Below are 56,753 nucleotides of genomic sequence, written 5' to 3' on the forward strand. Positions count from 1 at the left end.
CCCATGAGAAGGAACTCGCCGCGGCGGCCATCGAGGGCATCGGCGCCATCCCGGGCGTCCGGATCATCGGGCCGACGGACCTGGCGGACCGCGGTGCGACCGTGTCGTTCGTGATCGACGGCGTGCACCCGCACGACGCCGGCCAGGTGCTCGACAGCCTCGGCATCGCCGTCCGCGTCGGCCACCACTGCGCGTGGCCGCTGCACCGGGCCTGCAACGCCCAGGCGACCGTGCGCGCGTCGTTCTACCTCTACAACGACCTGTCCGAAGTGGACGCCCTGGTGGCCGGGGTCCGCGAGGCGCAGAAGTTCTTCGGGGTTGCGCAGTGAACTTGGAGAGCATGTACCAGGAGATCATCCTGGACCACTACAAACACCCGCACGGACGCGGTCTGCGCGACCCGTTCGACGCCGAATCGTTCCAGGTCAACCCGACCTGCGGCGACGAGGTGACCCTGCGGGTGAAGATCGACGACGGGAAGGTCGCCGACGTCTCCTACGACGGCCAGGGCTGCTCGATCAGCCAGGCTTCGACGTCGGTCTTGACGGATCTCGTCGTCGGCCACACGCTTGAGGAGGCGTTCACCACCATGGACGCCTTCGTGGAACTGATGCAGGGCAAGGGAAAGATCGAGCCGGACGAGGACGTGCTGGAGGACGGGGTCGCCTTCGCGGGCGTCGCCAAGTACCCGGCCCGCGTGAAGTGCGCCCTCCTCGGCTGGATGGCCTTCAAGGACGCCGTCGCCCGGACGACCAGTGGAGATGGACAGGCATGACCGAAGACACCGCCACCGACGCTCGCGAGGGCCGGACCGCCGCCGACCTGGACGCGGAAACCACCGCGACGCAGGACCTCGACCTCGCCAAGCTCGAAGACGTCGAAGAAGCCATGCGCGACGTCGTCGACCCGGAACTCGGCATCAACGTCGTCGACCTCGGCCTGGTCTACGACATCCGCGTCGAGCCGGACAACACGGCGACCATCGACATGACGCTCACGTCGGCGGCCTGCCCGCTGACCGACGTCATCGAGGACCAGACGTCGGCGGCGCTGACCTCCGGCGGCCTGGTCAAGGACTTCCGGATCAACTGGGTCTGGATGCCGCCGTGGGGCCCGGAGAAGATCACCGACGACGGCCGCGAGCAGCTGCGCGCCCTCGGCTTCACCGTCTGAGTTCGTTCGCGTCGAGCGGGTCACCTTCCGAGGTGGCCCGCTTTGCGTATAACGCCCTATACCGCGCGTGCCAGGCCAGCGCGTACAGCCCGAGCGCGGCGAAGAACCCGCTGCAGGCGCCGGTGACCAGCAGGTAGGTGGCGTTGCCGACCACCCCGGCGCGGGTCATCGGGTCGTGGTGGGCCAGGAACGGCAGCGCTTCGGCGAGCCCGCCGGTGAGCGTGCCGGCCGCCAGGCACGCGGCGACGGCCTTGCGGTGGCGGGTGCCCGGCGGCGCCGGCGCGACCGGCGCGGTGCGGTACCAGCGCCACAGCCACCAGGCGAGGACGGCGGCACCGGCGATGGTGCTGACCAGCTGGATCAGCCGGCCGACGTCGACGCCGGTGACGAGCGGGGTCCGCAGGAACGCCGGGCCGCCGCTTTCGTGGGTGAAGGCGTCCCAGCCGACGTGCGTGGCGGCGCCGAGGACCAGCGAGAGGGCGATCCAGCCCGGTCGCCGCCAGCTGAACCGGCGGGGAAGCCGGCCGGCGAGCGCTGCGGGCGCCAGCGCCAGCAGCGGCCGCTTCAGCAGCACGTGGAACACGGCCAGCAGGACGAGCGCGATGAGCGGGTCCAGCCAGAGGACCGCGGTGAACTCGTGGGTCTCCGTCAGGCCCACGCTGTGGAGCCGCGGCACGAACCAGAAGACGTCCGGCGCGACCGACCCGGCGACGAGCGCCGAGGGCACCAGCGGGCGTCGCGCCAGGGGGAGCACGGCGGCAGGATGACTCAGCGTGAACGGCACCGGGTTAGTATCCCGGGGTGGTCCTGCGGTCGATCGTCCTGTTCCTGGCCGCGGCCGTGTGCGAGATCGGCGGCGCCTGGCTGATCTGGCAAGGCGTCCGCGAACACCGGGGTCTGCTGTGGATCGGCGGCGGCGTGGTGGCACTGGGGGTGTACGGCTTCGTGGCGACCCTCCAGCCGGACGCCCACTTCGGCCGCATCCTCGCCGCGTACGGCGGGGTGTTCGTGGCGGGGTCGCTGGCCTGGGGCGTGGTCGCGGACGGCTACCGCCCGGACCGCTACGACGTCATCGGGGCTTTGCTGGGCCTGGCCGGGGTCGCGGTGATCATGTACGCCCCGCGCGCGGGGTAACGCCGCAGGTGGGCGGGCGATAGATCGTCGTGACCGACCTCGCGTTCCCGCCCGCGCCGCCCGAACTGCCGAAGCCGCGCCGGATCTCGCCCGCCCTCGTGGTGGGCATCGTCGTCGCCCTGCTGGGCCTCGGGGTGACGGTGGCCGGGGTGGGCACGGGATTCTTGAGCTACCGGGCCTACCGGGTTCCGGGTCCGGCGATGAGCCCGGCGCTCAAGCCCGGCGGCGAGGCCGTGGTGCGCGCCCGCGGCGGCGAAGAGGTCCACCGCGGGGACGTGGTCATGTTCGACCGTGGTGCGTTCGCCCACCCGGACAGTTCCGGGTCGAGTGTCTTCCGGGTCGTCGCGGTCGCCGGGGACGTCGTCGCCTGCTGCACCGAGGGGCGGCTGTCGGTGGACGGCCGGCCGATCACCGAGACCTACCTCAGCCAGGACGAGTACGCGCACGACGCGGCGGCCGCCCTGCCGTACCTCGTGCGCATGCACGAAGGCCAGGTGTTCCTGCTCGGGGACGAGCGGGGCAGAGCCCGCGATTCGCGCTTCCTCGGCGTCGTGCCGCTTTCCGCGGTCACCGGGTTCGTGGTCGGCACCGGCAGTGCCTTCCGCCCGGCGCCACTGCCGCGCACCACCGCCTTCACCGACGCGGGCCTGCCGGGTGCGCCGTTCGAAGACCGGGTGTACCCCGCGCTGCGCTGGTGGTTGCTCGGCGGCGCCGTCCTGTTCTTCGCCGGCTTCATCGGGCTGATCGTGACGCTCGTCCGGAGCGCCGGAAGACGACGAAGAGCAGCCGCAGGCCCACCAGGGCACTGATCACCAGCAGGTTGTAGCCGAACACCTGGTGCAGCGTCAGGTCCGCGGCGATGCGCGGCCCGCCCGAACCGGTCAGCAGGAACACCGCCATCAGCCCGGTGGCCGCGCCGACGAAGGCCAGCAGGGCTTCGTGGACCAGGCCGGTGACGACGTCGCGGTCGCGTTCGTCGGAGAACAACCGGACGTTCACCGACAGCCGGCCCTCCTCCAATGCCGCGCCGATGCGGTCGATGCGGCGGGGGATGCGGCGCAGCACCGGCAGCAGCGCGGTCAGTTCGCCGACCGCCGTGCGGCCGAGCGAGCCTGGCCGCAGCCCGGCGCCGGCCTGCTCGACGGCGAACGCGCGGGACTCGGCGACGACGTCGAAGCCGGGGTCCAGCGCGGCCAGCGTGCCCTCGACCGTGGCCAGCGCGCGGAACACCGCGGCCACCGGCGGCGGCACGCTGAGCCGGAAGTCCGCCACCACGCGGAACAGGCCGGTGAAGAGGTCGAGGTCCGGCGTGCGGCCGGGGCCGAAGTGCCGGGCCACCAGGGCGCCGAGGGCGCGTTCGAGGCGCTGTTCGTCGATTTCGCCGGTGCGGTCGACGATTTCGAGGAGCCCGTCGCGCAGGCCCGCCGGGTCGCCGCGGTCCAGGGCGAGCAGGAGGTTCTGCAGGCCGCCGCGCAGCCCGCTGTCGAGCCGGCCGACCGAGCCGAAGTCGAGCAGGCCGAGGCGGCCGTCACTCAGCAGCATGAGGTTGCCCGGGTGGGGGTCGGCGTGGAAGACGCCGCCGATCATCACCTGGTCGAGCAGGCAGCGCAGGAGCGAGCGCGCCAGCCGCTTGCGCTCGGCCGCGGGCAGCGTGTCCTTCGCCGTGGTGAGCGGCCGGCCGGTCAGCCGGGACATGACCAGGACGCGGTCGGTGGAGAGTCCCTTGTGGACCTTCGGCAGTCCGACGTCCGGGGAGCCGGTGGCGGCGATGGCGCTGATGTTGCGGGCTTCGATGGTGAAGTCGAGCTCCTCGGCCAGCGCGGCGGCGAACCCGTCGGCCAGTTCGGCGACGCCGAGCGACCGCGCCCAGTCCGCGCGGTCCTCCAGGGCGGCGGCGACGCGCCGGACGATGGCGATGTCGCGTTCGGCCTGCTCCCGCACCCCCGGCCGCTGCACCTTGACCACGACGTCATCGCCGCTGTGCAGCTTCGCGCGGTAGACCTGCGCGACCGACGCGGCGGCCAGCGGTTCGGGGTCGAACTCGGCGAAGACGTCGTCGGGGGAGCCGCCGAGTTCGTCGGCCAGCAGGGCCCACACGGCGTCGGCGCGGGCGGGCGCGACCTGGTCCTGGAGCCGGGCGAGCTCGTCGGCGAACACCGGGGGCAGCAGGTCCGCGCGGGTGGAGAGCAGCTGGCCGAGCTTCACGAACGTCACCCCGCCCTCCTCCAGCGCGCGGCGCAGGGACCGCGCGAGCTTGGCGTGCCGCCCCCGCGCGAGGCCGGGTTCGCGCCGGCCGGTGAGGTAGCGGCCGAGGCCGTGCTTGACCGCGATCCGGCTGATCTGCGCGTACCGGCGGGCGCGGGAAAACCGGCCCCGCAGCCGGCCGAGCCCGGCGCCGTGCGGCAGCGCCATCTCCACGACGAACAGGAAGATCAGGGTCGCGAGGAAAGCGCTGCCCGCCAACGGGATCAGCAGGCCGATCGCCGCACCGCCGTGGCGCAGCAGCGAACCGGGGAACGCCTGCGCGATGCCGCCGGCGACGAGCCACCCGAACGCGGCGGCGCACAGGGCGCGCACGGCACCGATCCGGACGCCGAGCACGCGCCGGGCCGCGGCGACGAGCGGCCACAGCAGCAGCACGTACAGGGGGAGGGTCAGCAGGCCCAGCAGGATGTCCATCGGTTCCCTTTCGCCGGGACCGAGCAGACCACGGCGGCCCCCACCGGCGGCTCACGCGGCGGCGGGAGGGGTCTCCCTCCCGTGGGGGAACGACTTTCGGCCGTGGCCCCGGCGATGGTTGCCTTCTAACCTGATCGCGCGAACCACGGTGAAGTGCTTCCTGAACCGGACGAAGGAGTCTCAATGAACGGACGCGTGATCGGCCGCGTCGTGGCGTTGGCCACGGCCGTCGCGGCCCCGCTCGGCCTGGGCCTGGCCACCGCCCCGGCCGCCTCGGCGGCCGCGGTCACGACGCTGTACTACAGCTCGTCGGGTGCCCCGGACTACCTCGCCCAGATCGACCAGGGCGCGGCCAACTGGAACGCCGCCGTCACCGACGTGAAGCTGGTCAAGCGGAACACGAGCGCCACGATCGTGTTCCACGAGATCCACAGCGGCGGCTCGTACACGAACACCAACGGCCACGGCCGCGGTCAGATCTACCTGGACACGAGCCAGGTGGCGGAGGGCTTCGACCCGACCCGCATCGCGGCGCACGAGCTGGGGCACAACCTGGGCTTGCCGGACCACTACAGCGGCCCGTGCACGGAGCTGATGTCGGGCCACGGCCCGGGCACGGCGTGCAAGAACGCCAAACCGTCGGCGGCCGAGGCGGCGAAGGTGCAGTCGTTGTGGGTGAACGGGCTGGTGGCCGCGGCGGTCGAAACCCGCGCGGTCGCTTACTGAGCCGGTTCGTGGTGGCCTCCGGTGCGCCGGAGGCCACCGCTGTTCTTGCGGTGCAGGCCCACGGTGACGCCGGCGATGACGACCGCGCCGCCGAGCACCTGGGTGATCGTGAGCGTCTCGCCGGCCAGCACGACCGCCCAGACCAGGCCCGCCACCGGCACGACGTTGAGCAAGTTCACCGCGACACTCGGTTCGAGGCCCCGGAGCCCGTGGTTGTACAGCAGGAACGCCGCCACCGAGCACAAGCCGGCCAGGAACCCGATCCGCAGCACATTTCCCCCGCTGGGCACACTCCACCGGTCCATTTCGGACAGTGACAGCAGCACGAACCCGCCCGCTCCCGCGAGGGTCTGGTAGTACGTCACCACGATCGGCGAAGCGCCGGAGCCGTCCCGCCGGGCCAGGATGTTGTACGCCGCCCAGACCACGCCGCCCGCGATGAGGAACAGGTCGCCCCACAGTGAATGGGAGCCGCCCGGCTGACCCTGGACCACCAGCCACACGCCCGCGACCGCCACCAGCATGCCCGTCAGCCGGGCGTGGGAGAAGGCCGCGCGGCCGGACAGGACCAGCGTCAAGATCGGGTACGCAGCGACGATCAGCGTCGCGTCGGACGCCGTCGCCAGGTCGACGCCGACGTTCTCCAGCGCGAAGTACGCCGTGATCCCCAGCAGGCCCGCGGCGCCGATGGCCAGCCGCTGCCGCGGGGAGGGCAGCCGGCAGCGGTCGGGGCCCGTGTGCACCGCCACGCCCAGGACCGCCGCCGCCGGCGCGAACCGCAGCGCGCCCAGCGTCATCGGCGGGATCTCCGCCAGCGCCACCTTGGTGACCGCGAACGAACTGCTCCAGATCAGCGCCGCGCCCAGGACGGCGGACACGGACGAACCCACGCGAGGCGAATCGGTGATCATGGCGCCGACGGTAAACAACAGCCAGCACCACTACGACGAACGCCGTGTTAGATTCGGCGGCACCGCAAAAATGCCGAATCGCACGATGAGAAACCGAGAGCAAGAGCCCGATGGACGAACTTGACACGGCCCTGCTGACCCTCCTCCAGGAGGACGCCAAGCAGACCAACAAGGAACTCGCCCGCCGCCTGCACATCGCGCAGTCCACCAGCCTGGAACGGGTGCGGGACCTCACCCGGCGCGGGATCGTGCGCGGGCACACCGTCGACGTCGACCTGAAGAAGATCGGCCGGCCCGTGCAGGCGATGGTCGCCGTGCGGCTGCGGCCGCCCGACCGGGCCGTGATCGAGTCCTTCCGCGCCTTCGTGACCGGCCTGCCCGAGGTGCTCTCGGTGTTCGTCATGTCCGGCAGCGACGACTTCCTGCTGCACATCGCGGTCGCCGACAACGACCAGCTGAGCGGGTTCGTCCTCGACCGGCTGACCCAGCGCCGGGAGATCGTCGACGTCCGGACCTCCGTCATCTTCAACCACTTCCGCCGCACCGTGGTGACGCCGTCCGACGGCGAGGGGTGAGGCGGTCCCACCGCGAGAGGGAGGCGCGCCCGGGTGCCGGGCTGCGAAGATCGGGCGGTGCGCACCTTCGGGCCCCTGACGAGCAAGGCGACCTACCGCCGCTGGGTCTACCTCGTCCTCGGCGGCGCCATCAGCGTGCCCTACATGTTGTTCGCCGCGGTCGCCGTGCCGTCGCTGCTGCCGTTCGTCACCACGCCGGACCGGGCCATTCTCGTCGGTGGCCTGCTCACCCTGGCCATCCTGGCCGGGACGGCGTTCCTGCCCGCCGTCCACGTCCTCGAGACGACCGCGATCCGGGAGCTGCTCGACGACCCGGTACCGGACGCGCCCGCGAAACCGCACACCCGCCAGGGGAGGCTGCACGCCGCGACGATGTTCGTCCTGCACGTCGTCGCCGGGTTGGTGGTCAGCTTCTTCAGCCTCCTCGCGCCCATCGCGATCGGCGTGTCGATCAGTGCCGTGTTCACCGGGTACCTCTTGCGGACCACCGAGGGCGACGACGTCACCGTGCCGAAGGGCTGGGCGTCGGTGTGGCTCCCGGTGGTCTTCGTGTTCGGCGTGGTGTTGCTGATCCACGCCGTCTGGGCGGTCGGTGGGCTGCTGCGCCGGGCCGCGACCGGGTTGCTCGGGGCCACCGCCGCCGACCGGATCGCCCTGCTGGAACGGCGGACCGAGCAGCTCGCCGAACGCAACCGCCTGGCCAGGGAGCTGCACGACTCGGTCGGGCACGCGCTGAGCGTCGTCACCGTCCAGGCGGGCGCCGCCCGGCGGACGCTGCGCACCGACCCGGACTTCACCGAGCGGGCGCTCGGCGCCATCGAGGAGTCCGCCCGCACCGCGCTCGACGACCTCGACCACGTCCTCGGCCTGCTGCGGGAGGAGGCGGCCGGCCGGACGCCGCTGCCGACGCTCGCCGCGCTGCCCGCCCTGCTCGAAACGACCCGGCTCGCCGGCACCGACGTCACCGCCGACCTCGGTGGCGACCTGGCCGCCGTGCCGCCCGTGGTGTCCCGCGAGGTGTACCGGATCCTGCAGGAATGCCTGACCAACGCGGTGCGCCACGCCGGTAGGGTCCCGGTGACGGTGGTCGTCGGTGTCGCGGCGCACGAGCTCCGCGCGCGGGTCGCCAACCCGCTGGGCAGCGGCCCGCGCCGGGCCGGGGGCGGCCGGGGCCTGCGCGGGATGGCCGAGCGGGTGGCGGTGCTCGGCGGTGAGCTGTCGGCCGGGCCGGCGGACGGGCAGTGGGAGGTCGTGGTGCGGGTGCCGTGGGGGAGCGGGCGATGAGCGTGCGGGTGCTGCTGGTCGACGACGAGCCGCTGATCCGGGCCGGGCTCCGGGCGATCATCGACAGCGAGGACGGCCTGAGCGTGGCCGGCGAGGCCGCCGACGGCGCCGAGGTGCCCGGGCTGGTGGCCCGGCTGTGCCCCGACGTCGTGCTGATGGACGTGCGGATGCCCGCGGTGGACGGCATCCGCGCCACCACCCACCTGATGTCCACTGTGGACGAGCCGCCGAAGGTGATCGTGGTGACCACCTTCGAAAACGACGACTACGTCTACGACGCCCTCCTCGCGGGAGCCAGCGGCTTCCTGCTCAAGCGCGCCCGGCCGGAGGAGATCGTCGCGGCGATCCGGACCGTCGTGGCCGGTGAATCGCTGCTGTTCCCGGCGGCGATCCGCCGGCTGGCCGCCCAGCGCGCCCCCGGCCCGGCCGGTGACGGCCTGGCCTCGGCCGGGCTGACCGAACGCGAGCGCGAAGTGCTGCGGCTGGTCGCCGCCGGACTGTCCAATGTGGAGATCGCGGGCGAGCTGTACGTGGGGGTGCAGACGGTGAAGACCCACGTGGGCAACGTACTGGCGAAGCTCGGCGCGCGGGATCGCACCCAGGCGGTGATCCGGGCGTACGACTCGGGCTTCGTGACGCCGTCGCGCTGATTCGGGCAAGATGGGCCGCATGACTGCCGCATACGACGACTTCGCCGAGGCGTACACGGCCGAGAACGAAAACAGCCTGATGAACGCCTATTACGAACGGCCCGCGACCTTGGCGCTCGTCGGCGACGCGACCGGACGGCGGATCCTCGACGCCGGCTGTGGCTCCGGCCCGCTGTTCGCGGCGCTGGGGGAGCAGGGCGCGGTCGTGACCGGGATCGACCAGAGCGCCGAAATGCTGGCGCACGCCCGGCGACGCCTCGGCGACGGCGCGGACCTGCGGGTCGCCGACCTGGCCGGCCCGCTGCCCTTCGCCGACGGCGAGTTCGACGACGTCGTGGCGTCCCTGGTGCTGCACTACCTGCGGGACTGGGACCCGGTGCTCGCCGAGCTGCGGCGCGTCCTGAAGCCCGGCGGCCGGCTCATCGCGTCGGTCAACCACCCGATGATGGTCAACCTGACGCACCGCCACGAGGGGCCCCGGCCCGACTACTTCGCGGCCTACACCTGGACCGACGAGTTCGAGCTCCACGGCGAGAAAGCCCGGATGACCTTCTGGAACAAGCCGCTGCACGCGATGACCGACGCCTTCACCGCGGCGGGCTTCCGGATCGCCGTCGTCAGCGAACCGAGCTGCCCGCGGACCGCGCCGAGCGGGATCAGCCGTGCGCACTCGGCCTCGAGCGCGGCGAGGCGCTCATCACCGACGAGCCCGGTCCCGACCCGGACGTCGAGGTGCACGCGGTTCTTCACGACCTTGCCTTCCGGCACGCGCTGGAAGTACAGCCGCGGGCCCACGCCCGTGGGGTCGGTGCAGGCGAGGCCCGAGCTGTGCAGCTCGTACCCGAGCACCTCGCACCAGAACCGGGCGACGCGCTCGGGTTCCGCGCAGTCGAAGGTGACCTGGACCTGCCTGACCGACGTCATGCAGCCCACCCTAGGTGCGCGAGCAAGCGAATTCAGCCCAGGTCGTCGAGGAGCGCCTGGATCGCCGCCGCCATCGCGGCCGGGTCGCCGTCGCCCGGGCGCAGCACCAGGTCCGGCGACGCGGGGCGCTCGTAGGGGGCGTCGATGCCGGTGAAGCCGGTGATCTCCCCGGCGCGCGCCTTCGCGTACATGCCCTTCGGGTCGCGGGCTTCGCACACCTCCAGGGGCGTGTCGACGAAGACCTCCACGAACGGCAGCCCGTCGTGGACCGCCCGGGCCCGGGCCCGGTCCTGCGAGTACGGGCTGATCAGGGACGCGATCGCCACCACGCCCGCGTCCGCGAACAGGCGGGCCACCTCCGCCACGCGCCGGACGTTCTCCGCCCGGTCCTCGGGGCTGAATCCCAACCCGGCATTGAGCCCGTGGCGCAGGTTGTCGCCGTCGAGCAGGTAGGCCGGGCGGCCCGCCGCGACCAGGCGGCGTTCCAGCTCGACCGCCACCGACGACTTGCCCGACGCCGAAAGCCCGGTGAGCCACACGGTCGCGCCGTGGGTCGGGCGGTCCTCGCGCCGCACCGCCGCGGTGTGCCAGACGACCGGGGACACCGGTGCGCCGGTGATCATGCCCGCCGCGACCGTGTCGCCGGTGTGCTCGTCGACCAGCAGGAAGCCGCCGGTGGCCCGGTTGCGGCGGTACGGGTCGAACAGCAGCGGCGAACGCGTGCGCAGCCGGATGCGGCCGATGTCGTTTAAGGACAGCGCTTCCGCCGTCTCGTCGCGGTGCAGCGTGGTGACGTCGAGGCGGTATTCCAGCCGCTCGACCGTGCCCCGCGTTTCGGTGGTCGTGTGCCGCACCGCGTACGTCGCGCCCGGCGTCAGCGCGGCGCGCTCGGAGAACCAGCAGACCAGGGCGTCGACCTCGCGGGCCGACTCCGCGCGGTTGCCCGGGCGGCACAGCATCGCCCCGCGGCCGAGGTCGAGGTCGTCGGCCAGCTCCACCGCCACCGCCTGGCCGGTGAACGCCTCTTCGAGAGGCTGCCCGCCGGGGCCCCAGACCGCGCGCACCTTCGACGTGAACCCCGACGGCAGGGCCACGACCTCGTCACCCGGCTTGAACACCCCGCCCGCGATGGTGCCCGCGTAGCCGCGGAAGTCGGACCGGCGGATCACGTACTGCACCGGGAACCTCGCGTCGATGAGGTTGCGGTCGGAAGCGACGTGCACCTCTTCGAGCTGGTGCAGCAGCGAAGTGCCTTCGTACCAGGGCATGCTGGCGCTGCGGTGGACGACGTTGTCGCCGTGCAGCGCCGAGACCGGCACGAACGTCAGGTCGGCGACGTCGAGCTTCATCGCGAACCGGCGGAAGTCCTCGCGGATCTCGTCGAACCGCTCCGGCGACCACCCGACGAGGTCCATCTTGTTCACGCACACCACGAGGTGCCCGATCCCGAGCAGCGACGCCAGGAACGCGTGCCGCCGCGACTGCTCCAGCACGCCCTTGCGCGCGTCGACGAGGACCAGCGCCAGGTCGGCGGTGGACGCGCCGGTCACCATGTTCCGCGTGTACTGCAGGTGCCCCGGCGTGTCCGCGATGATGAACTTGCGCTTGGGTGTGGCGAAGTACCGGTGGGCGACGTCGATGGTGATGCCCTGCTCGCGCTCGGCCCGCAGCCCGTCGGTGAGCAGGGCGAGGTCCGGGTAGTCCTCGCCGCGGTCCCGGCTGGCGCGTTCGACGGCGGCGAGCTGGTCGGTGAAGATCGCCTTCGAGTCGAACAGCAGCCGGCCGATCAGCGTGGACTTCCCGTCGTCCACGCTGCCCGCCGTGGCGATCCTCAGCAGCTGCATCAGAAGTAGCCCTCCCGCTTGCGGTCTTCCATGCCGGCCTCGGAAATCCGGTCGTCGGCGCGCGTGGCGCCGCGCTCGGTGACGCGGGTGGCGGCCACCTCGGCGACCACTTCGGACGGTGTCGCCGCCGAGGATTCCACGCAGCCGGTGCACGTGGCGTCGCCGACGGTCCGGAAGCGCACGGTCGCCTCGTAGGGCGTCTCACCGTCCAAAAGAGACAGAAATCGCGTGGCTGCCAGCAGCATGCCGTCGCGCTGGACCACGGACCGCTTGTGCGCGTAGTACAGCGGCGGCAGCGCGATCCGCTCGTCCCGGATGTACTGCCAGATGTCCAGCTCGGTCCAGTTCGACAGCGGGAAGACGCGGATGTGCTCGCCGCGGCGGTGCCGCCCGTTGTAGAGGTTCCACAGCTCCGGGCGCTGCGCCCGCGGGTCCCACTGGCCGTGCTCGTCGCGGAAGCTGAACACGCGCTCCTTGGCGCGGGCCTTCTCCTCGTCGCGGCGGGCCCCGCCGAACACGGCGTCGAAGCCGCCCTCGCGGATCGCCCGCAGCAGCGTCACCGTCTGCAGCCGGTTGCGGCTGGCCCGCGGCCCGGTCTCCTCGACGACGCGGCCGGCGTCGAGGTCTTCCTGCACGCTCGCCACCTCCAGGCGCAGGCCGAGAGCGGCGACGGTCTCGTCGCGGAACCGCAGCACCTCGTCGAAGTTGTGGCCGGTGTCGACGTGCAGCACGGGGAACGGCAGGGGCGCGGGCCAGAACGCCTTCGCGGCGGCGTGCAGCATCACCACCGAGTCCTTGCCGCCGGAGAACAACAGGACGGGGCGCTCGAAGGTCGCCGCGACTTCGCGGAAGACGTGCACGGCCTCCGCTTCGAGCGCGGCCAGGTGCGAGAGCTCGTACGAGGTCACGGACACCGGAAAAAAGTAGAACATGTTCTTGTCATCGGTCAAGCGGTGGGGGACCCTGGGGGCATGGACCTGGTCGTACTCGAAGAGATCAAGCGGCTGAAGTACCGGTACCTGCGCGGGGTGGACCTGAAACTGTGGGACGAGGTGGCCGGCACGTTCACCGCCGACGCCACGGCGAACTACGGGACGCACGCCGTGGGCGGGGACGGGAAGCAGTTCGAAGGCCGCGACGCCATCGTCGGATTCCTCACCCAGAGCCTCGGTAACGGCATCATCACCGTGCACCACGCGACTCAGCCCGAAATCGACGTCGACGGCGACACCGCGACCGGGCGGTGGTCGTTCACCGACCGGGTGATCGTGCCCGACCACAAGGTGATCATCGAAGGTGCCGCGTTCTACGAAGACACCTACCGCCGCGAGAGCGACGGCGCCTGGCGGATGTCGCACATCGGGTACGTCCGTACCTACGAATCGATGACGTCCTTCGACGCCATCCCGGGCTTCAAGCTGATCGCCAACCGCTGGGCCGTTCCGGCATGATCGAGAACGAGTTCTCGTTGACCCGGTCGTTCGCCGACGCCATCGTCGAGGCCGAAAAGCTCATCGCCGGAGCCCCGCCGGCGCAGACCGAGCAGGGCCTGCTCGAGGGGTACGACTACCTCGCGGGCAGCGTCCGGGCGTCGCTGCAGATGGCCTGGGCCTACCAGCGCGACTTCCCGTACTTCACCGCGTCCACCGGGCCCTACACGAAGATGGGCCTGGACAACCCGGACACGCTGTACTTCAACGCGAACATCCGCGCCGATCGCGAGTACCTCGTCACCGGGGTCCGCGGCACCACCGCCGACCTGAGCTTCCAGGTCCTCAACGGCGACTACTCGCCGGTGGAGGTGCCCGACAGCCTCGCCGCGTTCGACGACCGGGCGATCGAGATCGGCCCGGACGGCCGGTTCGAGCTGCGGTTCGGCCCGGCTCGCGAGAACCCGGGGCCGAACTACTTCGTCCTCGGCGAGGGCTCGTCGATGCTCGTGGTCCGCGAGGTCCACAGCGACTGGGCCACCGAACGCCGCGGCGAGATCCGCATCCGGTGCGTCGACACCGCGGGTCAGGCGCCGCCGGTGCCGGACCGCTCCGCGCTGGCCAAGCGCTACGGCGTCACCGGCAAGATCCTGCTGAGCCGGCTCAAGACGTTCCTGGCCTTCCCGAAGTGGTTCTACGACAACCTGCCGGTGAACACGATGACCGAGCCGCGCTCGACCCCGGGCGGGCTCACCACCCAGTTCTCCTCCGCCGGGCACTACGAGCTCGGCGCCGAAGAGGCGATGATCGTCACCGTGCCGCGCTGCGCGGACGCGCCGTACCAGGGCATCCAGCTCGGCAGCCTCTGGTACGTCTCGCTCGACTACGTCAACCACCAGACGAGCCTCACCGCCGACCAGGCCCGCGTCGACCCGGACGGCAAGATCCGGTTCGTGCTCGCCGAGCGCGACCCCGGCCTGGCGAACTGGCTGGAGCTGACCGGGCACGAGCGGGGGTACGTGCAGATCCGCTGGCAGCGGCTCGCCCGCGACCTCGGCCCGGACGACGGCCCGGTCGTCGAGGTGGTCAAGACCGACGAACTGCCCGACCGGCTGCCCTACCACGCCGAAGCGCGCGTGACGCCGGAGCAGTGGACGGCGAGGATCGCGGCTCGGCAGGACGCCGTCGCCGCCCGGATGCTGGGGTGAGCGTGGAGAACGTGCTGCAGGGCAAGGTGGTCGTCGTCTCGGGGATCGGGCCCGGGCTCGGCCGGTCGATCGCCGTGCGCAGCGCGCAGGCGGGCGCGGACGTCGTGCTCGCCGCGCGCACCGAGTCGCGGCTCGCCGAGGTCGCGAAGGAGGTGACCGACCTCGGCCGCCGGGCGGTCGCGGTCCGCACCGACATCGACGACGCGGACTCCGCCGCGAACCTGGTGAGCGAGGCCGTCGAGGCGTTCGGCCGGGTGGACACGGTGGTGCACAACGCCTTCGCCGTCCCGCCGCTGACCGACCTGGCCGAGGTGGAGTTCGACGCCGTCCGCGCGGGCTTCGAGACCGCGGCCATCTCCGTGCTCCGGCTGACCCGGCTGTTCCTGCCCGCGCTCAAGGAGAGCAAGGGCTCGCTGGTGATGATCAACTCCGCCGTGCTGCGGCACTCGCGGCGCACGTTCGGTGCCTACAAGATGGCGAAGTCGGCGCTGCTTTCGCTGTCCCAGAGCCTCGCCAGCGAGCTGGGGCCGGACGGCGTGCGCGTCAACACCGTGGCGCCCGGGTACATCTGGGGCCCGAACCTCCAGTGGTACTTCGGCTACCTCGCCAAGGAACGCGGCATCACGCCGGAAGAAGTCTACGCCGAGACGGCGTCCACAACAGACCTGCGCAAGCTGCCGGAGCCCGACGAAATCGCCGACGCGGTGGTGTTCCTCGCCTCGCCGATGGCGCGCGCGATCACCGGGCAGTGCCTCGACGTCAACGGCGGCGAGTACCACCACTAGGAGGATCGATGCTTCCCGGCCGCGAAGACGTGGGCACCGCCGAGGACCTGCACGCCTCGGCGTCGAAGCTCACCGGGCTCGACGACTTCGGCGCCGACGAGTACCTCGAAGGCCTCCGCGTGCTGCTGGAGTCGTACGAGGCGGACGAAGAACTGACGCCGTACGGCAACAAGGTGCACCGGGCGTTCCTGCGCGGCGCGCTCGTGGCGCGGCTGCTCAGCGAGGCGTCGTGGAAGCAGAACCCGGGGTACGCGGACGTCCGCCTGGAACGCCCGATCTTCGTCACCGGGCTGCCGCGCACCGGCACGACCGCGCTGCACCGGCTGCTCGCCGAGGACCCCGCGCACCAGGGGCTCGAAGTGTGGCTCGCCGAGGTCCCGCAACCGAGGCCGCCCCGCGAAACGTGGGCGGGCAACCCGATCTTCCGGGGGATCCAGGCCGGCTACGAACGCCACCACGTCGAGCACCCGGAGTTCATGGGTGTGCACCACATGTCCGCCGACCAGGTGGAGGAGTGCTGGCAGCTGCTGCGCCAGTCGATGCGGTCGGTGTCCTTCGAATGCCTCGCGCACCTGCCGCGGTACTCGCGCTGGCTGGCCAAGCAGGACTGGACCGACGCCTACGCCCGGCACAAGCGCAACCTGCAGCTGATCGGGCTGCCGGACGCGGGCAAGCGCTGGGTGCTCAAGAACCCCAGCCACCTCTTCGCGCTGGACGCGCTGATGGCGAACTACCCGGACGCGCTGGTGATCCAGACGCACCGGGCGCCGAGCACGATCATGGCGTCGATGTGCAGCCTGGCCGAGAAGGCCGCGGACGGCTGGTCCGCGAAGTTCCGCGGCGAAGTGATCGGGCGCGGGCAGCTCGACCTGTGGGCACGCGGCGCCGACGAGTTCGGCTGGGCCCGCGCGCGCCACAACCCGGCGCAGTTCTTTGACGTCCGCTACGAGGACTTCGTCGCGGACCCGATCGGCACGGTGTCCACTGTGTACGACCACTTCGGACTGGAGTTCACCCCGGAGGCGCGGGCGGCGATGACGGCGGTGCACGGGGCGAGCCGGACCGGGGAGCGGAAACCGGTGCACCGGTACCGCCTCGCGGACTTCGGCTTGACGGCCGAGGAGGTCGACGAGCGCTTCGCGAGCTACCTGTCAGCCCACGGCTCGTGAGTGGTAAGGCGGGTTAGAACCCGCCTTACCACTCACGACAAGCCGCGGCAGGGGGCGGTGATGAGGTTCAGGACTTCGTCCATCGCCGGCCCGGCGGCCATCTCTTCCGCCAGCTCCCGCGCTCGGGTGCGGTAGCGCGGGTCGTCGAGGACGGTGCGGACGGCCCGCCGCAGCGTCCGCGGCGAGGCCGAGGCACGGGCTCGGCCGATCCCGGCCCCGGACCAGGTGACCCGGGCGGCGACCTCGCGCTTGTCTTCGCTCGCCCCGACCACGACCAGCGGCACGCCGTAGCGGAGGGCGTGGTTGACGCCGCCGTACCCGCCGTTGCTGACCACGGCGGCGCAGCGGGGGAGCAGCTCGTCGTAAGGCAGGAACCCGGCCACCCGGACGTTCTCCGGCAGCGGGCCGGGCCGCAGGGGCGCGCCGCACGTCGTCGCCACGACCAGGACGTCCTCACCGGCCAGCGCCTCGATGGTGGGCTCGACGAGCCGGCTCAGGTCGTCGTTCGCGACCGTCCCCTGGGTCACGTGCACCACCGGCCGGCCGCCGGCCAGGTCGGCCCACCACGGCGGCAGCGGGTGCTCGCTCGCCGCGCTGACCGTCGTCGGCCCGATGAAGTGCAGCGGCACCCCGGGGCGCGGGTACTCGAAGCCCGGGCAGGTCATCTGGAGCACGCCGTCGCTGTGCAGGGGCCAGTCAGTGAAGAGCATGCCCGGGTCGCCGCCGAGCAGGTCTTCCGCCAGTTTCTGCGCGGGCCCGGTCACCCACGGCGCCAGCGTCCGGAGGATCGCGCCGCTGACCGCGTGTCCGGGCGGGCCGGTCGGCACCGGCGGCATGAACGGCAGGAACCCCAGTGTCAGCAGGCGTGGCCGCCGCTCGCGCCGGACCAGGGCCAGCCCGGCCATCATCAGCGGGTCGCACAGCACGACGTCGGCCGGCTGCCGGTCGATCACGCTCAGCTGGTGGGGCATCGCGCGGACGAAGTGGGCCAGCTCGAAGCGGGCGAGTTTCAGGCCTCGCAGCCCAGCGCGGCCGGGGATCGTGCCGTCCAGGTCGGTCTCGTCGAAGTCGGCCTCGGGTGGCAGGAGTTCGACGGTGGTGCCCAGCTTCTCGAACGTCTCCCGGTAAAGCGCACCGGTGACGACGGCGACCTCGTGGCCGGCGGCGACCAGCGCCTCGACGATCGGTTTGGTCGGCCCGACGTGCCCGCGGGCGGGCTGCACGCAGACGAGTACCCGGGTCATGGCTCCCCCTTTGATCGATACGCTGTACTATCGAATTAATGACGATACCCGAAGGTTCGCGGCGCCGGTACGAATCACCGGTGCGCGAAGCCCGAGCCCGGCGCACCCGGGCCCATGTGGTGGCGACGGCGGGGAAGTTGTTCGCTTCGCGTGGCTACGCGGGCACGAGCATGCGGCAGATCGCCGCGGAGGCCGGGGTGAGCCTGGAGACGGTGACGCAGACGGGCCGCAAGCCGGAGCTCCTGATCGCCGCGTTCCGCGACGGCTTCGCGGGCGACCCGGACGCGGTGAACCTGGATGCCCTGGCGGGCCCGGCCGGACCGGCCGACCTGCCGTCGGTGGTGGCACGGGTGGCGGCGGGGGTGCGCAGGTCGTTGCCGATCTGGCGCGCGTTCACCACAGCGGCGGCGGCCGACCCGGCGGTGGCGGCGGTCCGCGCGGAGCAGGCGGTGGTGCGCCGGGCGGAGATCGCCGAGCGCCTGGTGGCGGCGGGGCTGGCCGGTGGCGGGGCGATCGGCCGCCTGGCCGACGCGATCGGGTTGATCATGTCCCACGAGGCGTACGACCACTTGACCGAGGTGTGCGGCTGGGCGCACGAGGAGTACGTGGCCTGGGCGGTGCTGGCGGTCCCGGCGCAGCTGTCGCTCGACTGGGAGTGAGCGCGTCAGCCCGCGGCGGCCTGCAGGCCGCGGGTTCCGATGCCGCGCAGCACTTCCACCCGCTCCGCACCCGGGCGGCTCAGCACCCAGCTCGACCCCGGCACCGCCTTCGCGCGCTTCTTCAGCGGCGCCAGCAATCGCGAAACCTCGTGGTACGACCCGATCGCCCCGCTCGCGCAGACCAGCGTCGCCAGCGACACCGTCACCGGCCGCCCCTCCGCCGACCACGCGCGGTCCAGCAACGCCCCCGCCACCGTGGCGATCTCGTCGACGTCGCACACCACCAGGAAGTCGTCGCCGCCCACGTGGCTCACGCGCATCCGCCGCAGGCCGCCGGCCAGCTCGGTCAGTGCCGCGCCCAGCTCGCGGATCAGGTTGTCGCCCGCCGCGAAACCCGCCGTGTCGTTGATCGCCTTGAAGCTGTCGATGTCCAGCCAGGCCGCGACGAACGGCTCGCCGATCGTGATGCGGCGGGCGACGTCGCGGGCGATCGTGTCGCTGCCCGGCAAGCGCGTCAGCGGGTTCAGCGCCGCGGCCGCCTCGACCTTCGCCTCGGCCACGCCGCGGACCACCTCCGTCACCAGCACCACGCCGAGGCAGCGGCCGAGCTCGTCGACCACGACCACGTCGTCGCCCGTGCGGCCCCAGTCGGCGTCGGTGACCAGCTCGAGGAACTCCATCGCGCCGGCGCGGGCCTCGATCGTGTGCGGGGTGTCCGCGAGCCGGGCCGCCGGGCGCTTCGCGTGCAACGCGTGCCCGTACGGGCCGGTGACGGCCACCAGGAACCGGGTCCGGTCGACCGACCAGCGCGGCCGGTGCAGCTCGTCCACGCCGACCACGCCCGAAGGCGCGTCCGCCGCCGCGAGCACCGCGCGGACTTCGTCGCACGTCGCCGTTTCCGGCAGGGTCGTCGCCGGGCGGAGGAAGTCGCCGACGCACGGTGCCGGCGCCCCGCTCGAGGGACGGCCGCGGGTGAGCAGGGCCGGCGCGGGCCCGGCGGCGGTCGGCGGCGCGAGCAGGTGTCCCTGCGCGATCCGGACGCCCAGGCCGCGGACGGCGTCGAGCTGCGCGTCGGTCTCCACGCCGGTCGCGACGAGCCGGGTACCGGTGCGGTTCGTGTAGTGCAGCAGCGCCTCGACCACCGCGGCCGACGCCGGGTCGTCCGGCAGCCCGCGCAGCACGGTCCGGTCGAGCTTCACCAGGTCGACCGGCGCCTCGACCAGCAGGCCCAGCGGCAGGTCGCCGCGTCCGAGACCGTCGAGCGCGAGCCGGAAGCCGAGTTCGGTGAGCTCGCGCAGGCCGGCGAGCGCGCGGCCGGCCGGCAGCGCCGCGAACGGCGGCCCGATCTCCAGCACGACGTCGCGGGTGCGGCGGCCCGCGTCGCCGAGCTCTTCGAGGAGGTCGTCGTACATCGCCGGTGGCGCGGCCAGGGTGCGGGCGGAGAGGTTCAGGTGCAGGGAGAGCGACGTCGGGTTTTCGGCGTCCTGCCGGACGGCGGCCACCGCGAGCCCGAGGTCGGCCTCGGCGAGCCGGCCGTCGCGGCGCGCCTGGGCGAGCAGTTCGGGGACGGTGCCGCGGCCGGGCCTGGCCAGCGCTTCGTGCGCCACGACACCTCCCGTGTGGAGGCTGTACAGCGGCTGGAAGGCGAAGCGGACCGCGCGTGGCGACTTCACGGCCCCGATCGTCGCGGGTCGCGCGGCGCAGCGGAACCGATGTCGGCTGATGTTCACCGGGGATTACCCACATCGGCGTAGCTGTTTCAGCCTTGACTTATATAAGTCGAAGCTTGTAGTTTGGCCAGGTGCACGCGTTCGACGTCCTCGGCGACCCGGTCCGCCGCCGGATCCTCGAGTTGCTGGCCGGCGGCGAGCGGGCCGCCGGCGCGGTGACCGAGGTGATCCGGGCCGAGTTCGGCATCTCGCAGCCGGCCGTCTCCCAGCACCTGAAGGTGTTGCGGGACAACGGTTTCGCGGTCGTCCGCCAGGACGGGACGAGGCGGCTGTACGCGGTCGGCCACGCCCCGCTGCGGGACGTCGACGACTGGCTCGGCAAGTTCCGCCGGTACTGGACGCCACCGCTGGACGCGCTGGCCACCGAAATCGCCCGGGGCAAGCGGGCCCGGCGCCACCCCGAAGAAGGAGAAGGCTCGTGATCGACGTCAGCCACCAGATCAGCGCCGTCCGCCGGACGCTCGGCGACCGGGTGCTCGAGGGGAAGGAGGCCCGCGTCCTCACGATCAGCCAGGTCTACGACACCGATGTCGACGACCTGTGGGACGCCTGCACGAACCCCGAGCGCATCCCGCGCTGGTTCCTGCCGGTCAGCGGGGAGCTGAAGCTCGGCGGGAAGTACCAGCTGGAGGGCAACGCGGGCGGCACGGTCGAGCGCTGCGACCCGCCGAAGAGCTTCGCCGCGACGTGGGAGTTCGGCGGCAACGTCAGCTGGATCGAGGTCCGCCTGACGCCGGAGGGGCAGGGCACGCGGTTCGAGCTGGAGCACGTGGCGCACGTCGACGAGCGCTGGGACGAGTTCGGCCCGGGCGCGGTCGGCATCGGCTGGGACGGGGCGCTGGTCGGCCTGGTCCTGCACCTGTCCGCGCCGGGCACGGCCGTCGACCCGGAGGCGGCGATGGCGTGGATGATGTCGGCCGACGGCATCCGTTTCATGACGGCTTCGAACGAGGCCTGGTACGAGGCCGACGTCGCGGCGGGCGCGGACCCGGCCCAGGCCCGCGCGGCCGCCGATCGCACGCTGAAGGCGTACACGACTCCGCCGGAGGGTTAACGGTCGTCGTACTTGACCGCCGTCAGGGTGATCACCGCGTCGGCGGGGACCTCCGTGCCGGGCGCCGGGTCCTGGCCGGTCTGGCGCCAGTTGCGGTCGATCACCAGGGCGCGGCCCTGGCCGGTGCCGTCGACCTCGCGCAGGTTGTAGAGGCCGGCGCGCTGCATCGCGTTCTGGGCGTCCTGGTGGTTCATGCCGGAGACGTCCGGGACCTTGATCAGCTTCGCCGTCGCCGAGGCCGAGGTCGTCACCGAGGTCGCTGTCGAGGTCGAGGTCGTCGTGCCGGGTGAGCCGGGCGGGGTGCCGCACGAGGCCGTGGTGAAAGCGAGCGCCGCCAGTGTCGTGACCATCCGTCGGGACATGCCTCCGGGGTACCCACGCGCCTGCCCGCCGTTCAGGTGAACCTGCGGATAAGGTCGGGCGCATGGATCAGGAGACCGACCCGCGGACGGCCCGGCGCGATCCCGTGGCGAACGTCGGCGGGTTCACCGACCTGGCGACCAGCCCGTTCCGGATCGACCGCGACCGGATCGCCGCGTCGCCGTTCTTCGCGCGGCTCGGCGGGGTGACGCAGGTCGTCAGCGCCGCCGGCGCCGGGCTGCTGCACAACCGGCTCACCCACAGCCTCAAGGTCGCGCAGGTCGCGCGGGCCATCGCCGAGCGCGTCACCAGCGGGCCGGACGCCGGGCTGGCCGACAAGCTCGGCGGCTGCGACCCCGACGTCGCCGAGGCCGCCGCGCTCGCCCACGACCTCGGGCACCCGCCGTTCGGGCACCTCGGGGAGCAGACGCTCGACCGGATCGCCCGCCACCGCTTCGGCCTCGCCGACGGCTTCGAGGGCAACGCGCAGACGTTCCGGATCATCACCACGACCGACGTGCGGGGGCCGTCGGCGATCGGGCTGGACCTGACCGCCGCGGTGCGCGCCGCCGTCCTCAAGTACCCGTGGCTGCGGCTGCACCACCCCGCGCCGCACCCGTCCGAGCTGGCGGTGCCCCCGCGCGGGGCGGCCGAGCCGGACGGCCTGCCGGGCACCGGCGCGGCCAAGTTCTCCGCCTACGCCACCGAACTCGACGACTTCGAGCAGGCGCGCGCGGCCTTCGCGGGCCGCGTCGAAAGCTGGCAGCAGACGGTCGAAGCGTCCGTGATGGACACGGCCGACGACATCGCCTACGCCATCCACGACCTGCAGGACTTCCACCGCATCGGCGTCCTGCAGCACGCGCCGGTCGCCGCGGAGCTGGGGGAGTGGCTCGAGCACGCGGGGGAGCTGGCGTCGCTGGACGACGAGACGCTGCACGCGGAGCTGCGCCGCCCGGGCCGCTCGCTCGAACGCCTCCGCCGCCGCATGCACGCCAAGGACGCCTGGATAGTCGACGACGACGCGTTCGCCGCCGCGGTCGCGCGGGTGCGCGCGGAGCTGGTCGACGGGCTCCTGGCCGGCGAGTTCGACGGCTCGATCGAGGCGGAGCAGGCCACGGCGGCGTTTTCCGCGAACTGGACGGCCCGCCTGGTCGACGGCGTGTTCCTGCTGCCCTCGCCGTCCACCCGCACCGGGCACGTCTCGCTGCGGCCCGCCCAGTGGCACGAGGTCCAGGTGCTGAAGTTCGTGCACCGCCGGTTCGTGCTGCTGCGCCCCGACCTCGCGCTGCACCAGCGCGGCCAGGCGGGGGTGGTGACGAGCCTGGTCGACGCGCTCGACGCGTGGCTGCTCGACCGCGACGAGGTGTCCCGGTTGCCACGCCGGCTGCACGACCTGGTCGAGCTGGCCCGGGCGGAGTACGCCGGGCTGGCGCGCTCGGCACCGGAGCTGCTGGTGGGGGCGACGGGCGAGCCGGTGACGGGAGCGGACGCGGTGCGCGGGCTCGCGCGCGGGCGGGCGGTGGTCGACTTTGTGGCCTCGCTGACTGATAAGCAGGCGGTGACGCTGTTGGATGCGCTGTCCGGGCGGGCTTCGCAGCCGTGGTCGGATTCGTTCGTGCTCTGAGCGGGGTGGTCGGGGGGCTGGGCTGAGGCCGGATTCGGGTTCGCTCGGGCGCCGCGCTGCCGCGCACCGCGCACCGCATCGCCTCCCGCTGCGCGCCGCACCCTGCCCACCGCCCGCCTCGGACTGCGCCCGCCGCGCGCCGCATCGCCCTAGGGTGCCGCATGCCCCCGGCACCGCCGCACCGCGCCCGCACCGCCGCGCCCCGCACGGCCACGCCCCCGCCCGCGATGCCGCGCACCGCACCCGCCGCCCACCGCACCGCCGCCGCCCATGTGCCGTAACGAACTTCGCCCGTGGCTTCCCCGGTTGCACAGTCCGGTCTGGCGCTTGTGGACTTCCCACTCCGTGGTCACCCTTGCCGACCGTGGTGGGACGATCATTTGTCCGCTGCGTGTCCGGTGACCGGTTCACCGCTGCGCTGAACGGCCTACGTCATCCGTCCCATTCCGGAAATTATCCGTCCTTTGTCACTCGAACGGCTGATGTTTACGGAGAACTACCGGTACTTGACTGGGTCCCGCCGGTGATCACCGGCGTCGGTCAGCGTGAGTCGGGGCACGCGCCTGGAGAATCGGAGGGCGCCCGTGCGCCGTACCCGTTCCAACAGATCGAGATCCACTGTGCTCACTGCCGGAGCCGCGGCACTGCTCGCCGCGCTCGGGCTGGTTTCCCCGCCTGTCGCGGGGGCCGCACCCGCGTCCGGTCCGGACGCGTTCAGTGAAACCGCGCAACAGCAAATCGCCGCCCTGCAGGCGGTCAAGGCGGGCCGCACCGCCGCTGAGTCCAAACTGGACAGCAAGCTGCTCGTCGCCGCCAAGGGCGTGGGGAAGCAGCTGAACGCACTGCAGTCCGGGGCCGCCGTTTCCGCGGCCGGGACCGTCCTGGTCGACATCCGCGCGAGCAAGGTCTCGCCGGACCTCCTCGCCGGGCTCACCAAGGCCGGTGCGGGCATCCGCGCGGTGTCCGACCGCTACGGCAGCGTCCGCGCCGAGGTGCCGCTCGGCAAGGTCGGCGAGATCGCCGCGCGCGGGGACGTCAAGCGCGTCGAGCAGGCCGACCAGGCGATGACCGCCCGGGAACTGGCCACGCCGGCGACGACGCCGGAAAAGACCGAGACCAAGCAGCAAAAGGCCGACCGCATCGCCGGCGAGCTGCAGAAGGCCGTCAGCGCCAAGACCCAGCGCAGTGCGGCCGCGGCCGCGCCGCTGGTCAGCGAAGGCGACCGGGCCCACAACGCCGACCTCGCGCGCCAGCAGTTCGGCGTCACCGGTGTCGGCGTCAAGGCGTGCGCCCTGTCCGACGGCGTCGACTCCCTGGCCGCTTCGCAGGCCAAGGGCGAACTCCCGCCGGACGTCGACGTCATCGCCGGCCAGGAGGGCGAAGGCGACGAGGGCACCGCGATGCTCGAGATCATCCACGATCTCGCGCCCCGCGCCGCGCTCGGCTTCGCCTCGGCGTTCAACTCGGACGCCAGCTTCGCGGACAACATCCGCAAGCTGCGCTTCGAGTCGCACTGCGACGTCATCGTCGACGACGTCATCTACTTCAAGGAATCGCCGTTCCAGGACTGGATCATCGCCCAGTCCGTGAACGACGTGACCGCCGACGGCGCGCTGTACTTCTCGTCCGCCGGCAACGAAGGCAACGTCGCCAGCGGCACCGCCGCGCACTGGGAAGGCGACTTCGTCGACTCCGGCAAGTCGGTCGGCAAGTTCGCCGGCACCGCGCACAACTTCGCCGGCGCGGCGGGCAACCAGATCTACGAGCCCATCTCGAACGCGTCCTCGGCCGGCGTCCCGGTGACGCTGCACTGGTCGGACCCGCTCGGCGCGTCCGCCAACGACTACGACCTCTACCTGCTCAACTCCGCGGGGGCCGTGGTCAGCTTCAGCCAGAACGTCCAGGACGGCACCCAGGACCCGTACGAGATCCTGCAGACGCCGACCTTCGGCGGCACCGGGCTGCGCCTGGCGGTCGTGAAGTTCTCCGGGGCGAACCGCTACCTGTCGCTTTCGGCGCTGCGCGGCCGGTTCTCCGACTCGGCCGACGGGCTCAAGGCCTACAACACCCCGGGCGTGACGGTCGGCCACTCGGCCGCGCGGGACGCCTTCAGCGTCGCGGCGGCCCCGGCGGCCAAGGCGTTCGGCCGGGCCCTGGAGCCGGGCGACCCGGCCAACCCGGCGGGCCCGTACCCGGGCTCGTTCAGCGGTGCCACCAAGGCCGAGCGGTTCACCTCCGACGGTCCGCGTCGCGTGTTCTACGAGGCGAACGGCACGCCGATCACCCCGGGCAACGTGTCCTCGACCGGTGGTGAGGTCCGGAACAAGCCGGAGATCACCGCGGCCGACGGCGTGCAGACCAGCGTGAGCGGGTTCAACCCGTTCTTCGGCACCTCGGCCGCCGCTCCGCACGCGGCCGCCATCGCCGCGCTCGTGCTGTCCGGCAACCCCGGCCTGCCGCCCGCGGAGGTGCGGGAAGCGCTGATCAACACCGCGATCGACATCGAGACCCCGGGTCGCGACAACTTCACCGGGTCCGGCGTCATCCTCGCGGACAAGGTGCTGGCCTACACCGGCGCCAGCCCGCAGCCCCTCGCGGTGGCGAAGCAGCCGACGGTCACCCCGGCCGACGGCGGCTCGGCGCTCGACCCGGGCGACACCGCCAAGGTGACGCTGCCGGTGACCAACGACGGTGACGGCACGGCGGTGTCCACCAGCGTCGTGCTCACCAGCCCGACCCCGGGTGTCACCGTGGCGCCCCGCTCGAAGTCCTACGGCACCATCAGCCCGGGACAGACCGGCGTGAACGACTTCACCATCACCGTTCCGGCGAGCCAGCAGCTCGGCGTGCCGGTGGTGCTGAACGCCCGCGTCACCTTCGCCGGGGCGCACTCGCCGACGACGACGTCCTTCGCGCTCCCGGTCGGCACCCCGTCGCCGGTCGCGCAGGACTTCGCCTACGCCGGCGCGCCGGTGGCGATCCCGGACAACAGCCCGGTCGGGGCATCGGTGACCATCCCGGTCACCGGGGTCGGCCGCGCGTCCAAGGTGACGTTCTCCGTGGACGGCACCACGTGCAGCACCGATCCGACCTCGACGACGGTGGGGCTCAACCACTCCTACGTCGGTGACCTGATCGGCACGCTGACGTCGCCTTCGGGCGCGAAGGCCACGGTGTTCCAGCGCAACGGCGGCTCGGGCAAGAACCTGTGCCAGGTCGTCTTCGCCGACAACGCGGCGGCGGCGTTCAGCACGGTGACCTCCGCCAACGCGCCGTTCACCGGTTCGTGGCGGCCGACGCAGGCCCTGACCGGCAACCTCGCCGGCGCGGCGGCCGACGGCACGTGGACGTTCGGCGTGGTCGACGCGGCGGGCGGCGACGCCGGCTTCATCCGTTCGGTCGCGCTGCACATCAACGGCTTCGTGCAGCCCCCGGCGGCCGGCGCGCCGTCGAACGTGCGGAGCGTGACGAACAACGGTCCGGTGCACCCGCTGTAACGCACCACCAGCAGTACGGGGCCGTCGCGGTGATCGCGGCGGCCCCGTACCGTTTTCCCCGTGAAGCCACGGGAAGTCGCGGGCGGCGGGCGGGCGGTCGAGGTACCGCCCGAGCGGCTGGCCGGGTTCTTCACGCGGTTCGCCGAGCGGCACGGCGGGATCACGGCGACCTCGGGAACGGCGCACGAGGTCCGCGTGACCGCGGCCGACGGCACCTCCGCGACCGCCGCGGTCCCGTTCGGGCCACTCGGAGAACCGTCCGTGGCCGGGCTCGTCGCCCACGCGCTGGTGCCGCGGCGCATCGCGCTCGTGGTGGTGCGGCGGGGGAGTCACAGCGTCGGGATCGCGCGGAACGGCCGGATCGAGGTCTCGCGCACCGACCGGCACCTCGTGCAGGGCCGTTCCGCCGCGGGCGGCTGGTCGCAGCAGCGCTTCGCCCGGCGTCGCGCGGGGCAGGCCCGGCACGCGCTCCAGGACGCGGCGAAAGACGTCTTCGAAGTGCTCGTGCCCCGGCTGTCCGAAGTGGATGCCGTGGTGCTCGGAGGTGACCGGCGCGCGCTCGACGAGCTGCGCGAGGACCGCCGGTTGGCCCCGCTGTTCTCCCGTGCGGAAGCCCGCGTGCTGGACGTCGGCGAACCGAGCCGGGCCGTGCTCGAGGAGGCCGCCGTCCGCGCGCTGTCCGTGCAGGTCACGCTGCGCGACGGGTGAGTCCGCACACGTCCGGAAAATCCGCTGGCGCCCAGCCCGTACACTGGGTTCCGTGGATATCCAGCTGGAGTGACGCCGCGGCCCGAGCGGCCGCCTGACGCTGTCCTCCAAAACGCTCCCTTCTCGAGCGCTGTCCTCCGTTCACCCCCGTCCACGGGAGTTTCCTTGATCACGGCCACCGGCCTTGAGCTGCGCGCGGGCTCGCGCATCCTGCTCAACGGCGTCACCCTCCGCATCCAGCCCGGCGATCGCATCGGCCTCGTCGGCCGCAACGGCGCGGGCAAGACCACCTCGCTGAAGGTCCTCGCCGGCGAAGGCGAGCCGCACGCGGGCGACGTCCGCCGCACCGGCGAGCTCGGCTACCTGCCGCAGGACCCGCGCGAAGGCGATCTGTCGGTCACGGCGAAGGACCGCGTGCTCTCCGCGCGTGGTCTGGACAAGCTGATGCGCGACATGGAGAAGGCGCAGGCCTCGATGGCCGAGCTCGTCGACGAGGCCGCGCGCGACAAGGCCATCAACCGCTACGCCCGCCTCGAAGAGCGCTTCGCCTCCCTCGGCGGCTACGCCGCGGAGAGCGAAGCCGCGCGGATCTGCTCCAACCTGGGCCTCGCCGACCGCGTCCTCGCGCAGACGCTGGGAACGCTTTCCGGTGGCCAGCGCCGCCGCGTCGAGCTGGCGCGGATCCTGTTCGCGGCGGCCGAAGCCGGCGCCGGCGGCAAGTCCGAGACGATCCTGCTGCTCGACGAGCCGACCAACCACCTCGACGCCGACTCCATCAACTGGCTGCGCGGCTTCCTCAAGCAGCACGACGGCGGCCTGGTCGTGATCAGCCACGACGTCGAGCTGCTGGCCGACGTGGTCAACAAGGTGTGGTTCCTCGACGCCACCCGCGGCGAGCTCGACCTCTACAACATGGGCTGGCAGCGCTACCTCGACGCGCGCGCCACCGACGAGAAGCGCCGCCGCCGTGAGCGCGCCAACGCCGAGAAGAAGGCGTCGGCCCTGCAGCAGCAGGCCGCGAAGCTCGGCGCGAAGGCGACGAAGGCCGTGGCGGCCAAGAACATGGCGCGCCGCGCCGAGCAGATGCTGTCCTCCCTCGAGGACACCCGCCACGCCGACAAGGTCGCCCGGATCAAGTTCCCGGAGCCCGCGCCCTGCGGCCGCACCCCGCTCACCGCCGAGGGTCTCTCGAAGTCCTACGGCTCGCTGGAAATCTTCACCGGCGTCGATCTCGCCATCGACCGCGGTTCGAAGGTCGTCGTACTCGGGCTGAACGGCGCGGGAAAGACGACTTTGCTCCGGCTCCTGGGCGGAATGGAAACCATGGACACCGGATCGGTCGTTCCGGGTCACGGATTGCGCTTGGGGTATTACGCACAGGAACACGAAACTCTTGATCATGATGCGTCGGTGTGGGAAAACATCCGACATCTCGCTCCGGACACCGGTGCGCAGGAGTTGCGGAACCTGCTCGGCTCGTTCCTCTTCGCCGGTGAACAACTCGACCAGCCCGCCGGCACGCTTTCCGGTGGCGAGAAGACCCGGCTCGCGCTGGCGGGCCTGGTCTCCAGTGCTGCCAACGTGTTGCTGCTCGACGAGCCGACGAACAACCTCGACCCGGCCAGCCGCGCCCAGGTCCTGGACGCTTTGCGCAGCTTCGCCGGTGCCGTCGTCCTGGTGACGCACGACCCGGGAGCGGTCGAGGCGCTGGAGCCCGAGCGGGTCATCCTGCTGCCCGACGGGACCGAGGACCACTGGTCGGCGGACTACCTCGAACTTGTCCAGCTCGCCTGAGGCGTGCGTCCATTCGGGTGCAAGATCACTCGCCGTAGAGCACTGGAATGGCCCAATGTGATCGCAATTTCGGCTGTTTCGCGTCTGTCGTCTGGCATTCCGGCGCTCAGTGTTCGATCATTGCCCCGGCAGGGGCCGATATGTGGCCCAGAACACTCTCGGCGGGAAGGCGATCGACGTGGCTGATCTCAAGAAAGGCGCGCGGATCACCGGCAACACGCGCGACAAGCTAGCCGCTGACCTGAAGAAGAAATACGAGAAGGGCTCGAGCATCCGGGCGCTCGCGGAGTCGACGGGGCGGTCCTACGGGTTCGTCCACCGGGTGCTGTCGGAGTCCGGCGTCCAGCTGCGGGGGCGTGGCGGGGCCACCAGGGTCAAGAAGAAGTAGTCGCGGACTGCTGCGCGGGGGGCGCAGCGGGAACTTCGGCCACGCGGAACGCCAGGTGGGCCCCGAGCAGGACCAGCGGGTACACCAGGTAGCCGTACCGGGTGGCCGGGGTGAGCAGGATCAACGCGCCGAGTCCGACGGCGGTGCGCAGGAGTGCGCCGGAGCCGTTCGCGGGGGGCCGGCGCACCAGCCAGACCACCATCGCCACGGCCGCGGCGCCGACGAGCACGAACGCCGCCACCTGGCCGACCGGGCCGGTCTCGGCGATCAGGTGGCCCGGCAGCGGGCTGGCCGCGGGCGATCGCACCACGCCCATCCCGAGCGGGAACCGCACGACGTGCTCGACGAACGCCGCCGGATCCACCAGGTACACCGGCAGGTGCAGGGCGGCCGTCGTCGCCACCAGCGCCGCCGCGAACCGGCCCAGCGCCGCCCAGTCGAGGCCCGTTCCGGGGCGATCCGGTCCCCGGCGCACCAGCACGAGCACCGCCAGCACGGCGGCCGCGGGCGCGACGATGAGCTTGGCGCTGACGACCAGCGCCAGCACCAGGCCCGACCAGGCGACCCGCCCGGTGGCCGCGAGCGCGCAGCTGAGCACCAGCAGGCCGACGATCGCCAGGTCCGGGCCGGCGACGGCCCAGGTGAGCGCGGTGAGCGGACAGGCCAGGGCGAGCTGCGCGGCGCCGACCGGCACCCGCGGCCACTTCAGCAGCTTCAGCGTGCCCAGCACGCACGCGCAGGCGGCCAGGGCGAACATCCAGCGGGCGTCGGTGAGCGCGTCGGTCAGCGGCGTGCCGCCGAACAGCGCCCGCGGCAGCCCGAAGATCGCCATGACCGGCCCGTACGGCGTGTAATCGTTTACCACGGGCGGCCGGCCGAGCGCGGTGACGTCGACGTACGGCGTTCCGTGGTGCAGCAGCAGATCCGCGGACCGCTCGATCACCCAGACCTCGGGCTGCGCGGCCCACGAGAACGGCGTGATCAGCCAGTCCACTCCGGTCAGGCGCCGAATCACCAGAAGCGCCAAGGGGAGGATCATCGCCAACAGGGCCACCGCGGCGATCCCGCACCAGCGTGAACCGGCTACGCCGCGCGGCGTACGCCCGCTTCGTGCGGACAGCAGCAGGTAGCCGCTGTGTGCCGCGCCGAAGCCGTACGCGACGGTGGCGAAGTTGCCCCAGACGCGGTAGCCGTAGAACTCGGACACCAGCGCGGTCGGCAGCGCGAAAGCCAGGCAGGCCAGGTAGAACCCCAGGTCCCAGCGCAGGGGGGCGGCCTCTTTGGTGCGCGACGGCGCCGTGAAGAGCCGGGCCGCGCGCCGCCATGCGGGCGCCTGGCCCACCTCCGTTCCCACGTCGCCAGGCTACCGAGGGGGCCGCCGCCCGGTTCAGCCGACGTCTCGCATGCGGGGCAGCAGCTTCGCGGCCGCTTCGGAGGCCGCGACGACGTCGTCGCGGCCGGTGGGCATCAGCACCAGCTCGGTGAATCCGGCCGCGAGGTAGCTCTGCGTGAGACGCAGGGCGCTGTCCGCGTCGGCCGGCAGCCGGAACTGCACGGCGCGGCGAACGGTCGCCGGATCACGGCCCACCGCCGCGCAGTGCGCGTCCAGGACGCGGGAAAGCCGTTGCAGCTCGGCGATTCCCGTTCCGGGCAGGGCCGCGTTGAGCCAGACGCCGGCGTGCTCGGCGACGACGCGGAGGCCGCGCTTTTCGCCGCTGCTGCCCAGCCACAGCGGGGGTTTCGGTCGTTGCACCGGCTTCGGATCGCTGATCGCGCCGGTGAGGCGGTAGTGGCGGCCTCGGTGGTCGGTGACCGGCTCGGTCCACAGGAGACGGAGGATTTCGCAGGTCTCGGCCAGCCTTTCCACGCGTTCCGCCGCCGGCGGCGTCGGCGTGCCCATCATCGCGTCGGTCAGGGTGTCGCCGCCCGCGCCGAGGCCGACGTCGAGCCGGCCGCCGGAGAGGTGGTCGACGGTCACGGCGATCTTGGCGAAGGTGCCCGGGTGCCGGTTGGTGTTGCCGGAGACCAGGCAGCCGATCCGCACCCGCTTCGTCGCTTCGGCCATCGCGGCCAGCAGGCTCCAGCCGTCGAAGACGTCACCGGTGCGATCGGGGCCCATCGGGGCGAGGTGGTCGAACACCCAGCAGCCGTCGAAGCCGGCGTCGTCGGCGATCGCCCAGATCTCGCGGAGCGCGGCGATGCCGATGTGCTGCTGGGGCGGTTTGAGCCCGACGGTGGTCATGGGGCACTCCTGATCGTCAGTAGATAAAATCATCAGCAAAACTGACGATCAGCGTAGGTGTAGAGTCTGCGCATGTCCAGCGCGCCCCTCGCCGTCACGCAGCGGCTCGGCTACCTGCTCAAGCACGCCCAGCTGCGGCTGGCCGAGCTGGCCGAGCCGCTGTACGCCCCGCTCGGCGTCACCGGCCGGCAGCTCGCGCTGCTCACGCTCTTCGGTGACGGGCCGGCGCGGTCGCAGCAGGACGGCGCGGGCCGGCTCGGCGTCGACCGGACGACGATGGTCGCGCTCGTCGACGAACTGGAGGCGAAGGGCCTGGTCCGGCGCGAGGTGGCGCCGGGTGACCGGCGCAAGCGCCTGGTGCTGCTGACTCCGGAGGGGGAGCGGGTCCGCGAGGCGGGGACGGAAGTCACGCGGCAGGCCGAGGCGCTCCTGCTGGAACCGCTGTCGGCCGAGGACGCCGAGCGGCTGCGCGCCGCCCTGCACCAGGTCGTTCGCGCGGAGTGAACGAGTTCGGGAAGCAACGGGACAGCGAGGGCGTTGTCCAGGTCATATCCGGCGAAAACCTCAGCTAAAGTAGAGGTTTCTGATCCTGGGGGTTTCCCGTGGACAACATGTGGGGGCTGTGGAGCTCGGCGATGCGCGCCGGCGACACCCCGAAGGCGCTCACCCGCGGCACGCTCAACCGCGTCGCGCGCTTCGCCCGGCCGCACTGGCGGCGCCTGCTGGCCTTCCTCGTGCTGACCGTGGTCTCGGCCGTGCTCGCCGTGTCGACGCCCGTGCTGGCGGGCAAGGTGGTCGACGCGATCGTCGGCGGCCACGACGTCACGCTGGTCATCTGGCTCGCCGTGGTGATCGCCGCGCTGGCCGTCGCCGACGCCGGGTTCGGCCTGATCGAGCGCTGGCAGTCCGCGCGCATCGGCGAGGGCATCATCTACGACCTGCGGCGCGCGGTCTTCGAGCACGTCCAGCGCATGCCGATCGCGTTCTTCACCCGCACCCGCACCGGGGCGCTGGTCTCCCGGCTCAACAACGACGTCATCGGCGCGCAGCGGACCTTCACCGCGACACTGTCGGGGCTGGTCACCAACGTCATCCAGCTGGCGCTGTCGCTGGCCGTCATGCTCACGCTGTCGTGGCAGGTCACGCTGATCGCGCTGGTGCTGCTGCCGATCTTCGTCATCCCCGCGCGCCGGCTCGGCCGCCGGATGGCCGGGCTGCAGCGGGAAGCCGCGGACCTCAACGCCGGGATGACCACGCAGATGACCGAGCGGTTCTCCGCGCCGGGCGCGACGCTGGTCAAGCTCTTCGGCCGGCCGGTGCAGGAAGCGGACGACTTCGGGGTGCGCGCGGGGCGCGTGCGGGACATCGGCGTCCGGACCGCGATGCTGACCCGCTGGTTCATGACCAGCCTGACCCTGGTTTCGGCGCTGGCGCAGGCGCTCGTCTACGGCCTCGGCGGTTACCTCGCGCTGACCGGCAAGCTCGCGCCCGGCACCGTCGTGGCGCTGGCGCTGCTGCTGACCCGGCTCTACGCGCCGCTGACCGCGCTGGCCAACGTCCGCGTCGACGTCATGACGGCGCTCGTGTCGTTCGAGCGGGTCTTCGAGGTGCTCGACCTGGAGCCGATGATCAAGGAGAAGCCCGACGCGCGTGCGCTTTCCGTCTCCGGGGGCGTCTCGGTCGAGTTCGCGGGAGTCCGCTTCGGCTACCCGGCCGCCGACCGGTACTCGCTGGCTTCGCTGGAGGACGTCGCCACGCTCGACCACCGCGGCGGGGAAGAGGTGCTGCACGGCATCTCGTTCCGGGCCGAGCCCGGGCAGATGGTCGCGCTGGTCGGGTCCTCGGGCGCGGGGAAGTCGACGATCGCGTCGCTGCTGCCGCGGCTCTACGACGTCGACTCCGGTTCGGTGCGGCTGTCCGATGTGGACGTCCGGGAGCTGACTTTCGCTTCCCTGCGGGAAACCGTCGGCGTGGTGACGCAGGACGGGCACCTCTTCCACGACACGATCCGGGCCAACCTGGCGTACGCGCGCCCCGGCGTCACCGACGACGAGATCTGGGAAGCGCTGGAGCGGGCCCGGCTGGGCGAGCTGGCGCGCTCGCTGCCCGACGGCCTCGACACGACGGTCGGCGAGCGCGGCTACCGCCTCTCCGGCGGCGAACGCCAGCGGCTGACCATCGCCCGGCTGCTGCTGGCCCAGCCCAAGGTCGTCATCCTGGACGAGGCGACCGCGCACCTGGACTCGGAGTCCGAAGCCGCCGTCGGCGAGGCCCTGACCCACGCACTGGCCGGCCGCACGGCCCTGGTCATCGCCCACCGGCTCTCGACGGTCCGCGCGGCCGACCAGATCCTGGTCCTGGAACACGGCGAAATCGTCGAGCGCGGCACCCACGACGAACTCCTGGCCGCCAACGGCCGCTACGCCACCCTCCACGCAACCCAGTTCGCCGACGAAGAACCCGCCGTCGCGTGATCCAGAGGTCATCACGCGTGATTGGAGAGCCAACTCACGTGATTGAAGGGTCGACACGGTGCAAGTGCCGTGTCGACCCTTCAATCACGCGTGTCGACCTCTGGATCACGCGTGTCGACCTTCCAGACACGTGTAGAGGGCGGTGACCAGGGCCATTTTGCGGGGGTCGTCGCGGATGAGGGGGCCGAGCTGGTTGAGGGTGTAGCCGAAGGCGATGCCGTTCTCCGGGTCGGCGGCGCCGGTGGAGCCGCCGAGGCCGTCGTGGCCGAAGGCGGTGGGGTTGGGGCCGAAGCCGCGGGCGTCGCTGCCGAGGTAGAAGCCCAGGCCCCACTCGTTCGGGAGGCCGAGGATCGCGTCGATCTCCTTGCCCTGGCTTTCGCGGGCCCGGGCGAGGGCTGCCGGCGACAGGAGGGTGCCGTCGGCGATTGCGGCGTAGATCGTCGCGATCGCGCGGGCCGTGCCGTGGCCGTTCAACGCCGGCATGACCGCCTGCCGCCACGCCGGATCGTTGGCGTCGTGGCCCTGGACGCGCGGGTTCATCAACACGGCCTGCGCGACCGGACCGGCCGCCGCGAACGCCGTGGCCAGCGCGTTCGCCATCTCCTCGGTCATGACCGGGTCGACCAGCGTCGCGCAGCGGTCCAGGTCGGCGGCCGAGGCGAGGCCGATGGAGAAGTCCGCGCCCAGCGGCCCGGCGACCTGCTCGGCGAAGAACTCGCGGATGCCCTGCCCGGCGACCCGGCGGACGACTTCGCCGACGAGCCAGCCGTAGGCCAGCGCGTGGTAGCCACCCGCGGACCCGGGCTCGTACAGCGGTTCCTGCGCCGCGTAGAGCGACGTCATCAGCTCCCAGTCGTACAGCTCCTCGACCCGCACCGGCCGGTCCAGGCCGATCCCGGGCACGCCGGACCGGTGCGAAAGCAGCCACCGCACCGGGATCTCCGCCTTCCCGGCCGCGGCGAACTCCGGCCAGTACTTCGCGACCGGCGCGTCCACGTCGAGCTCGCCCGCGTCGGCGAGCTTGTGCGCGCACAGCGCGGTCATGCCCTTGGTCGTCGACCAGACGTTGGCCAGGGTGTCCGGCTGCCACGGCCGGGTGCGCTCCGGTCCGGACCAGCCGCCCCACAGATCCACCACGACTTCGCCGTGCCGGATGGCGGTGAAGGCGGCCCCCAGCTCGCCGCGGGAGCGGAAGTTCTCCTCGAAGGCCTCGCGCACCGGTTCGAAGCCGGGCGCGCACTCGCCGTGCACGGTCGCCGTGGCGCTGTCCATCGGACCTCCTCCGGGAGCGACCGGTCCACACCGACCAGTCGGTATGTCGACGCTAAAACGGCCGGGCACGTCCGTCAAGACGTGCCCGGCCGGTGCTTATTCACGAAATGCTCAGCAGGAACTACCGCAGCCGGGGGACGATTTCGCCGTACTTGGCCAGCAGTGCGGCGTTCGCCTCGTCGCCACCCTCCACATTGGAGCTCCGCCACAGCGGGACGTCGAGGCCTTCGGCCGTTCCGCGGTCGTAAACCTGGGCCAGCACCAGGTTCCACAGGTACGCGTTGACCACAGTGGACAGCGGCGCGGTGCGCGGGGCGTCCGGCGGGTAGCTCGCGTCACCCGGGACGACCAGCGAGTCCAGCACCACCGTGCCCTGCTCCACCAGGGTGCTCGACGACCGCTTCGGCGCCGCGGCCACGCACGCCCGCGACGTCACCGCGATGACCGCCGCACCCCGCTTGCGCGCCTCGATGCACAGCTCGACGGGGTAGGGGTTGACGCCGGACGTCGAGAACACCACCAGCACGTCGTCCGGCCCCGGCGCGCGCTCGGCCAGCACCTCCGCGGCCAGGCCGCTGCGCCGCTCGGTCCGCGTGCTGGAGACCGCGCCGTGCAGCGGGAGCAGCTCCGGGTGGTAGAGGGGATAGACGCAGGCCAGCCCGCCGGCCCGGTAGAACGTCTCGGCGACCGCGGCCAGCGAGTGCCCGGCGCCCGCGGTGTAGACCAGTGCGTCGGCCCGGATCACCCCCAGCACCAGGTCCGCCGCGGCCCGCACCGATTCGGCGTTGACCTGCTCGACTTCGGCCAGCTGCCGGGCGACGCTGCCGGTGATGTCCGTGGCGCTCACCACACCCACCCTTCCGTCGGGGATCGGGCGCCGAATCTACCGTGCGGACCACTTCGCGCGGTGGAATAGCCGGGTGGGGGACCGAGGTTGACCCCGGCACGGGGGAACAGGAGGACGCGGGTGGGCGAGATGGATCCGGCGGTGGCCGTGTGGCCGGCGCGGGGGCGGACCCGGGCGGTCGTGCTCGTGCTGCACGGCGGCGCGGAGCGGGGCACGGGCAGCGTGGCTCCCTGGAAGCTGGCCTACGTCAGGATGGTCCCGATCGCGCGGGCCCTGCACCGGGCCGGCCGTCGAGACGGCGTCGAGGTGCGGCTGCTGCGCAACCGCCGCTACGGCTGGAACGCGCCCGCCGAGGACCCGATCGAGGACGCCCGCTGGGCCCTCGAGCGCATCCGCGAAGACCACCCCGGCCTGCCGGTCGTGCTGGTCGGTCACTCGATGGGGGCACGGGTCGCGCTGCGCGTGGCCGACGACCCGGCCGTGCGCGGCGTCTGCGCGCTGGCGCCGTGGACGCCGCGGGGCGAGCCGGTCGAGGCCGTCGCCGGGAAGTCGGTGCTCGTCGTGCACGGCACCCTCGACCGGATGACGAGCCCGGCGGAATCGCACGCCTACGCCGAACGGGCCGCGGACGTCGCCGCCCGCGTCGCCCGGTTCGAAATCGCCAACGAGGGTCACGCGATGCTGCGCCGGGCCCGCGTCTGGACCCGGCTGGCGGTGGCGTTCACCCTGGATCTGCTCGCCGGGGACGACGGCGGGACCCTCCGCGGGGCGTGGGCCGCGAGCGGGCCCGACCGGCTGCGGATACCGGTGTGAACGTGCCCCGAACAGGGCATTCGCCGAAACGCGCCGCGGGGGTGCGGCGACTACGATCGATCACCGGCGAACCTGGCCGGCCGGAGGGAGTACCCGTGACCACTTCGAGCGCTGACCGGGCGTCGGCCCGGGACGTCCCGGACGGGACCCGGTGGCCGGGCCTGGCCACCCCGCCGCACTCCGCGCTGCGCGCGCGGATCGCCGCCGCGCTGTTCCGCCACGCGATCCGCCCGCTCGACGTCCGGGCGACCTTCCCGGACGGCACCGTGCTCGGCGCCGGCGGCCCGGAGGCACCCGAGATGCGGATCCTGCGCCCCGAGGCGTTCTTCCACCGCATGGGCGTCGACGCCAAGATCGGCTTCGGCGAGTCCTACATGGCCGGTGACTGGACCGCCTCCGACCTGGCCGAGGTGCTCACGCCGTTCGCCGAGCGGATGGCCACGCTCGTGCCGCCGGTGCTGCAAAAGTTCCGCCGGCTCGCCGAGCGGACGCAGCCGCCGTCCGAGGAGAACACCCTCGAGGGCGCGCGGGCGAACATCCACCGCCACTACGACCTGTCCAACGACCTGTTCGGCGCCTTCCTCGACGAGTCGATGACGTACTCCTCGGCGCTGTTCGGTCCCGGCGACGACCTCACCACCGCGCAGCACCGCAAGATCGACAGCGTGCTCGACTACGCCGGCGTCCGCGCCGGCAGCGACGTCCTCGAAATCGGTACCGGATGGGGTGAACTCGCCATCCGCGCCGCGGCCCGCGGCGCGCACGTGACGTCGCTGACCATTTCCGAGGAGCAACGCGCGCTGGCCACCGAACGCATCGCGGCGGCCGGGCTCTCCGACCGCGTCGAGGTGAAGCTGTGCGACTACCGCGAGTCGAGCGGCCGGTACGACGCCGTGGTCAGCGTCGAGATGATCGAGGCCGTCGGCGCGTCCTATTGGCCGGCGTTCTACGCCACGATCGGGGACCGGCTGCGCCCGGGCGGGCGGTTCGGCCTGCAGGCCATCACGATGGACCACGACCGGATGATGGCGGCGTCACGCGCGTACGGCTGGGTCCACAAGTACATCTTCCCGGGCGGCCTCATCCCGTCGGTGCGGTCGATCGAGGAGGGCATCAAGGCGGACACCCGGCTCAAGCTGGCCGGGATGCGCGAGTTCGGCCAGGACTACGCGCGCACGCTACGGTGGTGGCGCGAACGGTTCCTGCACCGCTGGACCGACATCGCCGGGTTCGGGTTCGACGACGTCTTCCGCCGGATGTGGGAGTTCTACCTGGCCTATTCCGAGGCCGGGTTCCGGTCCGGGTACCTCAAGGTCCACCAGTTCGGCTACGAGGCGACCGGCCGGTAACCGGTCGCGGCAACCCGACCCCGGTGCCGCACGTCCTCCTTTCGAGGACGTGCGGTGTACTGACGGCGACAGTTTGTCCGGATCGGGATTGGGTGATGGTGATGACGTACCGTGGCGACGACGGCGGGCGCCGGATGCCGCCGCCCCGGCCGTCCGGCGGCCGCTCCCGGGACCACCAGCGCGCGCAGATGATGCCGCTGCCCGGGCGGGGCCGCAGCCCGTACGACGAGCGCACCCGCCCGATGGGCACCCGCGACCCCGAGTACGCCCCGCCCCCGCCGCCGCGGCAGGACCCGCCCGGCCGCCCGGCCCGGGACGACTACCCGCCGTCCCGGCCGCCGCGCCGGCGCCGCTGGAGCATCGGCAAGGTCCTGGGCGCCCTGGTGCTCGTGTTCGTCGTGTTCCTCGCCGGCATCTGGGTGTACCTCGAGTTCTCGATCAAGCGCGTCGACGCGCTGGAGGACTACTCCGGCCGCCCGGTGGCCGCGTCCGGCACCAACTGGCTGATCGTCGGCTCGGACAGCCGCGAAGGCCTGACCGCGGAGGACGAGGAGCGGCTCGCCACGGGCGACGTCGCCGCGGCGGGTGGCGGGCAGCGCACCGACACGATCATGGTCGCGCACCTGCCGGACAACAGCACCAAGCCGACGCTGCTGTCGCTGCCGCGCGACTCGCAGGTGTCGATCCCCGGCCACGGCAAGAACAAGATCAACGCGGCGTTCTCGCTCGGCGGCCCGAAGCTGCTCGCGCAGACCGTCGAAGGCGCGACCGGCCTGCACATCGACCACTACGCGGAGATCGGCTTCGGCGGGTTCGCCAAGATCGTCGACGCGATCGGCGGCGTCGAGATGTGCATCGACAAGGACATGAACGACACGGTGACGGGGATCAGCATCAAGGCGGGCTGCCCCCAGACGCTCGACGGCCGGTCGGCGCTGGGCTTCGTCCGGATGCGCCACAGCGACGCGACGCCGCGGTCGGACCTCGACCGCGTCGCCAACCAGCGCAAGTTCATCGGCGCGCTGGTCAGCCAGATCGCCAGCCCCGGCACGCTGCTGAACCCGTTCGACTTCTTCCCGCTGCTGTCCTCGGCCCCGGACGCGCTGACCATGGATTCCGGCGACCACGTGCACAACCTCGCCGGCCTGGCGATCGCGATGCGCGGGATCTCCTCCGGCGGCGTGGTGACGACGACGGTGCCGGTGACCAGCGGGTCGGCGGAGAACTGGGACAAGGCCAAGTCGAAGCAGCTGTTCGACGCGCTGAAGAACGACGCCGAGGTCCCCGACAGCGTGATCGTGAATTGATTCGCGCGTGACGTCCCGGCCGGGGCACCATGAGCTGCATGGAAACCCCGGCCGAGACCTACCGCGAAGGTGACCTGACGCTGACCCGCTGGCACCCGGGCGACCGGACGACGCTGACCACGGTCGTCAGCGGCTCACTGGCGCACCTGAGGCCGTTCCTCATCTGGGTCGCCGACGGGTACACCGACGACGACTCGGCGGAGTTCCTGCGGCGCACCGCGAAGCACTGGGAGAGCGGCGAAGCGTACGACTACGCGTTGCGGCTGGGCTCGGAAGTGGCCGGCGGCATCGGCGTGATGACCCGCGACGGCGGCGTCGAGATCGGCTACTGGCTCGCGGCCGGTTTCGCCGGCCGCGGCTTGATGACCCGGGCCGTCACGCTGCTGACGGAGGAGGCGTTCCGCCTCGGCGCCGGGTACGTCGAGATCAAGCACGACGAGCGGAACGTCCGAAGTGGAGCGGTGCCCGCGCGCCTCGGCTTCACCCGGGTGCGCTCGGAACCGGCGGAGAAGCCGCTGGCCCCGGCGTGCACGGGCACCAACCACGTGTGGCGGCTCGTTCCCCGCTAGGAGACCTTGTTCCGCTCCCGCAGCGCCTTGAGCGCCTCGTCGGCGTGGACGGTGAAGTTCAGCTCGCTCTTGATCTTCGCGATGATCTTCCGGTCTTCGCCGATGACGAAGGTGGCGCGCTTGGTGTGCAGCGGCAGGAGTTTCCGCCACACGCCGAACTGCTTCGCGACCTCACCCTCCACATCGGACAGGAGCGGGTAGTCGAAGCCGTTGGCGGCCGAGAAGGCCCGCTGCTTGGTGATGGCGTCCGGGCTGATCCCGACGCGGTGCGCGCCGACCGCCGCGAACTCCGCCGCGAGGTCGCGGAAGTGGCAGCTTTCGGCGGTGCAGCCCCCGGTCATCGCGGCCGGGTAGAAGAACAGGACCACGGGCCCGGTGGCGAGGAAGTCCGAGAGCGTGCGCTCCTGGCCCTCGTCGTCGGGCAGCGTGAAATCGGGGGCGAGGTCTCCGGCGTCCATGGACGTCCTTTCTCGTCGGCGGTAGAACCCATCCTGCCGGGTCTTCGGAGCCGTCGCTTCGCCGGCTTGGTCGTGCCTGCTGGTTGCGTGGTTTCCCCGCTCCTCGTCCTTGATTGTTCGACACCGGAGACCCGGCCTCAAGGGCGCCTTCGGCGTCGCTTCGCGATGGGCAAGCCCACCCTTGACCCCGGCTCTCCGGTGTTGACTGCGGCGGGGACGAGGGGCGGGGAGGTGTAGGGCGGGTGGTTGAGTTCTGAGGGCGGGTGCCGGTTGAGGGCCGGCTGGTCCGGTCGGGTGGGTGGGTGCGGTTGGGGGCCGGCTGGTCCGGTCGGGTGGGTGGGTGCGGTTGAGGGCCGGGGCTGGCCCGGCAGGCGGTGGTTCGCTCAGGTTCGTGGGTGGCGGGCGATCATCTCGTCGACCTCGTCGCCCGTTGCCGAATCCGCCACGAACGGGCCGCGGGCCGCGATCACCCCGAGCTGGCGGAGCCGGGCCGCCTGCTCGTGCGTGCGGACTCCCTCCGCTCCCACCCGCAGGTGCAGCTCGCGGGCCCGGGTGATCAGCTGCGTCAAGTGGCGCAGGTCGGGCTCCGCCGGGTCGTCCGTGTCGAGCGCGTCGACCACCGGGCCCGAGAGGATCACGTGCCGCACCGGGAGGCGGTGCTGGGGGATCAGCTCCAGGTCCGCCGACCCCGAGATCGTCAGCACCAGCTGGGCGCCCAGGTCGGCCAGGACCGCCAGGGAGTCCAGGACCTCGCCGCGGGGGTCGAGCATCGAGTCGCGGTCCGTGCACAGCCTCAGTGCCCGTGCCGGGAGCTCGTGCTTGTCCAGCTGCTCCTTCACCAGCAGCACCAGGTCCGGGTCGATGGCCAGCCGGGCCGGGAGCCGCACGCAGACGTCCGGTGCCGCGTCGCCCAGGTGCGTGCGCCAGCGGGCCGTGGCCGCCAGGGATTCGGCGAGGAGCCAGCGGCCCAGCGGGACCGTCATGCCTGTGGTCTGGGCGAGCGGGTAGAACTCGTCGGAGCCGAGCTCGCCCTTCTCCGGGTGGTTCCAGCGCAGCCCGGCGTTGACCGCGGCGAGCTCGTCCGGCCGGGACAGCTTCACCGTGGGCTGGTAGACGAGCGAGAACTCGCCGTTCTCCAGCGCGCCGGCGATGACCGCGCCCAGCTGGTAGCGGCCGCGGTCGCGGGCGTCCAGCTCCGGGTCGAACAGCATCCACTGCGCCTTGCCGGCCTCCTTGGCCCGGTGCAGCGCGATCTCCGCCGCCCGCAGCAGTTCCGCGGCGCCGCCCTCGACCGCGGCGCGCACGACGATGCCCGCGCTCGCGCTGACGCCGATGCCGTGCCCGCCCAGGTAGATCGGCTCGTTGAGGTCCTCCAGGGCCCGCTCGACCAGCCGGACGACCTCGGTCGCCGCCAGCTCGCCGCGCAGCAGCACCGCGAAGCCGTCGCCGGACAACCGGGCGACGAACCCGTCGTGGTGGCCGGTGAACACCGCCGAAAGCTTGCTGGCGACCCCGCGCAGCACCTGGTCGCCGACGCCGGCGCCGAGACCGTCGTTGATCACCTTGAAGCCGTCGACGTCGAGGTAGATCAGCGCGATGTCGTCGCGCGCGCCGGCGCCGAGCGCGGCTTCGAGCTTGGTGGTGAACGACGACGCGTTCGGCAGCCCGGTCAGCGGGTCGTGCACGTTCTGGTGCAGCAGCCGCTCCTGCAGCAGGTGCAGCTCGTTGGCGTCCGACACCATCAGCACCGGGTAGACCGAGCCGGGCCGGTCGCCGGGCAGCCGGGCGAGCGTCACGTCGGTCCAGAGCTGCCCGTCTTCGGTGTGGTCGAGCAGCATCCGCTCCTGGTAGCGGTCGCGGCCCGTGCGCACCTGCTCCAAGCCCGCCTTGAGCCGCGAGACGTCGTGGTCGGTCGAGCCGAGGTCGGTGATGTGCCTGCCCCGCAACCGTTCCGGCGAGCAGCCGAGCAGCTGGCCGAGGGCGAGGTTCGCCTCCACGATGGCGCCGTCGGGGTCGGCCAGCGCGATCCCCATCGGCGACGCGGCGTACAGCGCGGTGAACCGCAGCAGCGCGCCGTCGTGCTGCGAGCCGGCTTGGTCGACGGCTTCGTTCGCGACTTCGAGCAGCAGGGCCTCGAGCTCCTCCGGGGGAAGCGTTACTCCTTTGGTGTCGGCCAACGTCGCCGCCCACCGGCGCGCCACGTCCAGTAGCCCTGACGCGGCACCGGGTTCAGGCACACTCCACCTCTTCACGCACAGGTATGGCCAGGTCGGACACGGTGTCGGGGATCGTGAAGCCACACCAGGCAGCCTTCGCCCACGATCGATGCCACGCCATCATGTGCGTAACGGGGTGTCTACCGGCTGAACGAGTGAACGAATCTCCACAAACGGTAACTTTTCGTTACCTAGTGTATGCGGTGGTGGACGGATGCCGGGTCAGCGGGGGGTCAAGTGGACCGGCAGACCGTCCGCCGGCACCGGTAGCGAGACGTAGTCCCAGCGCGCGGTGTAACTCTCCGGAACCGACCAGCGGTACGCCCGCAGCAGTTCGTGCATCAGCAACTTCACCTCGAGACCGCCGAAGTGCAGCCCGATGCACTTGTGCGCGCCGCCGCCGAACGGCATCCACGCCATCCGGTGCGACTTGTCCTCGCGCCGCGGTTCGGCGAAGCGTTCCGGGTCGAACGCGAAGGGGTTCGTCCAGCACTCGGGCGCGAAGTGGTTGACCGTGGGCGAGACGCCGACCAGGGTGCCCGCCGGGATGTAGTGGCCGAGCACTTCGGTGTCCTTGACGGTCTGGCGGGTCAGCGACGGCACCGGCGCGACCAGCCGCAGCGCCTCCTTCATCACGAGGTCGAGGGTCTCCAGCCGCTCCAGCGCCGCGATGTCGGGCAGGTCGTCGCCCAGGGCCAGGGACTCCGCGCGGGCGCGTTCCTGCCATTCCGGGTGCTTGGCCAGGTAGTAGGCCATGGCGCTGCTGGTGATGGTCGTCGTGTCGTGCGCGGCCATCATCAGGAAGATCATGTGGTTGACGACGTCGGTGTCGGAGAACCGGTCGCCGTCCTCGGTGGTGGCCTGGCAGAGCGCGGCGAACAGGTCGTCGCCGCCCGAACGTCGTTTGGCGGGCAGGTTTTCGCCGAAGTAGCGCTCGAGGACCTTCCGGCCGTGCAGCCCGGCCGACCAGCGCCCGCCCGGCACCGGGAAGCGCACGAAGGCGGTACCGGCCCGCACCGAGCTGACGAACGCGCGGTTGATCCGGGCCGCGTCGCCGCCGCTGCGCATGCCCATGAACACGCGGGTCGCGACGTCGAGGGTCAGCTGCTTGAGCGCCCAGTACAGCCGCGGCCGCTCGCTCGAGCCCCAGCTCGCGACGCCTTCGCGCAGCGCGGGCCCCATTTCGCCGACGTAGCCGGCCAGCCGCGGGCGCGTGAAGGCCTCCTGCATGATCCGGCGGTGCAGGTGGTGCTCGCCGAAGTCCATCAGCATCAAGCCGCGCTCGAAGAACTTCTCGATGAAGAACTTCCAGCCCTCCTGCGAGAACGCCTTGTCCTTGTTGACGAGCGCGATCTGCGTGGCGTCGGGCCCGGACAGCGCGACGATCCGGCGGCCGAACCCGCCGGTCCACGACACGGGGCCGTAGAGCTCGTAGCGGCGAAGCCCGAACGCCGGGCCGAAACGCATCATCTCGAGCATGTGCCCGACCAGCGGCGGCCCTTCGTCGCCGAGCACCGGCTTGAGGCCGCTGCCCGCGGGCGGCGCCGCGAGTTCCTTGACGGGCCACCGCGACCGGAGCCAGCGTTCATCGACCTTGGGCGGCAGGGGGAGTGCGGTCAGCGTCGGAACGCGTTCGCGCAGCGCTTCGGCGGCTCGGCTCACGGTGCCCGGCAAAGTGACCACCTCCTGCGTCGAGATCGGCTACACCTTCACGATGCCCTCTTGTTGACGGTCTGACAACACCTGGGCGGACGTCCTTTCGGGTGGACCGTGGCGGAACTCGCTGGGGGTCACGCCGCGGACCCGTTTGAACGCCGCGCTGAAGCCGAACGGGTCGGCGTACCCCACGGCACGGGCCACCTCCGCGACGGTCGCGTCCGGCCGCTCGGCCAGCAGGTCCGCCGCGAGCGCCATCCGGCGCCGGGTCAGGTAGGTCAGGGGTGGTTCGCCGACCAGCTCGGCGAACCGCTTGGCCAGGGTCGAGCGGGAAACCCCGGCACGCGCGGCCAGCGCGGCGACCGTCCACGGCGCCGCGGGCTCGTCGTGCAGCAGGCGCAGCGCGGGGCCGGCCACCGGGTCGCGCTGGGCGCTCCACCACGCCGGGGGTTCGCCGCCGGGCCGGTCGAACCACTCGCGCAAGGTGCAGACGAGCATCCAGTCGAGCAGCCGGTCGAGCACCACCTGCTGCCCGGGCGTGTCGGTGGCGACCTCGGCGGCGAGGTGGTCCAGGACGGCGTCGCCGGTGCCCCCGCCGCCGACGCGCAGCACGGCGGGCAGGGCGTCCAGCAGTGGGCGGCTGACCTCCCCGCCGGCCGGGTAGGCGCCCACGATCAGCGTGGTCGGTCCCTCGCCGTCGTCGCGCCAGCCGCGGCGGTACCGCGTCCCGCCCAGTTCCGGTGCGGCGCAGTACTCGCCGTACGCGACGGGCTCGGCGGCCGTGCCGATTTCGTCGACGAAGGTGAACGTCTCCGGGCCGCGCACGACGACGGTGTCGTAGGCGCGCAGCGGCTCGGGGGCGCCCCGCTCGGGGACGATCCAGCCGCCGCCGGAAAGCACGGTGCACAGGGTGAGCGGCGCGCCGTCGACGAAGTGCAGCGAAAACGGGGGCGACAGGGCCGAGCTGCCGAACAGCGAGCCGTGGGCCCGCACGCCGCGGAAGAGGTCGTCCACGCCCTCGAGATTAGACGAATGGACAGGGAATCCGGTTTCTCACCCATGGGATCGTCCGGATGCACCCGGTTGAATGGAGGTCATGACCGCACTGACTTCCGACGACCTCGAGTTCCTCCAGCGCCCGTTGCACGGCTTCCTGACCGTCTCCGCCGGCGAGCCCCGCCCGGTGTGGTTCGAAGCCACCGGCGACGGCCTCATCCAGCTGTTCACCGAACCGGACGCGCTCAAAGTTCGCCGCGCGCGCCGCGACCCGCGGGCGTCGATCGTGGTCGCGGCGCCGGTGGGGGAGCGGGAACGGTGGGTGTCGGTGACGGGCCGGGTTTCGGTGGAACCCGGCGGCGCCCACGACCTCGCCGCCCGCCTGGCGGCCCGGTACTGGGATCTCGACGACCCGGTGCGCGCCGCCGACCTGGAAGCGATTCTGAAGGGCGACCTGCTGCGCCTGGTGATCCACCCGGAAACCGTGCGCCGCTACGCCTACTGACGGGAGACGATGCCGACGTGGCCGAGCTGCCCCTCCACGATCGAGCGGGCAACGCGCTGCTCGCCGTACGCCCGATCGCGGAACGGGACCTGCCGGCGCTGCCCGCGGCGCTGGTGGTGGCTGTCCACGCCGGCGCCGTCCTGATGATGTTCGACAAGCGTCGCAGGCAGTGGGAACTGCCCGGCGGGATGCGCGAGCCCGGCGAAGCCTGCCGCGAAGCCGCCGTGCGCGAGCTGGCCGAGGAGACCGGCATCCGCGGCGTGGCGCTGACCTTCGCCGTGGTGGCCGACTTCGCCCTGACCGCACCCGCCCGCCGGGAATCCCTCGCCGTCTACCGGACCGGACTGATCGCCGCGCCGCGACTGACCCTCGGCGACGAAGGGCTCGGCTTCCGCTGGTGGTCGCCCGGCGACCCCGTCGAGGCGGACATGAGCCCCCTGGACGCGGAGCTGGCCGCGCGAGTGGCCACGACGTGAACCGGCCCCGCCCTGGCGAACCAGGGCGGGGCCGGATGCCTCGGGAGCTCAGTCCCAGTCGAGCGCGCCGCCCGACTGGTATTCGATGACGCGGGTCTCGAAGAAGTTCTTCTCCTTCTTCAGGTCCATCGCCTCGGACATCCACGGGAACGGGTTCTCGGTCTCGCCGAAGATCGGGGCCAGCCCGATCTGCTGCGCGCGCCGGTCGGTGATGAAGTGCATGTACTGCTCGCACAACTGGGCCGACAGGCCGAGCATGCCGCGCGGCATCGTGTCGCGCGCGTACTTGACCTCGAGCTCGCACGCCTCCTTCAGCATCCCGCGGACCTCCTCCTGGAACTCGGAAGTCCACAGGTGCGGGTTCTCGATCTTGATCTGGTTGATGCAGTCGATGCCGAAGTTCAGGTGGATCGACTCGTCGCGCAGGATGTACTGGTACTGCTCGGCGATGCCGACCATCTTGTTCCGGCGGCCCAGCGACAGGATCTGCGCGAAACCGGTGTAGAACCACATGCCTTCGAAGATCACGTAGAACGCGACGAGGTCACGCAGGAAGGCCTGGTCGGCCTCCGGCGTGCCGGTCTCGAAGTCCGGGTCCTCCAGGTGCTGCGTGTACTTCAGCGCCCACGCGTCCTTGTCCGAAATGGACGGAACTTCGCGGTACATGTTGAACAGCTCGCCCTCGACCAGGCCGAGGCTCTCACAGATGTACTGGAAGGTGTGCGTGTGCACGGCCTCCTCGAACGCCTGGCGCAGCAGGTACTGGCGGCACTCGGGGTTGGTGATCTGCCGGTACACCGCGAGCACGATGTTGTTGGCCACCAGGGACTCCGCGGTCGCGAAGAAGCCCAGGTTGCGCTTGAGCATCTGCCGCTCGTCCTCGGTGAGGCCGTCCTTCGACTTCCACAGCGCGATGTCGGCCTGCATGGCGACCTCGGTCGGCATCCAGTGGTTGTTGCAGCCGGCCAGGTACTTCTCCCAGGCCCAGGTGTACTTCATCGGCAGCAGCTGGTTGACGTCGGCGCGCGCGTTGATCATGCGCTTGTCGTCGACGTTGATCCGGGCGGCGCCGACCTCGATCTCCCCGAGGCCGGTCGCGCCCGTCGTCTCCACGTTGGTCATATCACTCACTTCGGGCAGGCGGGGTCGTGAGTGGTAAGGCGGGTTCTAACCCGCCTTACCACTCACGACAAGCCGCGGGAGGCTTACTGGCAGGCTTCGCAGTCGGGGTCGTCGATGCGGCAGGCGGCGCCTTCGGTGGCGACGAAGTCGACGTCGGGCTCCGGCTTGGGCACGGGCGCCGGTGTCGGCGTCGGCGCGGGGGCTGGGGCGGCCGCGGCGGGAGCCGCCGGGGCCGGGGTCGCCGAGACGGCGTTCAGCTTGCCGTCGGTGCCGCGCAGGGTGCTCTTCTCCACGTGCGTCGCGGACTGCGCGCGCAGGTAGTACGTGGTCTTGAGGCCCTTGTGCCACGCGTAGCGGTAGAGCTGGTCGAGCTTGCGGCCGCTCGGCGCCGCGATGTACAGGTTCAGCGACTGCGCCTGGTCGATCCACTTCTGGCGCACCGAACCGGCGTCGACGATCCACTTCGACTCGATCTCGAACGCCGTCGCGTACAGCGCCTTCAGGTCGTCCGGCACGCGGTCGATCTGGCCGAGGCTGCCGTCGAAGTACTTGAGGTCGCTGACCATGACCTCGTCCCACAGCCCGCGCGCCTTGAGCGAGCGGACCAGGTGCGGGTTGACGACGGTGAAGTCACCGGACATGTTCGACTTGACGAACAGGTTCTGGAACAGCGGCTCGATCGACTGGCCGACGCCCGAGATGTTGGAGATCGTCGCGGTCGGCGCGATCGCCATCACGTTGGAGTTGCGCATGCCGACGGTCTTGACCCGCTCGCGCAGCGGCGCCCAGTCCAAAGTGGACGAGGTGTCGACGTCGAGGCCGTCACCCTGGCGGGCGTCGATGAGCAGCTGCAGCGAGTCGATCGGCAGGATGCCCTTGCTCCACAGCGATCCCTCGAACGACTGGTACTGCCCGCGCTCCTCGGCGAGGTCGGTCGACGCCGAGATCGCGTAGTAGGAGAGGTGCTCCATCGAGACGTCGGCGAACTTCACGGCCTCGTCGGTGGCGAACGGGACGCCGATCTCGAACAGCGCGTCCTGGAAGCCCATGATGCCCAGGCCGACCGGGCGGTGGCGCAGGTTGGAGCGGCGCGCTTCCGGGATCGTGTAGAAGTTGATGTCGATCACGTTGTCCAGCATGCGGACGGCCGTGCGCACGGTCTTCTCGAGGCGCTGGGTGTCCAGGCCTTCGGGCGTGACGTGCTTGAGCAGGTTCACCGAGCCGAGGTTGCAGACCGCGACCTCGTCGACGGTGGTGTTCAGCGTGATCTCGGTGCACAGGTTGGACGAGTGCACGACGCCGACGTGCTGCTGCGGCGAGCGCAGGTTGCACGGGTCCTTGAAGGTGATCCACGGGTGGCCGGTCTCGAACAGCATGGTCAGCATGCGGCGCCACAGGTCGACCGCGCGGATGCGCCGGAACACCTTGATCTCGCCGCGGTCGGCCATCGCCTCGTACTCGCGGTAGCGGGTGGCGAACTCGTTGCCGTAGAGGTCGTGCAGGTCCGGCGTCTCGTTCGGCGAGAACAGCGTCCACTGCGCGTCGGCCTCGACGCGGCGGAGGAACTCGTCCGGCACCCAGTTCGCGGTGTTCATGTCGTGGGTGCGGCGGCGGTCGTCACCGGTGTTCTTGCGCAGGTCGAGGAACTCCTCGATGTCGACGTGCCACGTCTCGAGGTACGCGCAGGCCGCGCCCTTGCGCTTGCCGCCCTGGTTGACCGCGACGGCGGTGTCGTTGGCGATCTTGAGGAACGGCACGACGCCCTGGGACTGGCCGTTGGTGCCCTTGATGTGCGCGCCGAGGCCGCGGACCGGGGTCCAGTCGTTGCCGAGGCCGCCCGAGTACTTGGCCAGCAGCGCGTTGTTCTTGTACGCCTGGAAGATCGAGTCCAGGTCGTCGTCCACCGTGGTCAGGAAGCAGGACGACAGCTGCGGGCGCGTGGTGCCCGAGTTGAACAGCGTCGGCGTCGAGGCCATGAAGTGGAAGCTCGACAGCAGCTCGTAAAACTCGATGGCCCGGGCTTCGCGGTCGTCTTCCCGGATCGCGAGACCCATGGCGACGCGCATGAAGAACGCCTGCGGCAGCTCGAAGCGGGTGCCTTCGTGGTGCTGGAAGTACCGGTCGTACAGCGTCTGGAGGCCGAGGAAGCCGAAGTCGAGGTCGCGCTCCGGTCGGATCGCGGCGGTGATCTTGTCGAGGTCGAAGCGCTGCAGCTCGGCGTCGACCAGCTCCAGCTCGATGGCGCGGCGCAGGTAGGCGCGGAAGTACGCGGGGTACTCGCCGGCCATCTCGTCCTGGCTGGCCAGGCGCGGCTTCTTCGCCAGGTAGCTCAGCGCCTCGCCGCGCAGCTTGTCCAGCAGCAGCCGGGCGGAGACGTAGGAGTAGTTCGGCTCCTGCTCGACCAGCACGCGGGCGGCCAGGACCTGGGCCAGGGCCAGCTCGTCGGCGCTGATGCCGTCGTAGAGGTTGCGCTTGGCCTCGGCCAGCACCGGCTCGGCGCTGACGTCTTCGAGACCGGCGACGGCCTCGCCCACGACGTGGGACACGCGGGCCCAGTCGAGCGGGCGCAGGACGCCGTCGGTGCCCTTGACGTTCAGCGAGACCTCGGTCGCGGCCGGCTTGGCGGCCTCGCGGGCCTTGGCGCGCTCGTCGCGGTAGAGGACGTAGGCGCGGGCGACCTTGTGGTGCTCGCCGCGCATGAGGGCGAGCTCGACGATGTCCTGGATCTGCTCGATGTGCAGGGCGGTCTCGGGGCCGGCGTGGCGCAGCAGGGTGGTCTCCACCTGCTGGGTCAGCTCCGCGACGACGTGGTGCACGCGGGAGGACGCGGCGGCGTCGCCGCCCTCGACCGCGAGGAACGCCTTGGTCAGCGCGACCGAGATCTTCCCGGCGTCGAACGGCGACACGCTGCCGTCCCGCCGGATGACCCGGATCGCGGTGGGTGTGTCCGCGGCGGAGGGCCGCTGACCGGTTTCGACTGACATGCGTGTCTCCAAGTTTTCGGGCGCGTTCGATCGCCACACGGCGTCATGAGGCCGTGCGCTGCGGTTTCGTGAAAGCTGCCCGGCCGCCCTCTGCAGCGGTCTCCCCGTCGCTGGGGGCTGCCGGTGTTAGGAGACTACATGTTGGGGTCGATGTGCGCGCGGGACCCCAGATGGCGTGTCGCGAGTTCACTCTGGCGGGGTCGCGTGATCACCCAGAGGTGCTGCTCAAGCCCCGAAAACCAGCTCACTGCCGGGCAGGGCGAGGCTCAGGAACGGGCGCCGGCCGGCCAGGTAGCCGAGCGGGCCGCGGGCGTTGACCGTCCAGTCGGCCGCGGCGAGCCGGGGCCGGATCTTTGCGGCGACCGGGGTTCGCACGGGGGTGCCGTCGCGGTCCTGGAGGACGTCGAACCGGCTGGGGAAGGCGAGCGGCGAACCCGGTCTCGGCGTGAAGGCCGCGGTGGCGATCCAGTCGTCGCCGGTCGCTGCCGTGTACGTGCGGTCGGTGAACTGCAGGGCCGCGAGATCCTTCGGGATGGCCCACAGCTCGCGGCCGCCGGCGAGGGAGACCTCGGAGTCGACCCAGATCTGCGTGATCGTGCACGTGGTCCGCTTCCCGCGCACCGGGACCGCGGCGAGCAGCTCGTGGTAACTGAGCTGCCCGGGCTCGCGGTAGACGATCCAGGCGGTGAACACCGTGGTGTACCCGGCGAGGGACAGGGCGCCCGGGTGCACCTCGCGCGCGGGGACCCGCCAGATCGACACGTGGGCGTCGGCGACCAGGTTCCAGGGCTGCGGCGGGTACGGGGTCATTTCTCCAGCCAGGGCAGGTAGTCGGGCAGGTCCTTCTCGACGCGCATGCCGAACGACGGCGGCCGCTTCTGCAGGAACGACAGGACACCCTCGACGGCGTCCGGGTTCGTGCCGAGGCCGCCGATCAGTTTCGAGTCGAGCTCGTGCACCGGGAACGGCGAGCCGGCGCTCGCCATCCGGTAGAGCAGCTGGCGGGTCACCGCGACCGACACCGGGGCGGTCTTCTCGACGATTTCCCGCGCCAGCTCGTACGCCGCGTCGAGGACGGTCCCGGTCTCGACGACCGTGTGCACCAGGCCCTTTTCGCCGGCTTCGACCGCCCCGAACACCCGGCCGCTGATCATCCAGTCGAGCGCGGTGCCCATCCCGACGAGCCGGGGGAGGAACCAGGCGGAGGCGCCTTCGGGGTAGATGCCGCGGCGGGTGAAGACGAACCCGAACCGCGAGTCCTCCGACGCGAGCCGGTAGTCGCACGCCAGCGTGATGGTGATGCCCCCGCCGACGGCGGCCCCGTGCAGGGCGGCGATCACGGGCTTGTTCATGGTGAAGATCCGCTTCGAGCACCGGCCGGCGGGCTCCTGCCACTCCCGGCCCGGTCCCTCGTCGGGATCGAAGTCGAAGCCGCCCTGCGAGAGGTCGGCCCCGACGCAGAAGTCCGGCCCGGCCCCGGTCAGCACGACCACCCGGACGTCCTCGTCACGATCGGCGCGGTCCATGGCGGCACCGAGTTCGTCGGCCATCCGGATCGTGTAGCCGTTGCGCGCCTCGGGCCGGTTCAGCGTGACCGTGGCGATCCGGTCCGCGACGGCGTAGGTGATCTCGGCGTAGTCGGCCATGCGACGAAGCTATTGCAGTCCGGCACTACTGGCAAGATGTCAATAGTGGGTTCGCAGCCTCCCGGCGATACCGGCGGCGAGTCCGGCGGCTCGCCCAGGCCGAACCGCCTCCGGCTGCGGCGGCGGCGACCCAGGGGAGCACCGTGCCAACCAGGACCACGGCGCCGACCACCAGGATGAACAGCGAAACGATCCTGACAAAGGTTTCCCGGTCGCCGGTGACCGCAAGGCCGATCACCCGAGTGAGCAACGGAGAACCGGTGTCCATGGGACCTCTGCGCAATTCTTCGCCCGAGATGGCGTCGATCTGCTCCGTTGTTGTCGCGTTCTCGTCGCGTTCGCGTTTCCGGTTGTGCACGGGTCCTCCTCGGCCATGGGGTGGTCGAGGAAGATCCTTCGTCGGGCTCCGGCGAGTCGGGGTATCGAACGGGTGAAGCGGGCAGGTCGTGGGCTACGCTGCACGCTGCTTCGGGTGGCGATTTCACCCGCTGCGGGGGAGGAATAGCGGCGGGGAGGGAGATATCGCTACGCGGAGTGAGCGGCGCCTGTACGACGAGTTGCGCGCTCTCAGGGGTAAGGCCGACGCCGTGCGGCGCAAAGCCGGACTCCGTCCGTTGTCGCAGGACGAAACCGAACGGATCCTGCGCAAGTCGCCGTATCTCGTCGCCGATTTTCGGGGGCAGCGGCTCAGCGACTGGCTGGCAGAAGATTTTTCGAAGGTGAAAACGCCATCGGCGGGCAGTTTGGCCGCCGTATTCGCACTGGTACGGGTCTGGAGCGAACAGGCCGGCGTCACCGCGCCCGCCGAGCGGTACTGGGCCGACCTGCTGGAAGCTGCCCAGCCCGACCGATCCGCCAAGAGCCGGACGCGGACCGAGCCGGCTGACAGTCCGGTCCACGCCCTGATCGACGACTACATCGCGGCGGCCGTGCGAGCGGCTCGAGAACACCCGTACCCGGGTGTGCTGCCGGGGAACACGCCGCCGCTGACCGAGGTCTACGTCCGTCAGCGGGTGCGGGTGGGAGAGCCGCGCGCGCGATCGACGGCACCCGGGAAACTCACGGGCCCGGTCTCCGCCTTGGTCGGCGACGCGGCTTCGTGGACGTCCGCGCCGTCGCCCCGGCGGGTCTCGGGCCGGATGTCCGCCGAAGAGATCCTGGACAGAGATCGCATCTGCGTGGTCGTCGGCACCCCTGGCGGAGGCAAGACCAGTCTCTTCCGCACTCACTTGATCCGTGCTGTGGAGGCGAGGAGGGCGGGTGAACTCGAAACTTCGCTGCCGATCCTGGTGCCCGCGGCCGCCTTGTCGGGCAAACCACTGGCGGCTGCGCTCGCGGAGGCGGTGACCGCCGAACTGAGCAGTTTCGGCCTGCTCGAGAAGCTGCCGGACGCCTTGTTCAAGGAGGGCCCGTACGACGACGTGCCGTGGCTCGTCATGGTCGACGGACTCGACGAAATCACCGACCCGGCCGCCCGCCGGAACCTCCTGGCCGCGCTGGAGCAGATCTCCGACGGCACCCGTGGACGTCAGTACCGGTTCGTCATCGCCACACGTCCCCTGCCCGATTGGGAGTTGGCGGTCCTCGGGGCGCAGGCTCCGGTGTACGAGTTGGAACCGTTCACCTGGTCGGATCTGAACCGCGTTTCCGCCGACTGGTTCCGGGTCCTTGGACTCTCGTATCCCGACCGGGTGGCCGAGCGGTTCGCGAGCGCGGTGCGGCGGACCAGGGTGTTCGGGCTGGCCCGGACGCCGCTGATGGCGGCGCTGCTCTGTCAGCTGCACGGTGCGAACCCGGACGCTCCGTTGCCGGCCAGTCGCGGCGAGATCTACCGCAAGTACGTGGAGCAGCTGACCCGACGTATGCAGAGCGCGGACCTGTCGGGCGTCCAGGCTCAGGTGCGAGCCGGCTTGGCACGCTACGGGGACGAGGCACTGAAGGACGGCTGGGGGACCCTCGAGCGGCTGCCCGAACTGATCGCCCGATCGGCGGCAGAGCTACGCGGTGGTTGTCCGGCTTCGATCTTGGACATCATCTCCGGGCTGCCCGGTGCCGCGTGCCCCCAACGAGTACCGGCCACCGTTTGGAAGGAGTACCTGCAAAGCCTGTTGCTTCGCAGCGGCCTGGTGATCCTGCGCGGCGGGGAGCTGTCCTTCTTCCACCAGACGGTCGAAGAGTTCCTGGCCGCGACCCACGCGACGCGATCGGCGCCGGCCAGCCTGGAGTCGCTGGCCGCTCTCTTCGGGAGGAAACGTCGCGTTCCCCTCTTGGAACAGGTGCTCGGCCGGCGCGTCCCGCCGCCGCCGGAGGTGGACACCTCGTTCACGGGGTTCGTGCTCGACCAGTGTGGCGAAGTCCAGGACGCGGTCGCCGATCACTTGCTCCGGCTTGTCGACCGCGGCGGCTTGGCCGGGTGCGGGTTCATCGCCGTGCTACTCCGTCTCGGCACCGAAGTTCCGCGCCGCGTCATCCTGGCGATGGCGAGGAAGCTGGTGGACCTGGTTTGGGTCCTGGGCAACACCTCGAATCCCGCACCTCCCCGGCGCGCTCGAGGAGTGGTGCGCAGTGATCATGAGCGGTTCGAAAACGCTTTCCTGGCCCTGCGCTTGCTGGCTTCCATCGGTGCGGAGGACGCGCTCGACCGGCTGCGCTCGATCGCCCGCGACGCCGACCTCCACCCCGCTGTCCGGGCGAGGGCAGCCGAGGCCGTCGTCGACCTCGACGTCGATGTCACTGCCGCGGTCGGGCTCCTGGACGAGCTGGCGAGGAACAAGTCGATCGGCTCGCGGATGCGGGCCACCCTGGCGGCGCGGGTCGAGTCGCTGGATCCGGACCACGTGTCCCGCCTGCTCGCCGATCTCGCCCGGGACGCCACGCTGGCCGGGCGGGAACGGGTCGCGTCGGTCATGACCCTGCGCGGCCACGAAGCCGCGTTGGCGTCGGATCTGTTCGCCGAACTCGCCCTGGACACCAGGATGAGCGGGTACTCGCGGGTCCGGTCCGCCGGCGTCCTGGCCGGTGCGGGGGACGTGCGCGGGATCGAACTGCTCGACGGACTGGCCCGGGCCGAGGACCTTCCGGTCTACGTGCGCGAGGAGGCGGTGCGTGCGCTGGTCAAGCACGGTGGTTCCAAGGCGGAGAACGCGTTGTCGAAGTTGGCCTCGGACCGTTCGATCGATCCCCACGTGGGGATCCGTGCTGCCGGTGCGTTGGCCGAACACGGCGACAAGGAAGCGCTGAAGGAGCTCGAGCGCATCGCGACGCAGCACTTGAGTGATCACAACGTGCGGATCGGTGCGGTCGAAATGCTGGCAGCCTTGGGGGAGTACCACCCGATGGAGCTGCTCGAGTTGCTGGTCCGGGACACGACACTCGACGACGACGGCCGGCTCCGGATCCTCGAGATCATGCTCGAGACCGGTGGCCGTCGCGGAGCCGACGCGGTGAATTCGCTGGTCGGTGACCGCTCTCTCGGTGACCGCGCCCGCGTCTTCGTCGCGGGCCTCCAGGGATCCGTCGATCGGCCCGCCGCGGTTCGCACCCTCCTCGACTTCATCGGTGATCGGAGCGTGGCGGGGGCGGCCCGGGTCGACGCGGCCGAGTTGCTCGCCCATTTTCTGCTCGGCGAGCACGCGCGGCTGCCGGACGCGGTGGACGTCCGGACGCACACCTCGGAAGACTTCCGGGTGGATCCCGTCGGCCACGTCGACCTGGACCGGGTCACGATCATCGATCTGATCGACGACCTGAGCCGCGATCGCCGGGTGCCGAGAGCTGATCGCGGCCGGGCGTTCGAAGTTCTCCGCCGGTTCTCCCTGGAACGGCGCTAGTCCGGACCACGCCGACGGAGGTTGCGGTCCGGTGGTCTCGGACGCCCGTGGCGAAACAATCAGGCGTGCTTGATTTTTCTCCGCGCCGGTGTCACGCTGGCCCGAGACGCAAGGAGGCGGGCGATGGCGGATCTCGGCGTGATCCTCGGGGATCTCGACGCGGAGACACGGACGATCGAAGACGTGGTGGCGAACCTGCCCGCGGCGGACTGGGCGCGGCCGACACCGGCCGAAGGGTGGACGATCGCGCACCAGATCGCGCACCTGGCCTGGACCGATCGCAAGGCCCTGATCGCGGCCGCGCACCCCGAAGACTGGCCGGCCGAGGTCGAAGAGCTCCTCAAAGGCGGGGAGACCTACGTCGACGACGGGGCCGCGGCCGAAGCGCGGCGGCCGCCGGGGGAGATCCTCGAAGGCTGGCGCGAAGGGCGCGCATTG

Annotated in this window: 52 protein-coding genes and 2 pseudogenes (2 of these 54 cut by a window edge); 32 read left to right on the forward strand and 22 right to left on the reverse strand. The window is 71.6% G+C overall.

Annotated elements, in window-relative coordinates; translation table 11 throughout:
- The 3 genes in view from C2L58_RS04760 to C2L58_RS04770 are tightly spaced (each overlapping or abutting the next) and all read left to right on the forward strand, a layout consistent with a single transcriptional unit that may run on beyond the window.
- Positions 1–329, forward strand: the 3' end of a protein-coding gene (locus C2L58_RS04760) for a cysteine desulfurase (protein WP_233225550.1). It extends 1,000 nt beyond the left edge of the window; 329 of the gene's 1,329 nt are visible here — the last part of the coding sequence; its start codon lies beyond the left edge, outside the window; its stop codon occupies positions 327–329.
- Positions 326–775 carry a Fe-S cluster assembly sulfur transfer protein SufU gene (sufU, locus tag C2L58_RS04765; protein WP_103336137.1) on the forward strand — a complete coding sequence of 150 codons (450 nt, stop codon included), beginning with the start codon at positions 326–328 and terminating at the stop codon, positions 773–775. The genes C2L58_RS04760 and sufU overlap by 4 nt, the downstream gene beginning before the upstream one ends.
- Entirely contained in the window at positions 772–1,173 is a 402-nt protein-coding gene (locus tag C2L58_RS04770) for a metal-sulfur cluster assembly factor (RefSeq protein ID WP_103336139.1), read from the forward strand. The genes sufU and C2L58_RS04770 overlap by 4 nt, the downstream gene beginning before the upstream one ends.
- On the opposite strand, the gene C2L58_RS04775 is transcribed toward C2L58_RS04770, so the two are convergent.
- A complete protein-coding gene (locus tag C2L58_RS04775) occupies positions 1,163–1,957 on the reverse strand; it encodes a DUF4184 family protein (RefSeq protein WP_199191100.1) in 795 nt (264 codons plus the stop codon). The genes C2L58_RS04770 and C2L58_RS04775 overlap by 11 nt on opposite strands.
- Positions 1,958–1,974: 17 nt before the next feature.
- Here C2L58_RS04775 and C2L58_RS04780 point away from each other — a divergent pair, with 17 nt between their 5' ends.
- Positions 1,975–2,307, forward strand: a complete 333-nt coding sequence (locus C2L58_RS04780; RefSeq protein WP_103336140.1) for a YnfA family protein — start codon at positions 1,975–1,977, stop codon at positions 2,305–2,307.
- Between the two features lie 29 nt (positions 2,308–2,336).
- Complete coding sequence (gene lepB / locus C2L58_RS04785; protein ID WP_233225551.1) at positions 2,337–3,116, forward strand: signal peptidase I; 780 nt, start codon at positions 2,337–2,339, stop codon at positions 3,114–3,116.
- Here the strand turns inward: lepB and C2L58_RS04790 are convergent.
- Entirely contained in the window at positions 3,040–4,986 is a 1,947-nt protein-coding gene (locus C2L58_RS04790) for an ABC1 kinase family protein (RefSeq protein WP_103336142.1), read from the reverse strand. The two genes, lepB and C2L58_RS04790, sit on opposite strands and share 77 nt — an antisense overlap.
- A 183-nt stretch (positions 4,987–5,169) precedes the next feature.
- On the opposite strand from C2L58_RS04790, the gene C2L58_RS04795 reads away from it, so the two are divergent.
- On the forward strand, positions 5,170–5,712 hold the full coding sequence (locus C2L58_RS04795) for a snapalysin family zinc-dependent metalloprotease (protein WP_103336144.1): 543 nt from the start codon (positions 5,170–5,172) through the stop codon (positions 5,710–5,712).
- Here the strand turns inward: C2L58_RS04795 and C2L58_RS04800 are convergent.
- A complete protein-coding gene (locus C2L58_RS04800; RefSeq protein WP_103336145.1) occupies positions 5,706–6,623 on the reverse strand; it encodes a DMT family transporter in 918 nt (305 codons plus the stop codon). The genes C2L58_RS04795 and C2L58_RS04800 overlap by 7 nt on opposite strands.
- A gap of 110 nt (positions 6,624–6,733) precedes the next feature.
- On the opposite strand from C2L58_RS04800, the gene C2L58_RS04805 reads away from it, so the two are divergent.
- From C2L58_RS04805 to C2L58_RS04820, 4 genes and pseudogenes are all read left to right on the forward strand, one after another.
- Positions 6,734–7,198: an Lrp/AsnC family transcriptional regulator gene (locus C2L58_RS04805; protein WP_103336147.1), complete on the forward strand. Its 465-nt coding sequence runs from the start codon at positions 6,734–6,736 to the stop codon at positions 7,196–7,198.
- Positions 7,199–7,255: 57 nt separating this feature from the next.
- A complete protein-coding gene (locus C2L58_RS04810) occupies positions 7,256–8,482 on the forward strand; it encodes a sensor histidine kinase (RefSeq protein WP_103336290.1) in 1,227 nt (408 codons plus the stop codon).
- Positions 8,479–9,132 (forward strand): response regulator, encoded by a 654-nt coding sequence (locus C2L58_RS04815; protein WP_103336148.1) that lies wholly within the window; start codon positions 8,479–8,481, stop codon positions 9,130–9,132. The genes C2L58_RS04810 and C2L58_RS04815 overlap by 4 nt, the downstream gene beginning before the upstream one ends.
- 19 nt (positions 9,133–9,151) lie before the next feature.
- Positions 9,152–9,760, forward strand: a pseudogene (locus tag C2L58_RS04820) (class I SAM-dependent methyltransferase); the annotation flags it as partial.
- Here the strand turns inward: C2L58_RS04820 and C2L58_RS04825 are convergent.
- The 3 genes and pseudogenes from C2L58_RS04825 to cysD all read right to left on the reverse strand — a co-directional run.
- Positions 9,760–10,056, reverse strand: a pseudogene (locus C2L58_RS04825) (VOC family protein); the annotation flags it as partial. The pseudogenes C2L58_RS04820 and C2L58_RS04825 overlap by 1 nt on opposite strands.
- Positions 10,057–10,088: 32 nt before the next feature.
- Positions 10,089–11,900, reverse strand: coding sequence for an adenylyl-sulfate kinase (cysC, locus tag C2L58_RS04830; RefSeq protein WP_103336150.1), 1,812 nt, complete (start codon positions 11,898–11,900; stop codon positions 10,089–10,091).
- On the reverse strand, positions 11,900–12,832 hold the full coding sequence (gene cysD / locus C2L58_RS04835; RefSeq protein ID WP_199191108.1) for a sulfate adenylyltransferase subunit CysD: 933 nt from the start codon (positions 12,830–12,832) through the stop codon (positions 11,900–11,902). Before cysD ends, cysC begins: the two co-directional genes overlap by 1 nt.
- A 39-nt stretch (positions 12,833–12,871) precedes the next feature.
- On the opposite strand from cysD, the gene C2L58_RS04840 reads away from it, so the two are divergent.
- The 4 genes from C2L58_RS04840 to C2L58_RS04855 are packed head-to-tail and all read left to right on the forward strand — an operon-like array spanning position 12,872 to position 16,492.
- Positions 12,872–13,351, forward strand: a complete 480-nt coding sequence (locus tag C2L58_RS04840) for a nuclear transport factor 2 family protein (RefSeq protein WP_103336153.1) — start codon at positions 12,872–12,874, stop codon at positions 13,349–13,351.
- A complete protein-coding gene (locus C2L58_RS04845; RefSeq protein WP_103336155.1) occupies positions 13,348–14,538 on the forward strand; it encodes a hypothetical protein in 1,191 nt (396 codons plus the stop codon). The genes C2L58_RS04840 and C2L58_RS04845 overlap by 4 nt, the downstream gene beginning before the upstream one ends.
- Positions 14,535–15,323 carry an SDR family oxidoreductase gene (locus C2L58_RS04850; RefSeq protein ID WP_103336157.1) on the forward strand — a complete coding sequence of 263 codons (789 nt, stop codon included), beginning with the start codon at positions 14,535–14,537 and terminating at the stop codon, positions 15,321–15,323. The genes C2L58_RS04845 and C2L58_RS04850 overlap by 4 nt, the downstream gene beginning before the upstream one ends.
- Before the next feature lie 8 nt (positions 15,324–15,331).
- Complete coding sequence (locus tag C2L58_RS04855) at positions 15,332–16,492, forward strand: sulfotransferase family protein (protein ID WP_103336158.1); 1,161 nt, start codon at positions 15,332–15,334, stop codon at positions 16,490–16,492.
- 32 nt (positions 16,493–16,524) lie between these two features.
- Here the strand turns inward: C2L58_RS04855 and C2L58_RS04860 are convergent, their stop codons facing one another.
- A complete protein-coding gene (locus C2L58_RS04860) occupies positions 16,525–17,736 on the reverse strand; it encodes a glycosyltransferase (protein ID WP_103336160.1) in 1,212 nt (403 codons plus the stop codon).
- Between the two features lie 38 nt (positions 17,737–17,774).
- Between C2L58_RS04860 and C2L58_RS04865 the strand changes: the two genes are divergently transcribed.
- The gene (locus tag C2L58_RS04865; protein WP_103336162.1) at positions 17,775–18,395 is read left to right on the forward strand and encodes a TetR/AcrR family transcriptional regulator; all 621 of its coding nucleotides are present in this window, start codon (positions 17,775–17,777) and stop codon (positions 18,393–18,395) included.
- 5 nt (positions 18,396–18,400) lie between these two features.
- On the opposite strand, the gene C2L58_RS04870 is transcribed toward C2L58_RS04865, so the two are convergent.
- On the reverse strand, positions 18,401–20,068 hold the full coding sequence (locus tag C2L58_RS04870) for a GGDEF domain-containing protein (protein WP_103336163.1): 1,668 nt from the start codon (positions 20,066–20,068) through the stop codon (positions 18,401–18,403).
- Between the two features lie 128 nt (positions 20,069–20,196).
- On the opposite strand from C2L58_RS04870, the gene C2L58_RS04875 reads away from it, so the two are divergent.
- Together C2L58_RS04875 and C2L58_RS04880 are read left to right on the forward strand one after the other, a co-directional pair.
- Positions 20,197–20,547, forward strand: a complete 351-nt coding sequence (locus C2L58_RS04875) for an ArsR/SmtB family transcription factor (protein WP_103336164.1) — start codon at positions 20,197–20,199, stop codon at positions 20,545–20,547.
- Positions 20,544–21,179 carry an SRPBCC family protein gene (locus C2L58_RS04880; protein ID WP_103336166.1) on the forward strand — a complete coding sequence of 212 codons (636 nt, stop codon included), beginning with the start codon at positions 20,544–20,546 and terminating at the stop codon, positions 21,177–21,179. Before C2L58_RS04875 ends, C2L58_RS04880 begins: the two co-directional genes overlap by 4 nt.
- Here the strand turns inward: C2L58_RS04880 and C2L58_RS04885 are convergent.
- On the reverse strand, positions 21,176–21,541 hold the full coding sequence (locus C2L58_RS04885) for a PASTA domain-containing protein (RefSeq protein ID WP_233225552.1): 366 nt from the start codon (positions 21,539–21,541) through the stop codon (positions 21,176–21,178). The two genes, C2L58_RS04880 and C2L58_RS04885, sit on opposite strands and share 4 nt — an antisense overlap.
- A 62-nt stretch (positions 21,542–21,603) precedes the next feature.
- On the opposite strand from C2L58_RS04885, the gene C2L58_RS04890 reads away from it, so the two are divergent.
- The 5 genes from C2L58_RS04890 (at position 21,604) to C2L58_RS04910 (ending at position 29,553) form a co-directional block, all read left to right on the forward strand.
- Positions 21,604–23,166: a deoxyguanosinetriphosphate triphosphohydrolase family protein gene (locus C2L58_RS04890; RefSeq protein WP_103336169.1), complete on the forward strand. Its 1,563-nt coding sequence runs from the start codon at positions 21,604–21,606 to the stop codon at positions 23,164–23,166.
- A gap of 620 nt (positions 23,167–23,786) precedes the next feature.
- The gene (locus C2L58_RS04895; protein ID WP_103336171.1) at positions 23,787–26,663 is read left to right on the forward strand and encodes a S8 family serine peptidase; all 2,877 of its coding nucleotides are present in this window, start codon (positions 23,787–23,789) and stop codon (positions 26,661–26,663) included.
- A 60-nt stretch (positions 26,664–26,723) separates the two neighbouring features.
- Positions 26,724–27,371: an acVLRF1 family peptidyl-tRNA hydrolase gene (locus tag C2L58_RS04900; RefSeq protein ID WP_103336172.1), complete on the forward strand. Its 648-nt coding sequence runs from the start codon at positions 26,724–26,726 to the stop codon at positions 27,369–27,371.
- 165 nt (positions 27,372–27,536) lie between these two features.
- Positions 27,537–29,165 (forward strand): ABC-F family ATP-binding cassette domain-containing protein, encoded by a 1,629-nt coding sequence (locus C2L58_RS04905; protein WP_103336174.1) that lies wholly within the window; start codon positions 27,537–27,539, stop codon positions 29,163–29,165.
- Positions 29,166–29,343: 178 nt separating this feature from the next.
- Positions 29,344–29,553 (forward strand): helix-turn-helix domain-containing protein, encoded by a 210-nt coding sequence (locus C2L58_RS04910; protein ID WP_003071237.1) that lies wholly within the window; start codon positions 29,344–29,346, stop codon positions 29,551–29,553.
- On the opposite strand, the gene C2L58_RS04915 is transcribed toward C2L58_RS04910, so the two are convergent.
- Complete coding sequence (locus tag C2L58_RS04915; protein WP_103336175.1) at positions 29,540–30,907, reverse strand: glycosyltransferase 87 family protein; 1,368 nt, start codon at positions 30,905–30,907, stop codon at positions 29,540–29,542. The two genes, C2L58_RS04910 and C2L58_RS04915, sit on opposite strands and share 14 nt — an antisense overlap.
- Positions 30,908–30,940: 33 nt before the next feature.
- Positions 30,941–31,795 carry an LLM class flavin-dependent oxidoreductase gene (locus C2L58_RS04920; RefSeq protein WP_103336177.1) on the reverse strand — a complete coding sequence of 285 codons (855 nt, stop codon included), beginning with the start codon at positions 31,793–31,795 and terminating at the stop codon, positions 30,941–30,943.
- A 72-nt stretch (positions 31,796–31,867) separates the two neighbouring features.
- On the opposite strand from C2L58_RS04920, the gene C2L58_RS04925 reads away from it, so the two are divergent.
- Both C2L58_RS04925 and C2L58_RS04930 read left to right on the forward strand, forming a co-directional pair.
- Positions 31,868–32,299, forward strand: coding sequence for a MarR family winged helix-turn-helix transcriptional regulator (locus C2L58_RS04925; RefSeq protein ID WP_103336179.1), 432 nt, complete (start codon positions 31,868–31,870; stop codon positions 32,297–32,299).
- A gap of 98 nt (positions 32,300–32,397) precedes the next feature.
- On the forward strand, positions 32,398–34,269 hold the full coding sequence (locus C2L58_RS04930; protein ID WP_103336180.1) for an ABC transporter ATP-binding protein: 1,872 nt from the start codon (positions 32,398–32,400) through the stop codon (positions 34,267–34,269).
- 105 nt (positions 34,270–34,374) lie between these two features.
- Here C2L58_RS04930 and C2L58_RS04935 read toward each other — a convergent pair whose 3' ends face one another.
- Both C2L58_RS04935 and C2L58_RS04940 read right to left on the reverse strand, forming a co-directional pair.
- Positions 34,375–35,541 (reverse strand): serine hydrolase domain-containing protein, encoded by a 1,167-nt coding sequence (locus C2L58_RS04935; protein ID WP_103336182.1) that lies wholly within the window; start codon positions 35,539–35,541, stop codon positions 34,375–34,377.
- 121 nt (positions 35,542–35,662) lie between these two features.
- Positions 35,663–36,391 (reverse strand): SIS domain-containing protein, encoded by a 729-nt coding sequence (locus tag C2L58_RS04940; protein ID WP_199191101.1) that lies wholly within the window; start codon positions 36,389–36,391, stop codon positions 35,663–35,665.
- A gap of 117 nt (positions 36,392–36,508) precedes the next feature.
- Here C2L58_RS04940 and C2L58_RS04945 point away from each other — a divergent pair, with 117 nt between their 5' ends.
- The 4 genes from C2L58_RS04945 to C2L58_RS04960 all read left to right on the forward strand — a co-directional run bounded on the left by C2L58_RS04945 (position 36,509) and on the right by C2L58_RS04960 (position 40,426).
- Positions 36,509–37,201 (forward strand): alpha/beta hydrolase, encoded by a 693-nt coding sequence (locus tag C2L58_RS04945; protein ID WP_103336185.1) that lies wholly within the window; start codon positions 36,509–36,511, stop codon positions 37,199–37,201.
- Between the two features lie 95 nt (positions 37,202–37,296).
- Positions 37,297–38,550, forward strand: coding sequence for an SAM-dependent methyltransferase (locus C2L58_RS04950; RefSeq protein WP_103336186.1), 1,254 nt, complete (start codon positions 37,297–37,299; stop codon positions 38,548–38,550).
- A gap of 95 nt (positions 38,551–38,645) precedes the next feature.
- Positions 38,646–39,857 carry an LCP family protein gene (locus tag C2L58_RS04955; RefSeq protein ID WP_103336188.1) on the forward strand — a complete coding sequence of 404 codons (1,212 nt, stop codon included), beginning with the start codon at positions 38,646–38,648 and terminating at the stop codon, positions 39,855–39,857.
- Between the two features lie 38 nt (positions 39,858–39,895).
- Positions 39,896–40,426 (forward strand): GNAT family N-acetyltransferase, encoded by a 531-nt coding sequence (locus C2L58_RS04960; protein ID WP_103336190.1) that lies wholly within the window; start codon positions 39,896–39,898, stop codon positions 40,424–40,426.
- Here C2L58_RS04960 and C2L58_RS04965 read toward each other — a convergent pair.
- From C2L58_RS04965 to C2L58_RS04980, 4 genes are all read right to left on the reverse strand, one after another.
- Complete coding sequence (locus tag C2L58_RS04965; RefSeq protein ID WP_103336191.1) at positions 40,423–40,884, reverse strand: peroxiredoxin; 462 nt, start codon at positions 40,882–40,884, stop codon at positions 40,423–40,425. The two genes, C2L58_RS04960 and C2L58_RS04965, sit on opposite strands and share 4 nt — an antisense overlap.
- Before the next feature lie 383 nt (positions 40,885–41,267).
- A complete protein-coding gene (locus tag C2L58_RS04970; RefSeq protein WP_103336193.1) occupies positions 41,268–43,085 on the reverse strand; it encodes a putative bifunctional diguanylate cyclase/phosphodiesterase in 1,818 nt (605 codons plus the stop codon).
- 237 nt (positions 43,086–43,322) lie between these two features.
- Complete coding sequence (locus C2L58_RS04975) at positions 43,323–44,783, reverse strand: cytochrome P450 (RefSeq protein ID WP_103336194.1); 1,461 nt, start codon at positions 44,781–44,783, stop codon at positions 43,323–43,325.
- 18 nt (positions 44,784–44,801) lie between these two features.
- Positions 44,802–45,770: an AraC family transcriptional regulator gene (locus tag C2L58_RS04980; RefSeq protein WP_103336196.1), complete on the reverse strand. Its 969-nt coding sequence runs from the start codon at positions 45,768–45,770 to the stop codon at positions 44,802–44,804.
- Between the two features lie 82 nt (positions 45,771–45,852).
- Here C2L58_RS04980 and C2L58_RS04985 point away from each other — a divergent pair, with 82 nt between their 5' ends.
- Positions 45,853–46,257 carry a pyridoxamine 5'-phosphate oxidase family protein gene (locus tag C2L58_RS04985; protein ID WP_103336292.1) on the forward strand — a complete coding sequence of 135 codons (405 nt, stop codon included), beginning with the start codon at positions 45,853–45,855 and terminating at the stop codon, positions 46,255–46,257.
- Positions 46,258–46,274: 17 nt separating this feature from the next.
- On the forward strand, positions 46,275–46,733 hold the full coding sequence (locus tag C2L58_RS04990) for an NUDIX hydrolase (protein WP_103336197.1): 459 nt from the start codon (positions 46,275–46,277) through the stop codon (positions 46,731–46,733).
- Positions 46,734–46,781: 48 nt separating this feature from the next.
- On the opposite strand, the gene C2L58_RS04995 is transcribed toward C2L58_RS04990, so the two are convergent.
- The 5 genes from C2L58_RS04995 to C2L58_RS05015 all read right to left on the reverse strand — a co-directional run bounded on the left by C2L58_RS04995 (position 46,782) and on the right by C2L58_RS05015 (position 52,843).
- Positions 46,782–47,855: a ribonucleotide-diphosphate reductase subunit beta gene (locus C2L58_RS04995; protein ID WP_103336199.1), complete on the reverse strand. Its 1,074-nt coding sequence runs from the start codon at positions 47,853–47,855 to the stop codon at positions 46,782–46,784.
- 83 nt (positions 47,856–47,938) lie between these two features.
- Positions 47,939–50,839: a ribonucleoside-diphosphate reductase subunit alpha gene (locus C2L58_RS05000; protein ID WP_103336200.1), complete on the reverse strand. Its 2,901-nt coding sequence runs from the start codon at positions 50,837–50,839 to the stop codon at positions 47,939–47,941.
- Between the two features lie 225 nt (positions 50,840–51,064).
- Positions 51,065–51,649, reverse strand: coding sequence for an acetoacetate decarboxylase family protein (locus C2L58_RS05005; protein ID WP_103336202.1), 585 nt, complete (start codon positions 51,647–51,649; stop codon positions 51,065–51,067).
- A complete protein-coding gene (locus C2L58_RS05010) occupies positions 51,646–52,485 on the reverse strand; it encodes an enoyl-CoA hydratase-related protein (protein WP_103336204.1) in 840 nt (279 codons plus the stop codon). The genes C2L58_RS05005 and C2L58_RS05010 overlap by 4 nt, the downstream gene beginning before the upstream one ends.
- A 25-nt stretch (positions 52,486–52,510) precedes the next feature.
- Positions 52,511–52,843: a hypothetical protein gene (locus C2L58_RS05015; protein ID WP_103336205.1), complete on the reverse strand. Its 333-nt coding sequence runs from the start codon at positions 52,841–52,843 to the stop codon at positions 52,511–52,513.
- Positions 52,844–53,204: 361 nt separating this feature from the next.
- Here C2L58_RS05015 and C2L58_RS05020 point away from each other — a divergent pair, with 361 nt between their 5' ends.
- Together C2L58_RS05020 and C2L58_RS05025 are read left to right on the forward strand one after the other, a co-directional pair.
- A complete protein-coding gene (locus tag C2L58_RS05020; RefSeq protein ID WP_233225553.1) occupies positions 53,205–56,315 on the forward strand; it encodes an NACHT domain-containing protein in 3,111 nt (1,036 codons plus the stop codon).
- A gap of 123 nt (positions 56,316–56,438) precedes the next feature.
- Positions 56,439–56,753, forward strand: partial view of a TIGR03084 family metal-binding protein gene (locus C2L58_RS05025; protein WP_103336207.1) — the beginning only. It continues 477 nt past the right edge of the window; the window shows 315 of its 792 coding nt (coding positions 1–315); it begins with the start codon at positions 56,439–56,441; its stop codon lies beyond the right edge, outside the window.

Source organism: Amycolatopsis sp. CA-126428, from assembly GCF_002904335.1.
GTDB lineage: Bacteria > Actinomycetota > Actinomycetes > Mycobacteriales > Pseudonocardiaceae > Amycolatopsis.

Excerpts from the sequence above, each read along its gene's own strand:
- C2L58_RS04935 (WP_103336182.1), bottom strand. The coding sequence starts at position 35,541 with ATGGACAGCGCCACGGCGACCGTGCACGGCGAGTGCGCGCCCGGCTTC.
- cysC (WP_103336150.1), bottom strand. The coding sequence starts at position 11,900 with ATGCAGCTGCTGAGGATCGCCACGGCGGGCAGCGTGGACGACGGGAAG.
- C2L58_RS04795 (WP_103336144.1), top strand. The coding sequence starts at position 5,170 with ATGAACGGACGCGTGATCGGCCGCGTCGTGGCGTTGGCCACGGCCGTC.
- C2L58_RS04845 (WP_103336155.1), top strand. The coding sequence starts at position 13,348 with ATGATCGAGAACGAGTTCTCGTTGACCCGGTCGTTCGCCGACGCCATC.
- C2L58_RS04855 (WP_103336158.1), top strand. The coding sequence starts at position 15,332 with ATGCTTCCCGGCCGCGAAGACGTGGGCACCGCCGAGGACCTGCACGCC.
- C2L58_RS04920 (WP_103336177.1), bottom strand. The coding sequence starts at position 31,795 with ATGACCACCGTCGGGCTCAAACCGCCCCAGCAGCACATCGGCATCGCC.
- C2L58_RS05010 (WP_103336204.1), bottom strand. The coding sequence starts at position 52,485 with ATGGCCGACTACGCCGAGATCACCTACGCCGTCGCGGACCGGATCGCC.
- C2L58_RS04860 (WP_103336160.1), bottom strand. The coding sequence starts at position 17,736 with ATGACCCGGGTACTCGTCTGCGTGCAGCCCGCCCGCGGGCACGTCGGG.
- C2L58_RS04790 (WP_103336142.1), bottom strand. The coding sequence starts at position 4,986 with ATGGACATCCTGCTGGGCCTGCTGACCCTCCCCCTGTACGTGCTGCTG.
- C2L58_RS04885 (WP_233225552.1), bottom strand. The coding sequence starts at position 21,541 with ATGTCCCGACGGATGGTCACGACACTGGCGGCGCTCGCTTTCACCACG.
- C2L58_RS04985 (WP_103336292.1), top strand. The coding sequence starts at position 45,853 with ATGACCGCACTGACTTCCGACGACCTCGAGTTCCTCCAGCGCCCGTTG.
- C2L58_RS04925 (WP_103336179.1), top strand. The coding sequence starts at position 31,868 with ATGTCCAGCGCGCCCCTCGCCGTCACGCAGCGGCTCGGCTACCTGCTC.
- C2L58_RS04865 (WP_103336162.1), top strand. The coding sequence starts at position 17,775 with ATGACGATACCCGAAGGTTCGCGGCGCCGGTACGAATCACCGGTGCGC.
- C2L58_RS04960 (WP_103336190.1), top strand. The coding sequence starts at position 39,896 with ATGGAAACCCCGGCCGAGACCTACCGCGAAGGTGACCTGACGCTGACC.
- C2L58_RS05000 (WP_103336200.1), bottom strand. The coding sequence starts at position 50,839 with ATGTCAGTCGAAACCGGTCAGCGGCCCTCCGCCGCGGACACACCCACC.
- C2L58_RS04805 (WP_103336147.1), top strand. The coding sequence starts at position 6,734 with ATGGACGAACTTGACACGGCCCTGCTGACCCTCCTCCAGGAGGACGCC.
- C2L58_RS04965 (WP_103336191.1), bottom strand. The coding sequence starts at position 40,884 with ATGGACGCCGGAGACCTCGCCCCCGATTTCACGCTGCCCGACGACGAG.
- cysD (WP_199191108.1), bottom strand. The coding sequence starts at position 12,832 with ATGTTCTACTTTTTTCCGGTGTCCGTGACCTCGTACGAGCTCTCGCAC.
- C2L58_RS04890 (WP_103336169.1), top strand. The coding sequence starts at position 21,604 with ATGGATCAGGAGACCGACCCGCGGACGGCCCGGCGCGATCCCGTGGCG.
- C2L58_RS04955 (WP_103336188.1), top strand. The coding sequence starts at position 38,646 with ATGGTGATGACGTACCGTGGCGACGACGGCGGGCGCCGGATGCCGCCG.
- C2L58_RS04840 (WP_103336153.1), top strand. The coding sequence starts at position 12,872 with ATGGACCTGGTCGTACTCGAAGAGATCAAGCGGCTGAAGTACCGGTAC.
- C2L58_RS04800 (WP_103336145.1), bottom strand. The coding sequence starts at position 6,623 with ATGATCACCGATTCGCCTCGCGTGGGTTCGTCCGTGTCCGCCGTCCTG.
- C2L58_RS05005 (WP_103336202.1), bottom strand. The coding sequence starts at position 51,649 with ATGACCCCGTACCCGCCGCAGCCCTGGAACCTGGTCGCCGACGCCCAC.
- C2L58_RS04995 (WP_103336199.1), bottom strand. The coding sequence starts at position 47,855 with ATGACCAACGTGGAGACGACGGGCGCGACCGGCCTCGGGGAGATCGAG.
- C2L58_RS04770 (WP_103336139.1), top strand. The coding sequence starts at position 772 with ATGACCGAAGACACCGCCACCGACGCTCGCGAGGGCCGGACCGCCGCC.
- C2L58_RS04815 (WP_103336148.1), top strand. The coding sequence starts at position 8,479 with ATGAGCGTGCGGGTGCTGCTGGTCGACGACGAGCCGCTGATCCGGGCC.